Genomic DNA, 57671 nt, shown 5'->3' with positions numbered 1-57671 from the left:
GGTTGACGTCGTACTTGGCGTACGCGTCGCCGAAGCCGCCGTCGAAGATGACCACGTCGAGCGGGGCGTCGGTGGCCACGCCGAACGGGTTGGTCGCGCTCTTGGTGCCGGACGCCGACGAGCCGCCGCTGCCACCGCCGGCGCACGCGCTCAGCAGGCCGGCCGTCGGGCCGGCCAGGACCGCGAGCGCCGCGGCACGGGAGAGCAGCTGGCGGCGGGAGATCTCGGCGCCGGAGGGCTTGGGCGAGAAGGGCATCTGTTCTTCCCCCTGCTGGTCATGGACGGGTTCGGTCCGGTCCGGACCGCCCCGACCGGTCCAGACCAGGGACCGTAACGCTCCTCACACCCGAGCGGGAGGACCATCGGACCGTGACCTACACATCGTGACGCTCTCGTGTCCGTCGGTGCGGGCGCGCCGCCGTTCGGTGGAGAAAGCGAACGTTTGCGACTTTTTCATCGCGGAACCGCAGGCAGAACGTGTTGGATGGGTGGCATGGAGTCGGACGAGGAGTGGATCGCGCGGCTGCGGCGCACGGCGCTGCGGGACGCCGAGGAGATCGCGCCCAGACCGTCCTTCCCCGTGTACGGCCTGGCCGAACCCGACCTGGGCCTGGGCGTGCTGACCTCGCTGTCGGACTCGTCGGCCGAGGAGATCACCCTGGCCTACGGCGACCCGCTGGCCCAGGGCGGCCCCCACCTGTCCATCAACACCGCGCTGCCCGCCGACGACGAGGCCGCCGGGGCGCTGCGCCGGATGCTGGACGACGAGCACAACCGCATCGTCGACCACGCCGGCGTGGAGGATCCCGAGGACGGCGAGGCCGAGTTCTCCGACACCATCACCGTCGTGGACGGGGCCGAGCTGACCGGCCCCATCTACCGGGAGGGCCCGCTGTGGACAGCCCGGTTCACCGTCTCCGACGTCGTGGTCACGGTGGTCGCGCGTGGCGTCGCCCCCACCCACCTGCGGCTGGCCACCGTCGGCGACCTGCGGCCGTACCTGGAGCGGCGCGGCGAGTGGATCGCCCGGCTGATCGAGGCGCACCGCCGCCGGCCGGTGCCCGAGCTGCCGGCCATGACCGGCCTGGACGTCTACCGCACCCTGATCGAGGAGCTCCTCGGCTTCCAGGTCCGGCACCGGGAGGCCGCCCGCGAGGGCCGGCTGCCCCGCCGCCGGGTCGGCGACGGCCGGCTCTACGGGCCGATGTGGCAGCGGGCCGTGCGGGAGCTGGAGCGCAGCGGCCGGCTCAGCCGGGAGGCCGCCAACCGGACCGTGACCTCCGTGGTCAACCAGCTGACCCGGCTGGCCGACCGGGCCGAGTGGTTCAGCGACAAGCGGCTGGCCGACCTCGCCGTGGACGAGACCATCCGCTACGCCGTGCTCGGCCAGCCGGTGTCCAGCCGGGACGCGCAGCTGGCGTGGGAGCGGGTGACCTTGGACGGCCGTCCCGAGGACACCAAGGTGTGGCTGGAGACCTGGGACAAGTGGGCGACGGCCTAGCCGTCAGCGAGTGCCGGTGATGGTGGCCGACGCCAGCACGACGTCGTCCCGGTAGAGGACCACGGCCTGCCCTGGGGCGACGCCGCGGAGCGGCTCCCGCAGGGTTACCCGCACGGTGCCGTCGACGACCTCCGCGACGGCCGATGCGGTGCCGCCGTGGGCCCGAACCTGGGCGGTGCACTCGACGAGCCCGTCCCAGTCGACGTGCACGACCGGCCGCGCGGCGTCGATGGCGGTGACGTCGAGCTTGGCGGCGGAGCCGACCCGCACGGTGCCGCTGACCGGCTCCAGCGCGAGCACGTAGCGCGGACGGCCGTCGGGGGCAGGGGCGTCGATGCCGAGCCCGTGCCGCTGGCCGACGGTGAATCCGTGCACGCCGGTGTGCCGGCCCAGCACGGCGCCGGTCTCGTCGTCGACGAGCAGGCCGGCCTGCTCACCGAGCTTGTCGGTGAGAAAGGACCGGGTGTCGCCGTCGGGAATGAAGCAGATGTCGTGGCTGTCGGGCTTGGCGGCGACGGCCAGCCCACGGGTGGCGGCCTCGGCCCGGACCTGCTCCTTGACGGTGTCACCGAGCGGGAACATGGCGTGCGCCAGCTGGTCCTCGGTCAACGAGGCGAGCACGTAGGACTGGTCCTTGCCCTCGTCCACCGCCCGGCGCAGCTCCGGCCGGCCGTCCACAGTGGACAGCTGGGCGTAGTGCCCGGTGCAGACGGCGTCGAAGCCGAGCGCGATCGCCTTGTCCAGCAGCGCCTCGAACTTGATCTTCTCGTTGCAGCGCAGGCACGGGTTGGGGGTGCGCCCGGCGGCGTACTCGGCGACGAAGTCCTCGATCACGTCCTCGGTGAAGCGCTCGGCGAAGTCCCAGACGTAGAAGGGAATCCCGAGCACGTCGGCGGCCCGCCGGGCGTCGTGCGCGTCCTCGACGGTGCAGCAGCCGCGGGCCCCGGTGCGCAGCGTGCCGGGCTTGGCCGACAGCGCCAGGTGCACGCCGACCACCTCGTGCCCGGCCTCGACGGCCCGCGCCGCGGCCACGGCGGAGTCCACGCCGCCGCTCATCGCCGCCAGTACCCGCATCGTCACATCCTCACCGTGGAGCCCGACCGCCGCATGCCGGCGATACCCGCGTTGCGCGCCCGTTCCACCGCCGGCCCGATCGCCTCCGCCAGCGCCGCGACGTCCTCCGACGTCGACGTGTGCCCGAGCGAGAACCTCAGCGAGCCGCGGGCGGCCGCCGGCTCCAGGCCCATGGCCAGCAGCACGTGGCTGGGCTGCGCCACGCCGGCCGTGCAGGCGGAGCCGGTGGAACACTCGATTCCCTTGGCGTCCAACAACATCAGCAGGCTGTCGCCCTCGCAGCCGGGGAACGTGAAGTGCGCGTTGCCGGGCAGCCGGTCCACCGGGTCGCCGTTGAGCACCGCGTCCGGCACGGCCCGCTTGACCGCCGCCACCAGCTCGTCGCGCAGCGCGCGGACCCGGGCCGAGTCGTCCTCGACGGACGCGCGCACCGCCGCCGCGAAGCCGACGATCGCCGGCACGTTCAGCGTCCCGGAGTGCACGTCGCGCTCCTGCCCGCCGCCGTGCAGCAGCGGGGTGCACTTGACGTCCCGCTTGAGCAACAGCGCACCGACCCCGTACGGGCCGCCGAGCTTGTGCCCGGTCAGCGTCAACGCGGACGCCCCGGACTCGGCGAAGTCCACCGGCACCGACCCGACCGCCTGCACCGCGTCGGTGTGCAGCGGCACCCCATGCGCAGCGGCGACCTCCGCCAACTCGCGGATCGGGTTGATGGTGCCGACCTCGTTGTTGGCCCACATGATCGTGACGAGGCCGATCGCCTCGTGGTCAGACGCAGTGTCGAGATCCTCGGCCAGCGTCCACGGCTGCACCCGACCGTGCCCGTCGACCTCGAGCCAGCCGACGGCGTCCTCGCCCAGCCACTGCACGGCGTCCAGCACCGCGTGGTGCTCCACGGTCGAGGCCAGCACCCGCGGCCGCTCCCGGGCCCAGTAGATGCCCTTCACGGCGAGGTTGTCGCTCTCCGTGCCGCCCGCGGTGAAGATCACCTCGGACGGCCGGGCGCCCAGCGCGTCGGCGATGTCCTCGCGGGCCTCCTCGACGGCGCGCCGCGCGCGGCGGCCGGAGGTGTGCAGCGACGAGGCGTTGCCCAGGGTGGACAACGCCTCGGTCATCGCCGCCACTGCCAGCGGATGCATGGGAGTGGTGGCGGCATGGTCGAGATAAGCCATCGCGTGGACAAGGGTAGCCCGTCCGCGTGACGGTTCACGAATTGCTTGCGGCCCGACGGCTCAGCACCAGCGCCCCGAACAGAGTGCACGCGGCCAGCACGGCGTTCAGCGGCGGCCAGCCCAGCGTCGGGCCGAGTTGGGCCACCAGCACGCCGCCCAGCCCCACGAACAAGGACTGCCCGAACAGGTCGGACAGCTGCAATGCGGCCGAGTTGAAGCCCCGGTCCTGCTCCGGCGACAGCTTCAGCACGAGCACCGACACGCTCGACACCGCCAGCCCCATGCCGAGACCGGCGAACACCCACGCCGGCGCCGCCACCCACGGCGGCCCCCATACGGGTGCGACGAACGTCACCAACACCAGCCCCAATGTGATGAAGAGGAAGCCTCGGCGCATCAGCAGCGGCCGGGCGATGTCCGGATGCCGGCCCTGCCACCAGGACGCCCCCGACCAGCCCAGCGCCGCGATGGTCAGCGGCACGCCGGCCAGCGCCGGTGAGAAGCCGTGGACCTGCTGCAGCACCAGCGGCAGGAAGATCTGGCTGCCGAAGAACGCGCCGGACAGCAGGCTCCGGGCCAGGACGACGCTGGGCAGGCCCGGCCGCACACTCAGGGTGCCCTTGGGCAGCAGCACCCGCAGGGCCGGCACCACGAAGGCCAGTCCCACCAGCACCACCACGATGCCGACGACGTTCGGGTGGTCGCCGGCCCAGCTCAGCACGGCCAGCCCGACGGCGGCGGCCACCGCGGCGATCGTGAGGCCCCGTCGGCGCTGCCCCGACTCCGACGGCACGAACGCCGGCAGCCGACGCAGCACGACCACCACCAGCGCCCAGCCGATCAGCACCAGCGGCGCCAGGCCGAGGAAGATCCACCGCCAGTTCAGGTACTGGGTCACCAGGCCGGCGATGGTCGGGCCGATCAGCGACGGCACCACCCACGCCGCCGACAGCGCCCCGAACGCGACCGGCCGGTCCCGCTCCGGGAACACCAGCGCGATCAGCACGTACAGCGCGACGATCTGCGCGCCGCCGCCGATGCCCTGCAACGCCCGGCCGACGAGCAGCTGCGTCATCTCGTGCGAGCTGCCGGCCACCACCAGGCCCAGCGCGAACAGCAGCGGCGCAGCCATCAGCACCGGCGCCGGTCCGCGCCGGTCACACAGCCGGCCGCCCAGCACGTTCCCGACCACCGCGGTGGCCAGGAACATCGTGAACGGCCAGGAGTACAGCGATTCCCCGTGCAGGTCGTGCACCAGCGTCGGAAGCGCGGTGCTCACGCCCATCTGCTCGAACGCCGCCAGCGTCACCAGCATCAGCAGGCCGGTCGTCGCCGCCCATCGGTCCGGCGCCCACAGCACGCTCGGCTTTTTCGTCCCCTCTACAACGCTCACGCCGTTACTTTGCTACCTCAAGCCCGCTGTAGGTCCAGTTCTTTGTGCAAAGCAACTGTCGTTCCCAGCGCTTCGGACACCGCTGCCTCGGCGAGTCCGGCCAGGTCACGACGGTTCTCCGCGCGGCCGGGGGCGATCTCGGGCAGCACGTGCACCTCGACGACCAGGCCCCGCAGCCGCAACGCCCGACGCATCGAGGTGACCAGGTCCTCGGGTCCCACGAAGGCCGCCGGACGCGCGGTGGTGCCGTCGGCGACGCGGTAGCGCAGCGCCACCGGACGGACCGGCACGCCGGCGTCCAGGGCCGACTGGAACAGCGCCGGGCGGAACCTTCCCGAGGAGATGCCGCACCAGGTGGTGCCCTCGGGGTTGGCGCCGATCGCCAGCCCTGCCCGCAGCGCGGCGGTCAGGTCGGACACCGTCTCGGGCAGCCTGGTCAGCCGCTCCCGGTCGATGAACACCGAGCCGGCGGCGGAGATCAGGCCGCCGAGCACCGGCCAGCCCTTGATGTCGGACTTGGCGACCATCGCCATCGGCTGCACCGCGTCGAGCACCAGCGAGTCCAGCCAGGACACGTGGTTGCTGACGACGAGGACCCCGCGGCCGGGCGTGGCCTGGAACTTCGGGTCGCCGTGCAGCTCGATGCGTACGCCGAAGGCCCGCACCAGGCACGCGAACCAGCGGCGCACCGCGTGCCGGGTGTTGCCCCGCAGCACCGGCTTCGCCGCCACGACTAGCAGGCCGGACAGCAGCACGGTCAGCGCCGCGATCACCCGCAGGGCCACGCCGAAGACTGTCACGCGGCGGAAGTCGCCGCCGGTGACGCAGCTGGCGCCACACGGCGACTGCGGCATCCAGGGGTGCGCGCTCGGTGTCCGCGTTCGCGGACGCTCTGCGTCGAATGGTTCGCTCGCAAGCTCGCTCACGCGGTCTGCCCCAGGAAGAACTTGAGGTACCGCTGGTCCACGCGCTCCATGGACAGCAGCACGAACAGGTCGGCGACGCCGAAGTCCGGGTCGTGCGCCGGCCGGCCGCAGACCCACGCGCCCAGGCGCAGGTAGCCCTTGAGCAGCGGCGGCACGACCGTGCGCTGCGGCGTCTCGACGGACTCCGGGTCCCACGGGTTGAGCGGCGTGACCCGGTACTCCGCCGGCGAGAGGTTCTTGGCGGACACCGTCTGCCACACGCCGGCCGCGTACGAGCCGCCGTCGGCCAGCGGCACCGAGGCGCAGCCGGCCAGCCACTTGTGGCCGGAGAGCAGCATGTAGCGGGCGATGCCGGCCCACACCAGGCCGACCACGGCGCCGTTGCGGTGGTCCGGGTGCACACAGGAGCGGCCGGTCTCCACCAGCGCCGGCCGCAGCGCGGCCAGGTTGCGCAGGTCGAACTCGGTCTCGGAGTACAGGCCGCCGTCGGCGTGCTCCGGCGGCAGCATCCGATAGGTGCCGACGATCTCCCCGCTCTCGTCCTCACGGACGACCAGGTGGTCGCAGCGCTCATCGAACTCGTCGGCGTCCACACCGTCCGCGATGGAATGCAGGGTGGCGCCCATTTCCTCGGCGAACACCCGGTGGCGCAGCCGCTGGGCGGCGCGCACCTCCTCGTTGTCGCGCGCGACGAGCAGCGAGTAGCGGGGCGTGCCCGGCGCCGTTTCCGGGCTGCTGACCAGCAGTTGCGACCGCGTCATGGCTTCTGGTGTACCCGGGGTAACCCCTACTCCGAAGGGTATGTCCGTTTACGTGAAAATGACGCTTGCGCTAATTGCCGGTCGATGTGAATTGGGCGTGAATTGAAAATGACGAGGGGGCGGAACCCATGTTAATGGGAACCGCCCCCCGTCGGAAAAGCGTCAGCCCTTGCGCTTCGTGACTTCCTCGGTGAGCTGCGGGGCCACCTTGAACAGGTCGCCGACCACGCCGAAGTCGGCGATCTCGAAGATCGGCGCCTCCGCGTCCTTGTTCACCGCGACGATCGTCTTGGACGTCTGCATGCCGGCCCGGTGCTGGATGGCGCCGGAGATGCCCAGCGCGATGTACAGCTGCGGGGACACCGTCTTGCCGGTCTGGCCGACCTGGAACTGGTGCGGGTAGTAGCCGGAGTCGACGGCCGCGCGGGACGCGCCGACGGCGCCGCCCAGGGCGTCCGCGAGGGCCTCCACCACGGCGAAGTTCTCGGCGCTGGCCACGCCGCGGCCGCCGGAGACGACGACCGAGGCCTCGGTCAGCTCGGGGCGGTCGCCCGCGGCGAGCGGCTCGCGGCTGTTGATCGTGACGACCGAGGCCGCGTTGGCCGCCGGCACCGCCACGGTCTCCTCGGCCGCCGCGCCCTCGGCGTTGGCCGCCTCGACCGCGCCCGGCCGCACCGAGATCACCGGCACGCCCTTGCTGGCCTTGGCCTTGACGTTGTACGCGCCGCCGAAGATCGACTGGCCGACGGTGGCGTCGGCGTTGACCTCGGTGGCGTCCACCAGCACGCCGGAGCCGATCCGGATGGCCAGCCGGCCGGCGATCTCCTTGCCGCTGGCCGACGCGGCGACCAGCACGGCCGCCGGCGACGCCTGCGCCACCAGCGCCGCCAGCACGTCCACCTCGGGGGTGAGCAGCTGGGTGGCGGCGTCGTCGGACTCGGCGACGTAGACCTTGGCGGCGCCGTGCGCGGCCAGGGCGTCGCGCAGCTTCGCCGCGGTGCCCGGGGCGCCGACGACGACCGCGCTGGCCTCGCCGATCAGGCGGGCGGCGGTGAGCAGCTCGTGGGTGACCTTCTTGACCTCGCCGTCGACGTGGTCGACGAGGACCAGGACCTCTGCCATGTCTGTTTCCTCCTCGTCAGTTCGTCAGATCAGCTTCTGGCCGACGAGGTACTCGGCGACCTTCGTGCCGCCGTCGCCCTCGTCCTCGACGCGCTGGCCGGCCGAGCGCGGCGGCTTCGGCGCGGACTCCAGCACGGAGGTCCAGGAGCCGGCGATGCCCAGCTCGGCGGTGTCGACGCCGAGGTCGGCCACGGTCAGCGTCGTGACCGGCTTCTTCTTGGCCGCCATGATGCCCTTGAACGAGGGGTAGCGCGGCTCGTTGATCTTCTCGTTGACGCTGATGACCGCGGGCAGGGCGGCCGACAGGTGCAGCACACCCTCGTCGGTCTCGCGCTCGACCTTGACGGCCGTGCCGTCCACCTCGACCTTGCGGGCGTGCGTGAGCGCGGGCAGGCCCAGCAGCTCGGCCACCATGGCCGGCACGGCGCCGACGCGGCCGTCGGTCGCCTCGTTGCCGGCGAGCACCAGGTCCACACCCTCGATGGTCGATACTGCCTTGGCCAGCACCTTGGCGGTCGCGATCGCGTCCGAGCCGTGCAGCGCCTCGTCGCTGACGTGGACGGCCTTGTCGGCGCCCATCGACAGCGCCTTGCGGATGGCGTCGGTGGCGCGGTCCGGGCCGACGCTGACGACGGTGACCTCGCCGCCGTGCGTGGCCTGGAGCTGAAGCGCCTCTTCGACGGCGCGCTCGTTGATCTCGTCGAGCACCGCGTCGGCCGACTCACGGTCCAGGGTGTGGTCGGAGTCGGCGAGCTTGCGCTCGGAGTAGGTGTCAGGCACCTGCTTGACCAGGACGACGATGTTCATCGGTCTCCTTCGACCTCCTGAGCGCTGGGGTGTTCAACCACCAGAATGTTACCGACGGGTAGCACAGGTGCAAACGCGGGCAAGCACTCCGGTGACGTGAGAGTCCTCACGCGGCATCCTCGCACTACAGGGGCGCGCGCGTGCAACGGCCGCACGTCCGAACGGCCGTCACCCGTATGCAGGCATGCGTTAGCCAGATAGCCTGGCTGGCCATGAGGCGTCGAGTAGCCGTCGTGACCGACTCCAGCGCCTGTCTGCCGCCGCAACTGGCCACTACATCGGGAGTGGCCGTTGTTCAGTTACAGCTCCAGGTGGGAGATCGGTTCGACGAGGAGGCTTGGGTCGCGCCAGAGGACCTGATCAAGGCCATGCAGGCCGGAAGCACCGTGTCCACCGCACCACCGGATCCGGGCGCGTTCTTCTGGACGTACCAGGACGCGGCGGCGCAGGGCGTGGACGCCGTGGTGTCGCTGCACATCTCCGAGAAGATGTCGCAGACCTGCGAGGTCGCCAGACAGGCGGCCGCCCAGTGCAGCGTGCCCGTGCACGTCGTCGACACCTCGTCGATCAGCATGAGCCTCGGCTACGCCGCGCTGGCCGCGGCGCAGGCGGCGGCCGCCGGCTGGGACGTGCGGCAGGTGATCGCCGCCGCCCAGCGGAGATACAGCACCGGCACCGAGCTGATCTACGTGGACACCCTGGAGTACCTGCGCAAGGGTGGGCGGATAGGGGCTGCGCAGGCACTGCTGGGCACCGCGCTGTCGATGAAGCCGCTGTTGACCATAAAGAACGGACAGGTCGCCCCGTCGGGCCGCGCCATGGGCACCGAACGGGCGATCAAGAAGCTGGTGGACGCCGCCGTCAAGCGGGCCGGGAGCGAGCAGGTCGACGTGGCCGTGCAGCACTACGGGCCGGACGCCCGCGCCGAGACGCTGCTGGCGACGCTGAAGTCCCGGATGCCGCGCGGCCGCAACTTCGTGCTGACGCAGGCCAGCTCAGCCGTCTTCGCCCACCTGGGCCCCGGCGCGATAGGAGTGACCGTCTCCCCCGTCTAACCCCCGCGAGTCGCGCTCAGCGCCAGACCGAATGTCGATTTCGTGCAGAACTGAGACCCGAGGCTCGTAACTGCCTGAAACCGCATTTCGGTGTGTCTGTGAGCGCGACTCGCCGGGGTTCAGGTGGTGACCCAGTAGCGGCGGATGCCGTCGGCGGCGAACTCCAGCTCGCCGCCGTTGGCCTCGATGATCCGCCACGAGCCGCGGTTGTCCTCGTCGCAGGTGATCAGCACGCGGTCGAGGCCCAGTTCACGGGCCTTCGGCAGGGCGGCGGCCAGCATCGCGGTGCCGTGGCCGAGCCGGCGGGCGGTCGGCCGCACGTCGTAGCCGATGTGGCCGCCCTTCTTGCGCAGCGACTCCGTCAGCTCGTGCCGGACGGCGATCCGCCCCAGATAGGTCGTGCCCTCGCACCACCACCAGGTGGTGCCCCGGACCCTGCCCGGCGGCGGCTCGTCGACCGCCTTCGCGCGCAGGTCCGCCGCGAACGCCGCAAACCCTTCGGGCGTCTGCCACCGGGCGTCGCGGATCTCGTCGCCGACCATCGACTGGTCATGCTCCTGTCCACGTCCTTCGGCCTGGAACTCCCCCATCGCCTCGACGAACGAGGCGCGCATCTCGACTCCCGGCAGCACTAGGCGTGGCATGCGCCCCAGTGCAGCAGGATGCTTGTCGCCATGCATCCGAATTCCGACGGCGCGTTCGCCGGCGTGCGACCGAACATGCTGGTCGCGAACGTCGACGCGAGCCTGCGCTTCTACGCCGACGTGCTGGGCTTCCGGATCGGCTGGCGCTGGTCGGACCCCGAGGGCCGGTTCCTCGACGCCGACGAGCCCGGGCCGTCGCAGACCGCGCAGGTCGGGCGGGACAAAGTACTGATCATCTTCACCCAGAAGCCCGGGCCGCACACCACCTGGCTGCACCTCGACGTGAACTCCGCCGCCCAGGTCGACGAGCTGTTCCGGGAGTGGACGGGGCGCGGCGCGGTGATCGCCGAGCCGCCGTCGCTGCGGGCCTGGGGCATGTACGAGATGCGGGTGCACGATCCGGACGGCAACGTGCTCCGCGTGAGCTCCTACCCTACCGACAGGTAGGGTTCGCGGCGTGACAGCCGAGCCGCTGCCCCTGACCGGGGAACGAACCGTCCCGGGCATCCCGGAGGAGAACTACTGGTTCCGCCGGCACGAGGCGGCGTACCTGGCGCTCCGGCGGCACTGCGAGGGCGCGACGGTGCTGGAGGCCGGCTGCGGCGAGGGCTACGGCGCGGATCTGCTGGCGGGGGTCGCGTGCCGGGTGATCGCGCTGGACTACGACCGGTTGACGGCCGAACACGTGCGGCGGGCCTACCCCCGCGTCGGCGTCGTCCGCGGCAACCTGGCGACGCTGCCGTTGGCGGACGCGTCGGTGGACGTGGTGGCGAACCTCCAGGTGATCGAGCACCTGTGGGACCAGCACGGCTTCCTGGTCGAGTGCCGGCGGGTCCTGCGGCCGGGCGGCACGCTGCTGATCACCACGCCGAACCGGATCACCTTCTCCCCGGGACGGGACACCCCGTTGAACCCCTTCCACACCAGGGAACTCGCACCGTCCGAATTGGACTCGCTGCTCACCGGGGCCGGCTTCCGGGTCGAGACGCTCCAGGGCCTGCGACACGGGCCCGGCATCGACGACACGATCATCGACCGGCAGGTCGAGGTGGTGCTGGGCGGCAACGGCTGGCCGGACGACCTGCTGACGGAGGTGAAGGCGGTCGCCGCCGAGGACTTCGTGATCACCGCCGACGACGTGGACGGCAGCCTGGATCTCGTCGCGGTGGCGGTGAAGCCGTGACCGAGGAGGGGACCTTCTGCCTGGTGGTGCACAGCCACCTGCCCTGGCTGGCCCACCACGGGTCCTGGCCGGTCGGCGAGGAATGGCTCCACCAGGCCTGGGCGCACTCCTACCTGCCCGTGGTCGAGCTGCTGGAACGCTATGCGGCGCAAGGAAAGCGGGACGTCCTGACGTTGGGCGTGACGCCGGTCCTGGCGGCCCAGCTGGACGATCCCTACTGCCTGCGGGCGTTCCACGACTGGCTCGGCAACTGGCAGCTGCGCGCCGACTTCGCGGCGACGCGCTGGACGGACCCGCTGTTGAAGGATCTGGCGGCGAGCGAGCACCGGGCGTCGGCGAAGGCGTTGAACACCTTCGAAACCCAGTGGCGGCATGGGTTCTCGCCGGTGCTGCGACGGCTCGTGGACGGCGGCGTGATCGAACTGCTCGGCGGCCCGGCCACACATCCCTTCCAGCCCTTGCTGGACGACCGGATCCGGCGGTTCGCGCTGAACACCGGACTCGCCGACACCGAGCACCGCATCGGCACGCGCCCGCAGGGCATCTGGGCTCCGGAGTGCGGTTATTCCCCCGGCATGGAACGCGATTACGCCGCCGCCGGCGTGCAACGGTTCCTCGTGGACGGTCCGGCCCTGCACGGCGACACCGCCGCCGCGCACACCGTCGGCGACAGCGACGTGGTCTGCTTCGGCCGCGACCTCGAAGTCACGTACCGGGTGTGGTCGCCGAAGGCCGGCTACCCGGGCGATCCCGCCTACCGCGACTTCCACACCTACGACCACCCGTCCGGCCTGAAGCCCTCGCGGGTCACCGGAAAGCACGTGCCGCCGGAGCAGAAACGGCCGTACGAGCCGGAATTGGCCGCCGTCGCGGTGCAGCGGCACGCCGCCGACTTCGTTGACACGGTGGTGCGCCGGTTGCGGTCGCTGCCGAAGCCGGGGCTTGTCGTCGCCGCGTACGACACCGAGTTGTTCGGGCACTGGTGGCACGAGGGCCCGGCCTGGCTGGACGCCGTGCTGACGGCGTTACCCGAGGCCGGCGTGCGGGTGACCACGCTGCGCGGCGCGCTGGAGGCCGGTCACCTGGGCGGACCGGTCGACCTGCCGGCGTCGTCCTGGGGTTCCGGCAAGGACTGGCGGGTCTGGGACGGCGAGCAGGTGGCGGACATGGTCGCCGACAACGCGAAACTCCAGCGCGCACTGCTGGAAACCCTTCGCCCCACGGATGTCCGCGATCCCGCCGCCGACCAGATGGTGCGGGAGGCGCTGCTGGCGCTGTCCAGCGACTGGGCGTTCATGGTCACCAAGGACTCGGCGGCCGACTACGCCCGGCACCGCGCGTCCGTCCACGCCGGGCGATTTTCCCACCTGGCGGACCTCATCCGGATCGGCGCCACCGAGAAAGCCCTGGACGTAGCGGGCGAACTGCGCAAACACGACGGGCTGTTCGGAACTCTAGACGCAAGAGGGTGTTGACGCGCGGATCCCGCCACTACGGTGGCGGCCCGTGTCCAAGTCCACACGTTCGGTGCTGGCCGCTGCGCTGATCGCGGCCACCCTGCCCGCCACCGGGGCGGTCGCGGCCGCCACGCCCATGACCCCGTTCCGGCACAGCGCCGTGCAGCCGACGCCGCTGCCGACCGACCAGTGCCTCACCCAGTTGCAGAAGCACTGCTACTCGCCGGCCCAGCTGCGGGCCGCGTACGACGTGAACTCCTTGTATGCCAAGGGGATCACCGGCAAGGGCCGGACGATCGTGATCGTCGACTCGTTCGGCTCGCCGACCATCCAGCACGACCTGGAGGTGTTCGACCGGCAGTTCGGGCTGCCCGACACCCAGGTCGAGGTGTTCAAGTGGGGCGAGGTGCCGCCCTTCGACCCGACCAACGACGACCAGAGCGGCTGGGCCGGCGAGAGCACGCTTGACGTCGAGGCCGCGCACGCGATCGCCCCCGGCGCGAAAATCGTGCTGGTCGAGACCGGCGTATCCGAGACTGAGGGCCCGGTCGGCGTGCCCGAGATGATGAGCGCCGTCAACCACCTCGTCGACGCCGGCGAGGGCGACGTCGTGTCGATGAGCTGGGGCACCGGCGAGCGACACTTCCCCGGCTACGAGGTCGGCGACTACACCTCGCTGACCACGCTGCGGTACGCCTTCCAGAACGCCGCCAAGCACGGCGTGACGCTCACCGCCAGCTCCGGCGACGGTGGCGGCGCACAGGCCGGTAGCGGCGGCTTCTGGCCGTCGTCCGATCCGCTCGTCACCGCGATCGGCGGCACCCACCTCGACCTCGACAACGCCGGCCAGCGGCTGGCCGCCGACAGCGCGTGGACCGGCAGCGGCGGCTACGTGTCGCAGGTGTTCGACCGCCCCGCGTACCAGAACTCCGTGCGCTCCGTCGTCGGCGCCAAGCGCGGCACCCCCGACATCAGCATGGACGCCGACCCCGACGGCGGCCTGTGGATCTACTCCAGCTACGACCCGAAGGCGCCCGGCTGGTGGCTCGGCGGCGGCACCAGCCAGTCCTCGCCGCTGTTCGCCGGCGTGGTGGCGCTGGCCGACCAGGCGGTCGGACACCGGCTCGGCCAGATCGACAACGACATCTACCGGCTCAACGCCCAGCATGCCCGCGGCCTGGTCGACGTGACCACCGGGCGGACCGGCGCCAACGGCTACCCGGCGGTTCCCGGCTACGACCACGCCACCGGCGTCGGCACCGTCGACGTGGCGAGGTTCGTGTCCGAACTGCACTAGAACACGTTCTAAATCGAGGTTTCCGGCCGACCGGGGCTACCGCCGAGTAGCCCCGGTCCCGGGCATGGCAGGATCACCAGGTCATGCGGATCCTGATGCTGTCCTGGGAGTACCCGCCGGTCGTGGTCGGCGGGCTGGGCCGGCACGTGCACGCGCTGGCCCGCAAGCTCGGCGAGCAGGGCCACGAGGTGGTGGTGCTGTGCCGGCAGCCGACGGGCAGCGACGCCACCACCAACCCGACCTCGGACTTCGCCTCCGACGGGGTGCGGGTGATCAGGATCGCCGAGGACCCGCCGCACCTGGTGTTCGAGCGCGATCTCGTGGCGTGGACGCTGGCGATGGGTCACGGCATGATCCGCGAGGGCCTGCGGCTGCTGCGCGGCTGGCAGCCGGACGTCGTGCACGCCCACGACTGGCTGGTGACGCACCCGGCCGTCGCACTCAGCGAGGCGGCGGAGGTGCCGCTGGTCGCGACCATCCACGCGACCGAGGCCGGCCGGCACAGCGGCTGGCTGTCGCAGCCGCTGAACCAGCAGGTGCATTCGGTGGAGTGGTGGCTGGCCAACCGGGCCGACAGCCTGATCACGTGCTCGGCGGCGATGCGGGCCGAGGTGACGCACCTGTTCGATGTGGACCCGGACACGATCACCGTGCTGCACAACGGGATCGAGCCGCGGCGCTGGCGGGTGCGCCCCGCCGAGGTCTCCGCGGCGCGGGAGCGCCATGGCACGCCCAACGCCCCGCTGCTGCTGTTCTTCGGACGCCTGGAGTGGGAGAAGGGCGTTCAGGACCTGATCGCCGGCCTGGCCCGGATCCGGCGCAGCCATCCCGGGACGCGGCTGGTGGTGGCCGGCACCGGCAGCCACGCCCAGTGGCTGGCCGACCAGGCCCGTAAGCACCGGGTGCTGCGGGCCGTGGAGTTCGCCGGGCACCTGTCCGACCGCGAGCTGGCCGCCACGCTGTCGGCCGCCGACGCCGTCGTGCTGCCCAGCCGCTACGAGCCGTTCGGCATCGTCGCCCTGGAGGCCGCCGCCGCCGGCACGCCGTTGGTGGCGTCGACCGCCGGCGGTCTCGGCGAGGTCGTCGTGGACGGCAAGACCGGCTCGTCCTTCGCGCCGGCCGATGTGGACGGACTGACCGCCGCGGTTCGGGGCGTACTCGACGACCCCGCCGCCGCCCAACGCCGCGCCCGCGCCGCCAAGGCCCGCCTCGGCACCGATTTCGACTGGGGCCGCATCGCCGCCGGCACCGTCGAGGTCTACCGGCAGGCCGTGATACGTGACCACGGCGTCCTCGGCCGCCCCAAGATCGCCACCGGCAACGCCTTCACCTAACCCCCGCGAGTCGCGCTCTGGGGCACACCGAATGCAGGTTTCGGGCACACGGTCAGGTGTGCCCCAGACTTACATTCGGTGTGCCTGACAGCGCGACTCGCGGGGGTTCAGCTGTCGGTTAGGGCTTGTTTCAGGGCCTCGTCGGCCTTGCGGGCCATGTCCGCCACCGCCGCCCGGCGCTCGGCGTCGGCCTCGTAGTCGGCACGGCGGTCGCGCACCACCCGGGCGGGGGTGCCGACGGCGATGGAGTAGTCGCCGATGTCGCCGCGGGCGACGGCGTGCGCACCCAGCACACAGCCGCGGCCGATCCGGGTGCCGCGCAGCACGGTCGTCTTCACGCCCAGCCAGCAGTCCGGCCCGATCCGCACGGGCGTCTTGACGATGCCCTGGTCCTTGATCGGCAGGTTGATGTCGGCGACCACGTGGTCGAAGTCGCAGACGTACACCCAGTCGGCGACCAGCGTCGCCGCGCCGATCTCGACGTCCAGGTAGCAGTTGACGGTGTTGTCCTTGCCGAACACGACCTTGTCGCCGATCCGCAGCGAGCCCTCGTGGCAGCGGATGGAGTTGCCGTCGCCGATGTGCACCCAGCGGCCGACCTCCAGCCGGCCGTAGCCGGGCCGGCAGTGCAGTTCCACGTTCCGGCCGAGGAACACCATGCCGCGCAGCACCACGTGCGGGTTGGCCAGCCGGAACTTGAACAGCCGCCAGTACCGCACCAGGTACCACGGCGTGTACGCCCGGTTGCGGAGCATCCAGCGCAGCGACGCCATGGTGAGGAAACGCGCCTGCTCGGGGTCGCGGCGGCGGGCCCGGCGCCGTGACGCCAGCGAGGCGCCCCACATGCTCGTCATAGGCTGCACCTTATGACGCCGCTGATCATCGACACCGACCCAGGCATCGACGACGCCTTCGCCATCGCGCTGGCGGCCGGCAGCCCCGAGGTCGACCTGCTGGCGGTGACCACCGTCTTCGGCAACGTGGCGCTGTCGAACACCACCTCCAACGCGCTGCGGCTGCTGGAGCTGTGCGGTCGCTCGGACGTGCCGGTGGCGGCCGGCGCCGACCGGCCGCTGGTGCACCCCACCCCGCACCGCGCGAGCGAGGTGCACGGCAACGACGGCCTCTCCGGCGCGGCCGACACGCTGCCGCTGGCCAGCCACGACGTGGACGGCCGGCACGCCGTCGAGCTGATGGCCGACCTGCTGCGCGCCGCCACCGAGCCGGTGACCATCGCGCCCATCGGCCCGATGACCAACGTCGCGCTGCTGCTGGCGGTGCACCCCGAGCTGAAGCCGAAGATCGGTCGGATCGTGGCGATGGGCGGCAGCGCCAAGGGCGGCAACACGACCGCCGCCGCCGAGTTCAACGTCTGGAGCGACCCTGAGGCCGCGCACCGGGTGCTGGCCGAGGAGGACGTTCCGACGGTGCTCGTGCCGCTCGACCTGACCCACCGCTGCGCCGTGGGCGCCGGCCGGCTCGACCGCCTCGCGGCCGGCGGCGCGGTCGGCCGGGGCCTGACCACGCTGACCCCGTCCTACCGGGCCACCTACCAGCGCCAGCTCGGCCTCGACGGCATGGTTCTGCACGACGCCATCGCGCTGGCCGAGGCCATCTCCCCCGGCATCCTGCGCACCGAGTCGTGCCCGGTCGAGGTCGACTGCTCGCACGGCCCCGGCCGCGGCGCGACGATCGTCGACCGCCGGCGGAACAGCCCGTCGCCGCGGCGGCGGGTCGAGGTGGCCTTCGACGCCGACGTCGACGACCTCAGCGAGTTCGTGCTCAGCCGCATCGTCTCCTGATCCCCCCTTGATGCCACATGCGCTTCCCAGTTGTCATGTGGTGACAACTGGGAAGCGCATGTGGCGAAAAAGAGGGAGTTACTGGGCGTTCGCGCCGGCGACCACGGGCTTGATCTGGAGCGGCGTCTGGTTGGGGATGTGCTGCGAGCAGCCCTGCACGTCGCCGGTCAGCGGCACGAAGAGGGCGGCGGTGTTGTTCGGCGGGTACACCCGCAGGCCGCGCACCGCGACCGGCTTGCACTGGGCCGGGTCGTAGACGCCGACGTTGGCGATGCTCAGCGCGGCCGACGCGGCCTGGCCGGGCTGGAGCGTGACGGTGGGCGTGGCGGCCGAGACGCGGGTCGCCGGGTCGCCGACCTGGTGGCCGTCGTCACCGGCCACAAAGGACACACCGGGGTAGGCGGCGATGGTGCACGGCTTGGCGCCGGCGTTGGTGAACACGATCGGGATGAACGAGTGCCCCGCACCCGCGTTGCCGCCGCCGGCGGTGACCTTGAGGTTGGCGGACACGCACTGGCCGTTGCCCGCGCTCGCGCCGCCGGAGCCGTCGCCGCCCGCGCCGGTCGCGGTGTTGACGCCGGAGTCGGCCGGTGCCGAGCTGGCGGTGGTCGTGCTGGCCGCGGTGGTCGAGGACGCCGTGGTCGACGTGTCGGACGAGGCATTGTTGGTTGCCGGGCTGCCACACGCCGCGGTGAGCAGGCCCACCGCCATCACGCCCGCGATCGCCGCGATACCCAAAGACCTGGACATGGACTTCGCCTCCAGTCGCACTCAGCGTTGCGAGTACCCGATCAGAGGACGTGTGACACCTCAGGTGGTTGCGCGCGCCCGGCAGAGCACGGCGGTAGGGGTGTGACCGATCCTCGTGAGCACGACCGTCGCCTCGGCGTCGCCGGCGAGCTTCAATCGGGGACGCAGCGTGTTCGGGTCCACGTTAAGCCCTCGGACCAGGATCTCCAGTCGCCCGATCCGGTGGCGTCGCAGCACCGCGCGCAGCGCCTTCTCACTGTAGTGGCCGTGCTCGATCACCTGGAAGGCCCGGATTCCCGGCGGCGGTGTTTCACCCGTCAAGTAGGCGATGTGCGGGTCGAGCTGAGCCAAACCGTGCCGGGCCGCGTAGTGGCGCACGAGACCGGCTCGCACCACCGCCCCGTCCGGGTCCACGATCCAGGCGCCCACGGCCGCGACCGGGCAGTCGTCCGGCTCGTCGGAGGCGATCGTCCACTCGGGACCGTTCGTGCGCAGAACCGTTGCCCTTCTGGACACTCCGGCCAGCGAGCCGGTCCACAGGCACGCCTCGCGCACCTGCCCGTCCAGCGACACGAGCTCGATCTCGTCGGCCCAGGGCGCCGAGTCGAAGTCCATGCCCGGCGAGCACTTCACGGCGAGATCCCGGCCGCGGTAGGCGTCGACGAGATCGTCCAGCGGCGGCACGAGATCGGCGGCGCGCCACTTGCGCTGGCCGGCGGTGTCCCGCCGCGCCGGATCGGCGACGACGACCGTGTCCGCAGTGGACGGTCGAAGCGCGTCCGCGCGGACCAGAAGCGGATCGACGCCGGCGACGGAAGCGTTGTGACGCGCCATCTTCAGCCGGATCATGTCCACATCGGACCCGACGCACCGGTTCGCGACCTTGGCCACCACGGTCAGGTCGGCGCCGATCGAGCACGTCACGTCGTGCACGTCACGACCGCCGAGTCGGCGGGCCCGATGCTCGGCGACGGGAGACGGCGTCGCCTGCTGCAAGGCGGCGTCGGTGAACAGCCAATCGTCCGATGAGGACAGTTTGGCCACGGCTTTTCGGCGCAGCACGGCCGTTTCCAACACCGCCGCGGCGAAGTCCGGCACGATCCGGCGGGCCGCCGCGACGTCGGCCAGGCGCGACTTGTCGGTCAGCGGCAGCGCGCCGACCTCGGCCAGCGCCGCCCGGCCCGCCGCCGACGTCAGGAAGTCGACGTCGGCGGCGGAGAACTCATACCCCACCCGGCTTGGTCCCGGTCACCAGGACGTTGTAGAACAGCTCGCGCGGCATCACCTTGGACAGCAGGTTCTCGTCCAGCCACGACAGCCGCTGCCAGGTCTTGTAGGCGAACATCGCCCAGCCCCAGCCCAGCTTCTCGCGCGGCACGGCCGCCTCGAAGGTGCGCACCGGCCAGCCGAACAGCGCCGCCGACAGCTCCTCGGTGACCGCCTTGACGTTGCGCGCGCCGGCGGCGCGGGCGGTCCGCTCCAGCTCGGCCGGGTCGAACGTGTGGATGTCGACGACGGCCTCCAGGGCCGCCGCGCGCGAGGACTCGTCCAGTTCCTCCTGCGAACGCCGCCACGAGTTCAGCGGCGCCAGCTTGGTCACGTTGGTGGTCAGCCACCAGGTGGCCTGGCCCAGCTTGCGGGCGTAGAAGTCGCCGATCTTGGTCGGCTCGCCGGCGAACACGAACCGCCCGCCCGGCTTGAGCACCCGCAGCACCTCGGCCATCGCCGCCTGCACGTCCGGGATGTGGTGCAGCACCGCGTGCCCGACGACCAGGTCGAACGTGTTGTCGTCGTACGGGATGCGCTCCGCGTCGGCGACCCGGCCGTCCACGTCCAGGCCCAGGTTCTCGGCGTTGCGCAGCGCCACCCGCACCATGCCCGGCGACAGGTCGGTCACCGAGCCCTTCTTGGCCACCCCGCCCTGCATGAGGTTGAGCAGGAAGAAGCCGGTGCCGCTGCCCAGCTCCAGCGCCCGCCCGTACGGCCAGCCGCGGTCGCCGGCGACCATGCGGAACCGGTCGGTGGCGTAGTCGATGCAGCGCTGGTCGTAGGAGATGGACCACTTCTCGTCGTAGGTGCCCGCCTCCCAGTCGTGGTAGAGCACGTTGGCCAGCTTGGGGTCGTCCCAGGCGGCCTGCACCTGTGCCTCGGTGGCGTGCGGGTTGGGGGCAGGGTCCTGCACGTCACTTGCCACTGAACTTCGCCTTTCCCGGACCGTTCTCGATGAACGACTGCATGCCGGCCTGCTGGTCGTCGGTCGCGAACAGGGCCGCGAACAGGTGGCTCTCCAGCTTCAGGCCGCTGGCCAGGTCGCCGTCGAGGCCGCCGTCGATGGCCGCCTTGGCCGCCGCGAGCGCCCGGGTCGGGCCCTCGGCGAACTGGCCGGCCCAGCGCCTGGCCGCCTCGTACACGTCGTCGGGCGCCACGACCTCGTCCACCATGCCGATGGCCAGCGCCTCGTCGGCCGCCACGAACCGGCCGGTGTAGATGAGGTCCTTGGCCCGGCTCGGGCCGATCAGCCGGGCCAGCCGCTGGGTGCCGCCCATGCCGGGGATGATGCCGAGCAGGATCTCGGGCTGGCCGACCTTGGCGTTGTCGCCGGCGATCCGCCGGTCGCAGCACAGGGCCAGCTCGAAGCCGCCGCCCAGGGCGTAGCCGGTGATCGCGGCGACCGTCGGCTTGGGGATCTCGGCCACCGCGCCGACCGCGGAGGACAGCTGCTGGGCGCGGCCCGCCATCTCGGCGTAGGAGAGCGTGGCCATCTCCTTGATGTCCGCGCCGGCGGCGAACACCTTCTGCCCGCCGTAGACGATCACCGCGCGCACGTCGTCGCGCCGGGTCGCCTCCGCCGACGCGGCCCGGATCTCCTCCTGGACCTGCATGTTCAGCGCGTTCATCGGCGGCCGCTCCAGGCGGATGGTGCCGATCCCGCCGTCCACCTCTAGCCGGACGAACTCAGCCATCTGTCCTCCTCAGACATCCAGGCCTCGCAGGCTACCGCCCGGTAGCGAACGGATCAGGCGCTCGTCCGCCGACGAGCGAAGAACCGCTGGTCAGCCCGGTCAAGCTCAAGATCCTGACCGAAGGTGGCGGACAGGTTCGCAGCGGTGATGACGTCGTCGATCAGGCCCTGCGCCACGATGCCGCCCTCGCGCAGCAGCATCGCGTGCGTGAAACCGGGCGGGATCTCCTCCACGTGGTGCGTGACCAGCACCATCGCCGGCGCGTCCGGGTCCAGCGCGAACTCCGAGAGCCGGGCCACCAGGTCCTCGCGGCCGCCCAGGTCCAGGCCGGCCGCCGGCTCGTCGAGCAGCAGCATCTCCGGGTCGGTCATCAGCGCCCGGGAGATCAGGGTGCGCTTGCGCTCGCCCTCGGACAGGGTGCCGAACATGCGCTCGGCCAGGTGCTTGATGCCCAGCGCGGCCAGCAGCTCCTCGGCCCGCCCGGTGTCCACGGTGTCGTACTGCTCGCGCCAGCGCCCGATCACGCCGTAGCCGGCGCTGACCACGACGTCCAGCACCTTCTCCTCGGGCGGCACCCGGCCGGCCAGCGCGGCCGAGCAGACGCCGATACGGGGCCGCAGCTCGAACACGTCGGTGCGGCCCAGCTTCTCCCCGAGCACGTGCACCGTGCCCGTGGTCGGGTGCATCTCGGCGCCGGCCAGCCGGAGCAGGGTGGTCTTGCCGGCCCCGTTCGGGCCCAGCACCACCCACCGCTCGTCCAGCTCGACGCGCCAGTCGATGCCGCGCACCAGGGTGGTCCTGCCGCGCCGCACGCTGACCTTCTCCATCGCCACGACGAGATCGACATCCGCACTGATCGGCTCGGTCACGAGTCCCATTGTTCCTAACCCTCCGGACGTGGCCTGGCACCGGGGCACCGGGTCGGGGAAGATCGCGACGTGGTTGCCAACCCTGCGCCGGACCCGATGATGCTGGCCGGCCGTCCCTTTCCGCTCGGGTCGCACCCCGAGGCCGGTGGGGTGCGGTTCGCCGTCGCCTCCTCAACGGCCGAGGCGGTGGAGGTCTGCTTACTCGACAACGGGTCGGAAAGGCGCGTTGAGCTGACGGAACGCACCTTCGGGGTGTGGCACGGCGTGGTCCGCGGCGTGCTGCCCGGCCAGCAGTACGGCTATCGGGTGCACGGGCCGTACGACCCGTCACGTGGTCTTCGCCACAATCCGGCGAAGCTGCTCGTCGACCCGTATGCGAAACGCATCACTGGGGATCTCACCAATCTCGAGGCCGCGCTCGGCTACGTCGACAACCCGATGACCGGGCCGGCCTCCACCGTGGACTCGCTGGGCAGCGTGCCGCTGTCGGTGGTGACCTCGCCGGGCGGGCCGGCGACCGGCGTGAAGCCGGAGGTCCCGTTCGAGGAGTCGGTGTTCTACGAGCTGCACGTCAAGGGCTTCACCAAGCGGCACCCGGACGTGCCCGAGCCGCTGCGCGGCACCTACCTGGGGCTGGCCCATCCCGCCGCGGTCGAGCACCTGGTGCGGCTGGGCGTGACCGCCGTCGAGCTGATGCCCGTGCACACCTTCGTGGACGAGCCGTCGCTGATCACAGCCGGTCGCCACAACTACTGGGGGTATTCGCCGCTGGGGTTCTTCGCCCCGTACGCCGGTTACGCCAGCGAGCCCGGCCGGGAGGTCGAGGAGTTCCGGACCATGGTGGCGTCGCTGCACGCGGCCGGCATCGAGGTCATCGTCGACGTGGTGTTCAACCACACCTGCGAGTCCGGTTTCGAGGGTCCGACGCTGTGTTTCCGGGGTCTGGACGCCCCGGCGTACTACGCGCACGGCGACGGCGGCCGGGGCCTGGACATCACCGGTTGCGGAAACACCCTGGACGCCGGGTCGCCGACCGTCGTGCGGCTGGTGACCGATTCGCTCCGGTACTGGGCCGGTGAGCTCGGCGTCGACGGCTTCCGGTTCGACCTCGCGTCCGTGCTGGGCCGTCCCGGCGCCGGGCAGTTCGACCCGAACGCCGCGCTGCTGACCGCCATCGCCTGCGACCCGCTGCTGGCCAGTTGCAAGCTCATCGCCGAGCCGTGGGACGCCACCGGCGACGGCTACCGGGTCGGCGCTTTCGGCGTGCAGTGGGCCGAGTGGAACGGCCGGTACCGCGACACGGTGCGTGATTTCTGGCGTGGGGCGGTAGGAGTGCGGGATCTCGCCTACCGGCTGACCGGGTCCAGCGACCTGTACGCCGACGACGGTCGGCGACCGTGGGCGTCGATCAACTTCATCACCGCGCACGACGGTTTCACCCTGCGCGACATGGTTTCGTACAACGACAAGCACAACGAGGCCAACGGCGAGGAGAACCGGGACGGCAGCAACGACAACCGGTCGTGGAACTGCGGCGCCGAGGGGGAGACCACCGATCCCGAGGTGCTCGCGCTGCGCGCGCGGCAGGCCCGCAACCTCATGTCCTCGCTGCTGCTGTCCATGGGCACGCCGCTGCTGACCGCCGGCGACGAGATGTGGCGGACGCAGGACGGCGACAACAACGCGTACAACCAGGACAACGAGATGTCCTGGATGAACTGGGCGCTGGACGCCGCCGGCGCCGAGCTGCTCGCCTTCGTCCAACGGGTCGTGGCGATCCGCGCCGCCTCCCCCGCCCTGCGGCAGCCGCAGTTCTTCGACGGCCGCATCACGCCCAGCGGCGAGCCCGACCTCGTGTGGCTGCGGCCCGACGGCGCCGAGATGGCCGAGACCGACTGGTTCGACGACGACCGCCGGACGCTCGGCGTGTGGATCGACGGGGCGAACTGCTTGTCCCGTACCAAATCCGGCGAGTTGGTGTCGGACCACTCGTGGCTCATCGTGCTCCACGCCGGCGGCGATCCGTGCGACTTCACGCTGCCGCGGGCCGAGTTCGGGCCGACGTTCGAGCCGATGCTGGACAGCGGCACGCCGGATGGCACCCCCGCCGACCAGACGCCCTTGTCGTCGGGGACGTCCATCGAGCTAGCGGGCCGCACCACCCTGCTGCTGCGGGTGCCTCGGGCGAACTGACGGCGCGAATTCCATCCCCCGCCCTATCCCTGGGGGGCGGCCCCGGGTCCAGCCTACCGTCGCCGAGCGGATGTCGATCTTGGCGACGGTAGGCCTGTGGACAACCTCCCCGAAGTCCACGCCCTGTGGACAAACGCGTCAGAGCTGTCCCAAGTAGAACCCCAGCCCCTGGTCGTCGACGCAGTCGGAGGTGATCCCGTACGGCATCTGCTCGGGATCGGTGGCCGTCCCACCGGCGGCCCGCACCCGAGCGACGGCGGCAACGACGTCGTCCACCGCGTACATCGGCAGCACCGCCGCCTCGGCGTGACCGCCCTGCATGCCGAAACCCGGGTAGGGCCCCTGGACCTGCCAGCCGTCCTCGACACGGCCCGGCGTGAACGTCCACCCGAACACGGAACCGTAGAACTCCCGCGCCGACAGCGAATCCCGCACGTGCATGGTCAGATACACGATCTCCCCCTGCGCGAACGTCTCCGACCGCGCACCGGGCTCGGCGTGGTGCAGGGCGAACGGCAGCCCCTGGTTGTCGACGCACATGGCGCTGAGCCCGTAAGGCTCCTCCACGGCATCGCCGGCGGTCCCACCGGCGGCCCGCACCCGCTCCATGGCGGCGTCCATGTCGGCGACGGAGTGGCTGAGGAATGTGGTCCGCCGAGGATCGGTCCACAGCCCGAGGTGTTGGCCGAGGCCGACGACGCGGCGGCCGTCGTCGGAAACGTTCCAGCCGAGGACGGTGCGGTAGAAGGCGGCGGCGCGGGCGCTGTCGGGCGACCAGACTGACGCGTAGACGACGTCGCCCTGGGCGATGGTGGTGGGCATGGCTCCTCCAGACATGGGACGAACGAAGGCGGCCTCGAGCAGGGCACGCAGGCTTGCGGCGAACCGTGGGTCCGGGTCCACGGGGATCACGGGCTCGAGCAGGTCCTCGAACGGGTCGGTCATCGGGTGCCCTCCTCTCGGCGCTGGTAGTGGGCACGGAAGGCGCCGCGGGCCCGGACGAGCAGCGCCTCGGTGGCGTGCACGGTCCGGTCCAGACAGCGCGCCACCTCGGGCACGGGCAGCCCGTCGAGGTAGCGAAGGGTGAGCGCCGACCGGTGCTGCGCGGACAGTTCGGCGAGCACGTCGTGGGCGAGCAGCGCGTCCAGCCGCTCATCCCACGGGTCCTCGGGCTCGGCGGCGAGCCCGCCGAGCACGCGCAGCCCGCGGCGCTCGCGTTCGGCGCGCCTCCAGTGGTCGACGAGTTTGTGCCGGGCGACTCCGATGAGCCAACTAGTGCCGACCTCGGTGACCTTGCCGCGCCGGCAGGAGTCCATGGCCGCGAGGAACACCTCGGTGGTCAGGTCCTCCGCCACGGCGCGCTGGCCGCAGCGGGCCAGCAGGTAGCCGTAGACCTGGGGCAGCGCCTGTTCGTACAGGTCGAGCAGGGCGAGCCCCGGGTCCGGCCGCACCCCGGACGGTTGGTTCATAACGACTCATCGTTCCGGGCGGCCGAACTCCGACGGGGAAAAACCACTCTTCACGGGGAGCGATCGTTCGAGCACGGCCAGCGCACAGCTCTGGTGACCTCTGACACGATGACGGCATGCAGCAGCCTTGGGGCACCGATCCCGAGCTCCGCGACCACCTGGTGTGGCAGTTCGTGGAGTGGGCCGGCCAGCGCGCCGACACGGTCGTGCACGTCGAGGACGCCATCACGGCCCTGGACTGGAGCAGCCTCGGCCCCAGCGCGGGCGCCTTCCGCTGGACGGCGTCCGACGTGGACCGGTTCCTGCTGGAGTACCTGCCGGAGAGGCTGGCGCTGCCGGCGACGGTGTGCGCGAACGGGGCCCTGACGCTGGGCCCGCTCCTGCACTTCCTGGCCCGCGCCGGGATGTTGTCTCCGGACAGCGACCTTCCGGAGGAGATCGAGGAACGGTGCGAGGAGGTCTGGGAGGCGGCGGAGCACCGCGCGTCCTACGACGTGGCGGCCAAGGCGCTGTTCCAGCACGTCCGCGGCGGCGAGGAGCTGACGTTCGCGGAGCAGGTGTCCCGGGTGCGCACCATGCCGGCGGACGAGGTGAAGCGGGTGCTGGACGGCGTCGAGCGGCGCGCGGTGGGTCCGCTGCGGCTGCCGAACGAGCGTGAGCAGGCGTTCGCCGCGGAGCGGGCGCCAGTGTTCGTGACGTTCGCGCAGCTGCGGCAGGCGTGCGGTGAGGACGGCATTGAGCTCGTCGACAAGGGCCAGCTGCCCGAGAACGTCGCGATGCAGCTGGGCATGGGCGGGTCGGAGCTGGCGTGGGCGCTCGCGGCGGGCGCGGTGCGCCGGTTCAAGGGCCGGCTGGTGCGGGTGGCGGCGTGGCAGAAGCTGGAGCGGTATCCGCTGAACGTGATCCGCAAGGCGTTCGCGGCCCAGACCAGAGTGCCGCGCCGGAGCCTGGCGCAGCTGAGCATTGAGCTGGTGCGGGCGGCGGTCGCGCGGCGCTCGGTGGACCTGGCGGAGTTGCCGGCGCCGGGTGAGGTAGTCGACTTCCTGATGGACTGCGGCCTGATGTTCGCGCTGGGCGGCGAGGCGCGGCTGACGGCATGCGGGATGCCGATCCTCGTCGACCTGGCCGAGGAGAACGGGCTGCTGGTACGAGTGCTGCCGCCGCCGCAGTGGGCGAACGTCGACGAGCTGATCGCCGCGATCGCGGCGGCCGGCGACGAGTGGGCCGACGACGTCCGCGAGTGGAGCCTGGAGCAGCCCGAGCGGCACACCGCGCGGATCCTGATCAGCCGCATCGCGACCCCCGACCGGCCGACCGCGCACGTGATGGTGGCGATCCAGGCGTGCGGCGACGTCTTCGGCGACCGACAGACGGTGCCGCCGGTGCGCCTGCTGCTGGGCGGCCCGCACGACGGCCCGGCGCTGCTGTGGCTGCTGCGGCACAAGGCGTTGGACGAGGGCGACGTGCCGGCGGTCCGCATCGCCGACGCCAACGTCGCGGAGCTGGCGGGCCTGCTGGATTCCGGGGGCGTGCAGCGAGTGCTGGACGCCGTCGCCGACCACGGCGACACCGCCCGGACCGTGGAGTTCCTGAACCTCGTGTGGCGATCGGATCATCCCCGCACCTGTGAGGTGCTCTTGGTCATCGCCGAGCACTACGGCGACGACACGGTCGCCGCCCACGCCCAGAAACTCGCCGAACGCCACCGCGGCTGGCACACCCGCGGCTGACCAACCCCCGCGAGTCGCGCCCACAGACACCACGAATGTAAGCCTCAGGCAGACCCCGGGGATTTGTCGGTGTCCGAGGTGATTTCAGCCAGTGGAAGTTGGTGCGGCGCCAGTCGCGGGCGTGCGAACATCGGTTCATGATCCGGCCGAGGACGACATGGTGCGACCTGGTGGTCGACCTCGTGCGCGTCGCGTCCTGCGGGTGTACCCGCACGCGACGCGGCTGCTGATCGCTCCCACCGCGAGCCCGCCGGCCCGTCGCGTCCGCGTTTGCCGTCCCGACGCCGCGACCGCAGGAGTTGCCGTGACCCTCGCCATCGACCTCGACGTCCACCCCGATCTGGATCTGCCGCTGCTGCGCGACCTGATCCAGCCGGAGCGTCCGCTGTGGACGCCGTCCCAGCTCCGCGACCTGACCCGCACGGTCGCCACCGAGCTGACCACCCCGCTGCTGCAGGTGCTCCAGTTCGACCAGCAGCAGCGCTGGTGGGCCCGCCTGGCGCTGACCGGCGGCGTGGAGCTGTGGCTGCTGTCCTGGCTGCCCGGTCAGGGCACGGAGCCGCACGACCACGGCGGCGCCGCCGGCTCGTTCACGGTGCTCAAGGGCCGGCTCAACGAGGACTACCGCTACCCGGGCGGCCCGATCCGGACGATGCGCCGCGATCTGGGCGACGCGGTTGGGTTCAGCGGCGGGCGGGCACACCAGGTGCGTAACGTCGGTGACAGCCCGGCGGCGAGCGTGCACGCCTACTCGCCGCCGCTGCTGCCGACCCGCGAGTACGCCAGCCTGGAGGACGTGAAGTGACCGTCGACGAGTACCTCGATCAGGCGCGGGCCGAGCTGGACCGGGTGCCCCCGGCCGAGGCGAGCCGCCTCCAGGCCGAGGGCGCGCTGCTGGTGGACATCCGGCCGATCGAGAACCGCCGGGCCGAGGGCGAGATCCCGGGCTCGGTGCCGGTGGAGCGCATCCACCTGGAGTGGCGGCTCGATCCGAAGAGCGATCACCGGCTGCCCGAGGTGGACAGCGCGACTCGGGTGATCGTGCTCTGCAACGAGGGCTACGCGTCGAGTCTCGCGGCGCGGGATCTGCACCGGCTGGGCCTGACCACCGCGACCGACCTGGTCGGCGGCTTCCGCGCCTGGGCGGCGGCGGGCCTGCCCGTGGTCGAGGGCGGCCGGCCGGCGGTGCCGTAGGACTACTCCGGACGGTCCTCTTCGGAGAACCGGTTGTCCCGGATGGTGCTGCCGTACGCCGGCGGATAGCCGTACTTGCGCAGCCTGGCGTCGTTGGCCTCGGAGGCGTAACTGAGCGAGTAGTACAGGCCGACGATCAGCCCCAGCGCGAGCGCCATCAGGATGATGTAGAGCGGGCCGCCGAACTGGGACAGCACCAGGAACAGGATCGCCAGCGGGACCAGCAGCCGCAGGAACGTGCGCAGCAGGTGGCGGACCAGCCAGGTCTTGCTGATCACGTCGCCGAGCACCCATTCCCGGTAGGTCTGCGGCAGCCGTCCGCCGAGCGAGTACCAGAGCCACAGGGCCGGGTTCGGTCGCTTCGCCGCCATGGCGTGCACTTTAGGCCTGTTCGACCCGTCGGATGGAACCGCCCGGTTCGGGGTAGCGTCTGTAGATTTCGTGTCCCCTGTACGCGCCTGGACGGTGTTGGCCGTCGCCTCGGTGATCGTCGTCGCCGCGCTGGAGCGCGCGCCGGGGTCGATCCTGCTGGCGCTGCCGGGCCTGGTCGTAGGGGCGCTGATCGGCCTGGCCGCGCTCCAGCTGGGCGTGCTTGCCGGCGGCCTGGCCCTGGGCCCGAGGATCCCTCGCATCGTGATCGGCGTGGGCGCTCGACTGCACGACTGGTCGACACCCGGCCGGACGATCACGCTACGGGCCGTGCCGATCATGCTGTCGGTGACCGTCGGTCCGGGCAGGGCGCCGGTCCGCCCCCGGATCTGGGGCACGTATCTGGTGTCGGCGATCCTCGGCATAGCGGTCACGGCTGTCCTGATCGCCGTGGAGTCGGGACCGTTCTGGCTGGGCGGCGCGGTCGGCTGCGCCGCCGCGGTCGTCCTCGCGCTGGTGCCCCGCCGGGACGCGGCGGTGACCTCGACCGGCTGGGTGCTGTTCCGGTACCTGCGGCTGGATCCGCGCGAGGCGGCCGAGATCGATGCCGCCCCGCTGGTCGCCGCGGTGACGAAGGCGGTGCAGGCCGGCGACCTGCCGGCCGCGCGGGCGGCCTGCGAGGCGTTGGAGCAGCTCCAGCCCGACAAGCAGTCATCGGCGATGGCGCGGGTGATCGTGCTGGAGGCGCACGGCCGCTACGCCGAGGCCATGCAGCTGGTGCTGGGCATGCTGGCCGAGCCGGGGCTGCCGCAGCGCGACTTCGCGCTGATCACCGCCGGCCTGGCCGGGCTGGCGGCGGCCGCGGTGGAGGCCGGGCAGCTGGAGCCGGAGCTGGGCCTGGGCTGGGCGGAGCGGGCGATCACCGACGCGGAGCAACTGGCCTACCCCTCGTACAAGCTGAACGGCGCCAAGGCGCTGGTGGAGGTGTTGCGCGGCAACGTGTCCAAGGCGATCACGCTGGCCAACTCGGCGATCGCGCTGGGCAACGACGCGCTGGGCCGGGCCGACGACCTGGCCACGCTGGCGCGCGCGCACATGGCCGCCGGCGACAACGCCACCGCCCGCCTGACGCTCGTCGAGGCCGAGCGAATCGCCCCCTGGTGGCCCCGGGTCGCCCAGATCCGCGCCCGCCTGGACGTCTCCTAGCGGCCCCGAACGCACCTGAGTGGCTCACCCGGCTTGTGGAGCCAAGTGAGCCACTCAGGTGGCCGTCAACCGCGGGCGTCGATCAGGTGCCGGGCAGTCCCGGCGGGGCCGGCGGGGCCGGCAGGCCGCCGGGCGGCGTCGGCAGGCCGCCGGGCACCGGCAGCTTGATCGGCAGGCAGTTGTCGTTGTTGAACTTGGTGATCGCCGCGCCGATGGCGGTCGTCGCAGTGGTGATGCCGGTCGGGTCCGGCGGCGTCTTGAGAACGGCGGCCAGCAGGCCGAACAACGCGGCGCCCATGCCCTGCAAGTCGTTCAGGCAGGCCTGCGGGTCCTGGAGCCGCGACGGCGCGGCCGACAACTGGAGGCAGCCGGCCTTCTGCAACGCGACCAATTCATTGATCATGTCGCCGATGATTCCCTGCGCCTTGGCGGTGTCGGGTGGCGTCACGGTGATCGCGGCCATGAATTGGTTCATCGACGAGGCCAACGCCTTGACTTCGGGGGTGTCGGCGGTGCACGCGGCCCGGGCGGACGGCGCCGCGGCGGGCCGGGACACGGCGGCGCCGGCGATGCCCGTCGAGGCGGCGACCAGCGCCAGTGCCGGCACGATGACCAGCAGTTTCCTGAGCATGAATGAGTCCTCTCCTGCTTTCCTCCAACCAGGAGAACGCGAAGAGAATTCGCACGACGAATTCCCCCGCGGCTGGTTGAACACGAAAACCGTGCAGCCGGATCCGACCGTATCCGGATGACGCATCAGCACCGGGCCCTGCGAACACAGTAGGCACCGGTCGCCCGGAAGTGCCGGCTGAGCACCGGTGATTCACCAATACGAGCGAGATCACGAGTGGTACTCGGCTTGTGGATCTAATATTCGCGCACAGGGGGCATCGCGGAGTTAGGAGCGCTCGACCATGCCGATCGCCATTACCGGCGCGACCGGGCTGCTGGGCACCCGGTTGCTGGAGATCCTCGCGGACCGGCACGACTCGGTGATCCTGCTGAGCCGTCCCGGCGGCATTCCCGCCCGCGAGCGAATCGTGCGCTACCTGCGCGCCAGCGGGCGACCGGACGACGCGATCGCGGCGATCGCCGCCCGCCTGCGCACGGTGGTGGTCGAGCTGGAGCGGCCGATGCTGGGGCTGACCCAGCAGCGGTTCCGGGCGCTGGCCGACGAGCTGGACGAGATCTGGCACTGCGCGGCGTCGATCGACCTGAACTCCGACCCGCAGCGGCTGCACCTGACCAACACCGTCGGCACCCGCCGGATCATCGAGCTGGCCGACGCCGGCGTGCGCACACCGATGCTGCATCACGTCAGCACGATCGGGGTGGCCGGGCGGCGGCCGGTGGGCCGCATCTACGAGGACGACCTGGACGACTCGTACGGCTTCACCACGCGCTACGAGGAGTCCAAGTACCTGGCCGAGGTCGCGGTGCGGGAGTGGTCCGCGCGCACCGGGCGGCCGGCGGTCGTGCACCGCCCGTCGGTGCTGGTCACCGACCAACGGCCGCACCCGCACCTGCCGACCCATCCGCTGCTCACCGGCATGCAGCTGGCCCGCAAGCTGGTCAACACGCTGGCGATGACCGGCGAGAGCCGCGAGCGGCTGGTCGTGCGCATCCCCGGCGACCCGCAGGCGCTGGTGAACATGTTGCAGGTCGAGGAGGCCGCGCGGCTGATGGTGGAGGTCTCCGCGCACGCGCCGACGTCCCATGTGGACACCTATCACATCGTGCATCCGCGGGACGTCCGCACGGAGCTCCTGGCCGACGTGTTCGAGGAGCTCTTCGAGGACATCCTGCCGATCAGCTGGCGGTTCGTGCCCAGCGCTCCGCAGCAGCCGACGCCGTGGGAGACGCTGGTCTACCAGACGATGAGCACGTTCCTGCCGTTCATGTCCTACCGGCGGCGGTTCGACGACCTGGGCCTGCGCCGCCTGGGTCTGACCGGCGACTTCACCGCGCCGGTGGACCGCGACTACCTGATGCGCACCTTCGGCAGCGAGCAGTACACCCTCTCCGCCTAACTTCCCTTTTCCGCCACATGCGCTTCCTACTTGGCATCAGATGCCAAGTAGGAAGCGCATGTGGCTTTTCTAGAGGGAGAGTTGGTCGAGCAGGTGGTCGCCTAGGGCGGCCGGGGTGGGGTGGGTCCACACGGCCGTCGCCGGGATCTTCAGCGCCAGGTCGGCCTCCAGCTGGTTGCGCAGCTGCAACGCCGTCAGGGAGTCGAAGCCGAGGTTGGTCAGCGGGACGTCGGCGTCGACGCTGGCGGTGCTCAAACCGAGGATCACCCGGATCTGGCCGGCCAGATAGTCGATCATGAAGCGGCGCCGCTCCTCGGCCGGCAGCTCGGCGAGCTCGGCCCGCACCTTGCCACCGGACGCCGGGGCGTCGCCCTGAGAACTCCGGGGCATGGCGGCGAAGAACGAGGAGTCCAGCACCGACGGCAGCATCGCGAACCAGCTGTCGGCCTCGAACGCGAAGACGCCGGTGCGCACGCGCTCGTGGTCGAGCAGCGTGGCCAGCGCGTCGATACCGTCCTTTGTCGACAAAGTGCTGAATCCACGGTCCTTGAAGCCGGTCGCCCGGCCGGCCTCGCCCCACGCGCCCCAGTTCACCGACAGCGCCGGCAGCCCGCGGTGGTGCCGCCACTGGGCGAACGCGTCCAGCCAGGCGTTGGCGGCCGCGTAGTTGGCCTGCCCGGGGTTGCCGAACATCGAGGCGGCCGAGGAGAACAGCACGAACCAGTCCAGGTCGTGGCCGATGGACGCCTCGTGCAGGTGCCAGGCGCCGTCGACCTTGGGCCGCCACACCTTCTCCACCCGCGAGCGGTCGAGGTTGAGCACCATGCCGTCGTCGAGCACGGCGGCGGCGTGCAGGATGCCCCGCAGCGGGACGTCACCGCAGGCGGCGACCAGCCGCTCGGCCACCCCCGCCGACGACACGTCGCCGCGGACGACCTCGACCTGCGTGCCGGCGGCCCGCAGCTCGGCGATGACCTCCTCGGTGTGCACGGACGGAGCCGACCGTCCGTTGAGCACGAGCCGCCCGGCCCCCAGCCCGGCCAGCCACCGCGCCATCTCCAGGCCGAGGCCGCCGAGACCGCCGGTGATCACGTACGCGCCGTCGGCGTGCGCGACGGGCACGATGCCCTCCGGCACGACGGCGACCGTGGAACCGGTCTCCGGCACGGTCAGCACGAGCTTGCCCATGTGCTTGGCCGCGGCCATCAGCCGGAACGCGTCGGCGGCCTGCTCCAGCGGGAACTCCTTGCGCGGCAACGAGTCCAGCCGGCCGGCGGTGAGCTCCTCGGCCACCTCGCCGAGCAGCGTGCAGGCCAGGTCGGGCTTTGTGCGCAGCACCAGGTCCAGGTCGACGCTGCTGATGGTGATGTTCCGCTTGAACGGGGACATGCCGAGCTTGGTGTCGGCGTAGATGTCCCGCTTGCCGAGCTCGACGAACCGGCCGCCGACGGCCAGCACGTCCAGCCCGGCGCGCAGCGCCGGCCCGGCGAGCGAGTTGAGCACGACGTCCACGCCGCGGCCGTCGGTGAACGCCATGGTCTGGTCGACGAAGTCCAGCGACCGCGAGTCCATCACGCGCTCGATGCCGAGTTCCCGCAGGTAGGCCCGCTTCTCGGGGCTGCCGGCGGTGGCCAGGATCTCCGCGCCGCGGCTGCGGGCGATGGCGATGGCCGCGAGGCCGAGGCCGCCGGTGGCGGAGTGGATGAGCACCCGCTCGCCGGGCATCAGCCGGGCCAGGTGCACCAGCGCGTACCAGGCCGTCAGATACACGGCCGGCACGACGGCGGCCTCGGCGGCGGTCATGCCGTCGGGGATAACCGCGACGAGGTCCGCCGGCGTGGTCACGTAGGTCGCGAACGAGCCGCTGGCCAGCGTGAACACCCGGTCGCCGGGCTTCAGGCCGGTGACGCCCGGTCCCACGCGCGACACGATGCCGGCGCAGTCGCCGCCGAGCGGCGGCTGGGAGCCGTCGGCCGTCGGGTACAGGCCCATGGCCAGCAGCACGTCACGGAAGTTCAGCGCGCCGGCCAGCACCTGGATCTCCACCTCGCCGGCCGCCGGCTCGCGGCGCGGCCGCACGACCAGGCCCATGGTGTCGAGGTTTCCGGGCCGGGCCAGGTCGAGGGCGAAGCCGTCGAGTCCGTAGTGGACGGTCCGTCGTGGACGGAACTGCCAGGTGCCGTCGTGCAGCGGGGCCTTGACCAGCCGCGCCGCGAGACGTTCCCCGGCCCGCCAGGCGACCTCGTCCTCCGGCGCGTCGGCGAGCAGTTCCCGGGCCAGCTCCGCCGCCGGCTCGTCAGACGCGGGATCCAGGTCCACCAGGGTGATCCGGAGCTCCGCGTGCTCGTAGCCGGCGACGCGGCCGATGCCACGCAGGGCCGCCTGCGCGAGGTTGATGTCCTCGTCGGCGGTCACCGCCTGCCCGCCCTGCGTGACGATCCACAGCCGCGTGTCGCCGGCCTCGCGGATCACGTCGATCAGGTCGACGACCTGCTCCATGCCGTCGGCATTCGACGGCAGCACGACGACGCCCATGACCTCGCCGTCGGACGGCAGCAGCGCGGCCAGCTCGGCGGCCATCGGGCCGTCGCCGATGATCCGCCAGTTGCCGGGGACGGAGGCCTCCGGCAGCGGCGCGGCCTGCCAGGTGATCTCGTGGAACAGCGGGTCCAGGCGGCGCGGTCCGAGCTCACGCTCCGGCGACACCAGCCGGATGTCCTGCGCCTCCACCAGGACCGCGCCGTCGGCGTCCAGCAGCCGGATCCAGCCCATCGCGGACGAGCCGTCGCTGTCGTCGAGCACGGCCTGGCCCTCGCAGTACACGCCGCGAGTCGGATCGCCGAACACCCGCAGCGTGGCCACGCCCGCCGGCAGCAGCCGGGGCGCGCCGGCCGGGCGGCCCTTGATCCGCGCGGCCCCGAGCGCCTGGAGGCAGGTGTCGAACAGCACCGGGTGGAACCGGAAACCGCGGGCGCTGGCCCGCGCGGCGGCCGGCACCTTGACCTTGCCCAGCACCGTGCCGCCGTCCACATCCTCGACGCGCAGCTCGGTCAGGCCGGCGAAGGCCGGCCCGTGGAAGTAGCCGTCGGCCCGCAGCCCGGCGTAGAACCCCGGCAGCTCCTCCACAACCGTATGCGCCGCAACGAGTTCCGACATCACCGCCGGCGCCATCGGCACGCGCGACTCCAGCTTGCGGACCTCGCCGGTGGCATGTGTGACCCAGTTCAGGCCGTCCTCGGTGCTAGTCAGCACCGCCACCGACGCCCGGTCCGGCGCCAGCGACGTGAGCACGGTGGACACCTCGGTGTGCTCGCCCAGCGGCAGCAGCCGATCGAACCGAAGTCCGACCACGTCGACGAGTTCGGCCGACACGCCGAAGAACTCGGAGCCGGCGGCCAGCACCATCTCGGTGAACCCCGCGCCCGGCAACACGATCGCGTCGTCCACCGCGTGGTCGGCCAGCCACGGCAGCACCGCCGTGCCCAGATCCCCCTGCCACACATGGCGTCCGTCGCCTTCGGGCAGCTTGACGTGCACGCCCAGCAGCGGATGGGTGTCCGAGGATCCGGCGACCTGGAGGTCCGGGTGCGGCAGCGGCAGGTCGATCCAGTGCCGCTTGCGGTCCCAGGTCAGCGTCGGCACGTCGACGAGCCGGCCCTGGCCGTAGGCGCGGGACCAGTCGATCGGCGTGCCCGCGCAGTACAGGGCCCCGAGCTGGATGCCGAAGAACTCCGACGGGTCGCAGTCGCGCTTGATGGTCGGCAGCACAACGGCTTCCGGCAGCGCCTCGCTCATCGGATAGGTCGTCACGGGATGCGGTGACACCTCGACGAACACGCCGTACCCGTCCTCGCCGGCGGCCTGCACGGCGTTGGCGAAACGCACCTGGTTACGCAGGTTGGCGGCCCAGTACTGGGCGTCGAAGGTGAACTCCGCGCGGGCGTCCTCCAGCACCGTCGAATACACGGGAACGGTGGGCGGCAACGGCTTCAGGCCGGCGAGCCCGCTCATGATCTCGTCCAGCAGCGGGTCCATGTGGGTGGAGTGGGCGGCGATGTCCACGGCGACCAGCCGCGCCATCTGGCCCTGCTCCTGCCACCTCTCGACCAGCCGCTCGATCTCGGCGGTGTCGCCGGATACGACCGTGGACCGGGTCGAGGCCTGCACGGCGACGGTGACGCTCGTGCCGGACAGGTCCAGCTCGTCGGCGGGCAGGTCGACCGACGCCATCGTGCCCAGGCCGGAGGCCCGCTTCATCAACGCGGACCGGCGGCAGATCACCAACACGCCGTCGGACAGGGACAATCCGCCGGCGACGACCGCGGCGGCGGTCTCGCCCATGGAGTGGCCGATCACCGCGGCCGGCTCCACGCCGGCCGCCCGCCACATCCGGGCCAGGCCGACCTGCATGGCGAACAGCGTCGGCTGGATCTTGTCGATGTCGGTGGACATCTCCGGCGCGCACATCACGTCGGTGACGGAGAAACCCGCCTCGGCCAACACCAGTGGCTCGATCTCGGCGATGGCGGCGGCGAACTCCGGCTCCTCGGCCAGCAGCCGGCGGCCCATGCCGCTCCACTGCGAGCCCTGGCCGGAGAACACCCAGACGCTGCCCTTTGCGGCGGCGGTCTTGGCGGTCGTGCAGGTGACGTGCGGCTGCGGCTCGCCGTCGGCGAAGCCCTCCAGGCAGGCGGCCAGCTCGTCGACGGACCGGGCCGTCACGGCGAGGCGTGCGAGGTTGTGTGAGCGGCGGGCCGCGAGGGTGTGCGCCACGTCCGTGAGCGAGACGTCGTTGTCGCGCAACCACTCCGCGAGACGGCTGGCGGCGGTGCCGAGCACCTCGAAGGAGGCGGCGGACAGCGGGATCATCGTCGGGCAGCCGGTGTCGGGTGTTCGCTGCGATGTTCGATGCGGTGCCTGCTCGACCAGCACGTGCGAGTTGGTGCCGCCGACGCCGAACGACGAGACCGCCGCCAGCCGCGGCGCGTCCTGCACCGGCCACGACGTCACCTCGGTCGGCACGAAGAACCTCGTGTCCTCCGGGTGGATCTGCGGGTTCCAGCCGGTGAAGTTCAGCGTCGGCGGGATCATCCCGTGCTGGAGGCTCAGCACGGTCTTGATCAGCCCCGAAACGCCGGCGGCGGCCTCGGTGTGGCCGAGGTTGGACTTCACGCCGCCGAGCGCGCAGCGGTCCCGGCCGGCGCCGTAGACCGTGCGCATCGAGTCGAACTCGATGGGGTCGCCGACCGGCGTGCCGGCGCCGTGTGTCTCGATCAGGCCCAGCAGGCCCGGGTCGACGCCGGACTTCTCGACCGCCTCGAAGAACAGCGCCCGCTGCGCGTCCGCGGACGGCGCGGTCAGGCCCTGCGAGCGGCCGTCCTGGTTGACGGCGGTCGCGCGGATCACCGCGAGCACCTCGTCGCCGTCGGCCTCCGCGTCGGACAGCCGCTTCAGCACGACCATGCCCGCGCCCTCGCCGCGCACGAAGCCGTCCGCGCCGGCGTCGAAGGGATGGCAGCGGCCCGTCGGCGACAGCATGCCCCACTTCGAGTAGCTGATCGGCGTCTCCGGATTGATCATCAGGTTGATGCCGGAGGCCAGCGCGATGTCGGACTCGACGGTGGCCAGGCTCTGGCAGGCCAGGTGCAGTGCCACCAGCGAGGAGGAGCAGGCGGTGTCCACCGCGACGCTGGGGCCGTTCAGCCCGAGCAGGTAGGAGATCCGGCCGACCGCGGTGGAATGGCCGTTGCCGGTCATCATGTACGCGTCGATGTCCTCGTACCGGCCGGCCAGCCGCCCGATGTACTCGGAGTGGCACATGCCGGCGAACACGCCGGTGCGGCTGCCGGCCAGCTCCCGCGGCGGCAGCCCGGCCCGCTCCAGCGCCTCCCAGGCCAGCTCGATCATCAGCCGGTGCTGCGGGTCCATGGTGGTGGCCTCGCGCGGCGAGATGCCGAAGAAGGCCGCGTCGAAGCCGGTGATGTCGTCGAAGTAGCCGGCCCAGCGCGAGGTGCACCGGCCCGGCACGTCGACGTCCGGGTCGTAGAAGGCCTCGAAGTCCCAGCGGCCCTGCGGGCCCTCGCGGATGACGTCGCGACCCTGGACCAGGAGCTGCCAGAAACGCTCCGGTGAATCGATCCCACCCGGGTACCGACACGACATACCGATGACGGCAATCGGTTCACGCGCGAGCTCCACCATGCCGGTCACTCCCTCGCAGGAATTGGCACGACCGGCCGCGGCGAAGAATGCGAATCCAATTCGGACGGCCATGCGATGTCCGTTCAGCCGAGCATGAGCCGATGTTGACCTAGCAACAACCGCAGGCAGCCAAGATCACCCGACAGTGGCCCGGCTCCCGCAGGCCAACTTGCGGAAAACCGGTGCCGGACGGACAGTGATGAGGTGTCCTCACAGAACTCCACGCTGTATGTGGCCGACGTGCGCAAGGCGTTCGGCCGCCGGCAGGTGCTCGACCGCGTGGACTTCACACTGGAGCGTGGCGAGCTGGCCGGAATCGTCGGCGAAAACGGCGCCGGCAAGACCACGCTGCTCCGAATTCTGGCCGGTGAACTGAAACCGGACCACGGATGGGTCATACCGCGAGGCAGGCTCGGTTACTGCCCGCAACGAACCGTGCTGAACGATTCGCTGACCGTGGCCCAGCACCTGCGCTACTTCCAGCGGGCCTACCAGCTGGAGGACCTGCACCGGGCGCACGAACTGGTGGAGCGGCTGAACTTCACCCAGTACCGGGCCAGCCGCGTGCGGTCGCTGTCCGGCGGCACCCGACAGAAGCTCAACCTGGTCATCGCGCTCATGCACGACCCGGCGGTGGTGCTGCTGGACGAGCCGTACCAGGGCTTCGACTGGGAGACCTACCTGCACTTCTGGGAGCTGGCCGGGGAGTTGCGTGACGCCGGCCGGTCGCTGCTGGTGATCTCCCACCTCAGCCACGACATCGACCGCCTCGACACCGGATACCGGCTCGCCAACGGGGTCGTCACGCCCATGCCAGTGGAGGCGCACGCCGGATGACCATCGGCCGGAGGTTCTACCGCACGGCGACCGGGTTCGAGCTCGTCGAGCACGCCCGCAACCGACTGGCGATCATCCTGGTCGCCGTGTTCGTGCCGGTCTGGATCACGCTGATCGACCTGATGATGTCGGAGAGCCCGCTGCCGTTCCGCTACCGCGGCAGCGGCGAGGAACTGCACGTCAACGGGCAGCACCTGACCTTCATCTCCGGCGGGCTGAACGCCGTGACCCTGATCGTAGGATTCCTCATGTTCAGCGTGACCTACCGTTCGGGTCCGTTCGACCGGCGACTGGTCGCCGCCGGGTACCCCCGGCCGCACCTGCTCGCGGCCAAGGTGACCGCGCTGTTCGCCAGCTCGGTGGTGGTCGCGGCGTACACCACCGCGATGGTGTGGGTCTACTGGCACCCGCAGCAGCTGTGGCTGTTCGCGCTGGGCATGTTCACCGCGGCCGTCACCTACGGCGGCATCGGCATCGTGCTGGGCGTGCTGCTGCGCGGCGAGCTGGAGGGCATGTTCGCCATCATCATGATCAGCCTGATCGACGTCGGGCTGGAGTCGCCGGTGGTCAACGCCGGGTCCGACAACGACCTGGTGCGGTTCCTGCCGATGTACGGCTCCATGCAGGCCGGCGTCGGCGCCGGCTTCACCCGCTCGGTGCCGTGGCAGCAGCTGGCAGCCGTGCCGGTGTGGTGGGCGGTGTGCGCGGTGATCGGGCTGGTCGCGTTCCACGTCCGGACGCGGGTGTACACGAAGTCCGGACGGCCGGTGACCGCCGCGATGGCGGCCGCCTCCGTGCCGATCCCCCGGCCGGTCGCGCCCGGCGAGGCCGTGCACGTGAGCGTCCGGGTGTGCGGGGAGACCTGCGTGGCGACCGATCACATGCCGCTCTACCAGGGACTGGCGGTGCTCGCGGCGTTGTCGGCGGAACAGGCGCAGGACCACGCCGAGCAGAACGTGTACCCGCTGAGCATCCGGCGGGGCGCGAACTGACGGGCAGGGTCTCCTCGCACCAGGGAAGCGAGGAGCACCTGCCGCGTCTTTTGCCGCGCGTTCCGCGCGGGGCGAGGCCGCTCGTGACCGGTGCCTCGCCCTTGCCGGATTTCGGTCGGCCGCATCGGCTGCCTGGTGGGTGCGTAGGTGGCGGCCGACCGAAATCCAGCAACCGTGCGAAGCACCGGCGCGGCCTCGCATTCCCACCTGATTAGGCGAGGATCACTCGGCCCAACTCCGCTGGGGTGGCCAGGAGTTCGTGGTGGGGGAGGACGCGGACGGTGTAGCCGACGGAGCCGACGTGGGGCAGGGCCAGTTCGGCGTGGTAGCCGCCGTCGGCGCCGGGCGTCATGGTCGCGGTGACCACCTGCGAGAGTTCACCCGAATCGGCGACACGGCCGATGACCGCCTGCACCTCGACGTCCGACGGTGACAAGCCGTTCAGGTCGACCCGGGCGCGGACCGTCACCGGCTGGCCGACCACCGGCGCGTGCGCGCCGTTGACGGACAGGTCGGTGTAGGTCACCTGCACCCGGTTCCACGCGGACCGGATCCGCGCCTTGTAGACCGCCAGCTCCTTGGCGCCCTGGAACGAGTTGGCCCGCACCGCCGTCGCCGACGCGCCGGCCGGCGCGTAGTACGTCTCCACGTACTCCCGCACCATGCGCTCGGCCTGCAACTGCGGCCCCATCTCGGTCAGCGTGTGCCGGACCAACGCCATCCAGCGGTCCGGCACACCGTCGGCGCTGCGGTCGTAGAACAGCGGCGCGACCTGCGCCTGCAGCAGCTCGTACAGCGCGGCCGCCTCCAGGTCGTCGCGGCGGTTCGGGTCCGGCACGCCGTCGGCGGTCGGGATCGCCCAGCCGTTCTTGCCGTCGTAGAACTCGTCCCACCAGCCGTCGCGGATGGACAGGTTCAGGCCGCCGTTCAGCGCCGCCTTCATGCCCGAGGTGCCGCACGCCTCCAGCGGCCGCATCGGGTTGTTCAGCCAGACGTCACAGCCCCAGTACAGGTAGCGGGCCATCGACATGTCGTAGTCCGGCAGGAACACGATGCGGTGCCGCACGCCGGCGTCGTCGGCGAACTTCACGATCTGCTGGATCAGCGCCTTGCCGCCGTCGTCGGCCGGATGCGACTTGCCGGCCACCACCAGCTGCACCGGGCGCTCCGGGTGCAGCAGCAGGGCCCGCAGCCGCTCGGGATCGCGCAGCATCAGGGTCAGCCGCTTGTACGTCGGCACGCGGCGCGCGAAGCCGACCGTCAACACGTCCGGGTCGAACACCGACTCCGTCCAGCCCAGCTCCAGCGCCGAGGCGCCGCGCTGGAGCCAGGACGCGCGGACCCGGCGGCGCACCTCGTCCACCAGCTTGCCGCGCAGCCCGCAGCGCAGCTCCCACAGCACGGAGTCGGTCAGCTGCTCCGGCTCCAGCTTGGTCATCTCCGGCGCCGCCCAGGTGTGCCCGTGCACGCCGTTGGTGACCGAGCCGATCGGCACCTCGTCGGCGTCGAAGCCCTGCCAGAGGCCGCCGAACATGCCCCGGCTGACCTCGCCGTGCAGCTTGGACACGCCGTTGGCCCGCTGGGCCAGCCGCAGGCCCATGTGGGCCATGTTGAACAGGCCGGGGTTCTCCTCGGCGCCCAGCGCCAGCACCCGCTCGATCGGCACGCCCGGCAGCAGCCGGTCGCCGCCGAAGTAGTGCTGCACCAGGTCGACCGGGAAGCGGTCGATGCCGGCCGGCACCGGGGTGTGCGTGGTGAACAGGGTGCCGGCGCGCACGGCGGCCAGCGCCTGGTCGAACTCCAGGCCCTGGGACGTCAGCAGCTCGCGGATGCGCTCCAGGCCGAGGAAGCCGGCGTGGCCCTCGTTGGTGTGGAACACCTCCGGCTGCGGCGTGCCGGTCAGGTCGCAGTACATGCGCACGGCGCGCACGCCGCCGATGCCGGCCAGGATCTCCTGGCGGATCCGGTGGTCCTGGTCGCCGCCGTAGAGCCGGTCGGTGACGCCGCGCAGGTCGTCGTCGTTCTCGTCGACGTTGGAGTCGAGCAGCAGCAACGGCACCCGGCCGACCTGCGCCTTCCAGATCCGGGCGTGCAGCGTGCGGTCGCCCGGCACGCTCACGCGGACCTGCACGGGCGTGCCGGCGGCGTCGGTCAGCAGCTCCAGCGGCAGGCCGCGGGGGTCGAGCACCGGGTAGTGCTCCTCCTGCCAGCCGTCCAGCGACAGCGACTGCCGGAAGTAGCCGGAGCGGTAGAGCAGGCCCACGCCGATCAGCGGCACGCCCAGGTCGGAAGCCGCCTTCAGGTGGTCGCCGGCCAGCACGCCCAGGCCTCCCGAGTAGTTGGGCAGCGCCTCGGTGACGCCGAACTCCATCGAGAAGTACCCGATCGTGGCCGGCAGCTCGGTCTGCTCGCCGCGGTTCTGGTACCAGCGCGGGGCTGTGAGGTAGCGGTCGAGGTCGTCCGCGGTTGTCCGGACCCGGGCCAGGAAGCCCTCGTCGGCGGCCAGCCGCTCCAGGTGCGCCGCCGGGACGTCGCGCAGCAGCGCCAGCGGGTCGTTGCCGGCGCGCTGCCACGCCTCCGGGTCGACCGCGGCGAACAGCTCCTGTGTCGGCGGGTGCCACGTCCAGCGCAGGTTGGTCGCCAGGCGGCCGAGCGCCGCGAGCGGCTCGGGCAGACTGGCGCGGACGGTGAACCGGCGGAGTGCTCTCACGGTGCGCGACCCTATAACCGCCCCCTCCCGTTCCTGCAACTTTCACCGGGTTTTTGCAAAACTTTGCAGTGTTGAATGGCGCCGCCTCCGGCGTCGCGGCTCGGCCCCTCCTGACCGGTGCCTCGCCCTTGCTGGATTTCGACCGCCGCGTCAGCTCCGTCGTGAGCTGCGTCGGGTGGCGGCGATCGAAATCCAGCAACCGGGCGAAGCACCGGCGGGGCCGAGCGACTCCGCCCGATCACCCGGCTACATGCAACTCCAGGTCACCGGGGTGTCGGCGTGACCGCCGCCCCAGGTGCGGACGTACTCGTTGCCGGCGGCGGTGTGGTCGTCGGGGCCGATGGCCACCACACCGGCGGTCACCGAGTTGATCGGCAGCGTCGCCACGACGGCGCCGCCCTGCCAGAGCACGGTGCTGTACTTCTGGGACACGGTGTCGTAGGCCTGGCCGCCGACGGTGCCGGTGGCGCCGATGGCGGTGGCAGCGGTGCCGCCGGCGATCTTGCTGCCGAGCGAGCCGTCGGCCTTCCACAGGGTGGCCTGCGCGTCGCGCGCCGAGCCGGCGACGACGCCGCCGCGAAGCGCGTACGTGGTGTTCCAGGTGGTCCCGTTCGCGCCGGCGAGCACGTGCCGGGTGCCGTTCGCGTCCCACACCACGCCGGTGAGCTCGTTCTGGGTCACCGGCAGCGCGATGTCGGCGAGCACCCGGCCCTGGTCGTCGATGCTGTGCACGAGGTCGAGCCGGGACGTGGACTGCGGCAGCACCTTGTAGCTGCCGGCGTGCCAGACGACGACGTGCGGGCTGCCGCCGAATTCCGCGGTGCCGGCGATGTCGCCAGCGGTGTTGATCGCGTCGGCGTCGGTGTTGAGCCAAGTCGGGTCGACCGGCAGCGCGGTGGCGGCACCGGTGCTGGCGTCGAACGTGGCCGCGTGGCTGTGGCCGGCGGCGTCGATGGTGTAGCCGACGACGGTGCCGGCGTTGTTGATGCCGAGGAACTGGGCGCCGGCCGTCGCGGCGGACGCCACGAGCTTGCCGCCGGACCACACGGCGCCGTACAGCGGACCGTGGCCGGAGTTGATGAAGTTCGGCTGATACGTGTTACCGACCAGTACGCCGGAATCGTTGCCACCGGTGATGTCGGCGGCGGTCCGGTCGGCCGGCGTCGGTAAGGCCGATCTCGTCCAGACGCAGACGGGCGCCGCCGACGCCGTCGGCGCCACCACGGTCGCGATCGAAGTGACGAGAAGTGCGGCCGCCAACGCGCGACCTGCCCCAGTAAACATGAAGAGTTCTCCCAGCTGTGGCTGATGATCAGCTCGGACGCTAGCGTTGGGCGACCGGGTCACGGCGGGAGTCACGCGCGATGGTCACGAAGGCGTCCCCCGGTGGTTTAGGACCGAGCCGGTCAAGGCACACTATGAGCGGCCGGCGGGCGACGACCAAGGGGCGTGCGATGAGTGGACGTTTGGGCATCGACGACATCACGCCGGTGGTCAGTGGCGGCCGCTACGCGTCCAAAGCCGTTGTAGGAGAACACATCCCGGTCGGCGCGACGGTGTGGCGCGAGGGCCACGACGCGGTCGCGGCCACGGTGACGTGGAAGGGTCCCAAGGACAAGGTGGCCCGCCAGACCCGCATGGTCGAGCACGGCATCGGCCTGGACCGGTTCGTCGCGACGATCGTGCCGGACGCCGAGGGCGCGTGGACGTTCCGGGTGGACGCCTGGAGCGACCCGTGGGCGACCTGGCGGCACGCGGTGGAGAAGAAACTGGCGGCAGGCCAGGGTTCCGCGGAGCTGGCCAACGACCTCGAACTCGGCGCGCGGCTCGTGGAGCGGGTGGGCAAGCGCCCGGAACGCCGCAACGACAAGGAATTTCTCCTCGGAGTTGCCGCCGGGTTGCGGGACGGTGAACGGCCGCTGCCCGAGCGGGTCGGCCCGGCGCTGGCGGCCGACGTCGACACGATCATGAACGAGTTCCCGGTGCGAGAACTGCTCACCCGGGGCAAGGTGCACAAGATCTGGGTCGACCGGACCAAGGCGCTCTACGGCTCCTGGTACGAGTTCTTCCCCCGCTCCACCGGCGGCTGGGACGACACCGGCAAGCCCGTGCACGGCACCTTCGTCACGGCCACCCGCGAGCTCGACCGGATCGCGGCGATGGGCTTCGACGTGGCCTACCTGCCGCCGATCCACCCGATCGGGCGAGTGAACCGCAAGGGCCCCAACAACACCCTCAACGCCGGTCCGGACGACGTGGGCTCGCCGTGGGCCATCGGCTCGTCCGACGGCGGCCACGACGCGATCGCCCCCGAGCTGGGCACGACGGCCGACTTCAAGGGCTTCGTGCACCACGCCGAGGAGCTGGGCCTGGAGGTGGCGCTGGACTTCGCGCTCCAGTGCGCGCCCGACCACCCCTGGGTGGCCGAGCACCCGGAGTGGTTCACCACGCTGCCGGACGGCACGATCGCGTACGCCGAGAACCCGCCGAAGAAGTACCAGGACATCTACCCGCTGAACTTCGACAACGAGCCGCGCAGCCTCTACGCCGAGGTCAACCGGGTGATCACGCACTGGATCGAGCTCGGCGTGCGGATCTTCCGAGTGGACAACCCGCACACCAAGCCGCCGGACTTCTGGCACTGGCTGATCTGGGAGGTCAAGCGGCGCTACCCGGACGTGCTGTTCCTGGCCGAGGCGTTCACCCGCCCGGCCCGCCAGTACGGCCTGGCCAAGCTCGGCTTCACCCAGTCCTACACGTACTTCACCTGGCGCACCGGCAAGCAGGAGCTGATCGACTTCATGGTCGATTGGCTCCAGCACGCCGACGAGGGCCGGCCCAACCTGTTCGTGAACACCCCGGACATCCTGCACGAGTCGCTGCAGCACGGCGGCCCGTCGATGTTCGCCATCCGGGCCGCGCTGGCCGCGACCATGTCGCCGACCTGGGGCGTCTACTCCGGCTTCGAGCTGTTCGAGCACGAGCCGGTGCGGCAGGGCTCCGAGGAGTACCTGGACTCCGAGAAGTACCAGCTGCGGCCGCGCGACTACCACACCGCGCTGCTGGACGGCCGGTCGCTGGAGCCGTGGCTGACCAAGCTGAACCAGGTCCGCCGGGACCACCCGGCGCTGCACCAGCTGCGCACACTGCACTTCCACCACGTCGACAACGACGCGCTGATCGCGTACAGCAAGACGGATCCGGACACCGGCGACACGGTGGTCGTGGTGGTGACGCTGGATCCGCACGAGGCCCAACAGGGCACGCTCTGGTTGGATCTGAGCGAGCTGGGCGTGGAGTGGCACGAGCGGGTCACCGCTCACGACGAGGTCACGGGCGACACCTGGGACTGGGGTCAGGCCAACTTCGTCCGGCTCGAACCCTGGCGTGCCGTCGCGCACGTCATCAGTATTCATCGCAAGTAACCGATCAGCACGAATATCGCGGCCCCGTCCCGGGTAGTCCCCGGAGGCGGGGCTTGCCGACCATGGACGAGGGGTAGGTGGCGACGATGCCCGACGCTCCCCAGACCGGGACCACGGATGTCCTGGGGAACGAATTCACCGAAGACGGCCACCTGGTCGAGCCGAGCAGCGACGACTTCGGCACGGCCAGGCAGGCTCCGCGGGAGCCCGAGTGGTACAAGAGCGCTGTCTTCTACGAGGTGCTGGTGCGCGCGTTCGCCGACTCCAACGGCGACGGCACCGGCGACCTGCGCGGGCTGGCCGAGAAGCTGGACTACCTGGAGTGGCTCGGCGTGGACTGCCTGTGGCTGCCCCCTTTCTATGCGTCGCCGCTGCGTGACGGCGGCTACGACATCAGCGACTTCCGGCAGGTGCTGCCCGAGTTCGGCACCGTCGACGACTTCGTGTACCTGCTCGACCAGGCCCACCGCCGGGGCATCCGGGTGATCACCGACCTGGTGCTCAACCACACCTCGGACGCGCACGCCTGGTTCCAGGCCTCGCGCACCGACCCGCAGGGCCCGTACGGCGACTTCTACGTGTGGAGCGACGACGACTCGCGCTACTCCGACGCGCGGATCATCTTCGTCGACACCGAGACGTCGAACTGGACCTTCGACCCGGTGCGCGGCCAGTTCTACTGGCACCGCTTCTTCAGCCACCAGCCGGACCTCAACTACGAGAACCCCGAGGTCCAGGAGGCGATGATCGACGTCCTGCGGTTCTGGCTGGACATCGGCATCGACGGCTTCCGGCTGGACGCCGTGCCCTACCTCTTCGAGGAGGAGGGCACCAACTGCGAGAACCTGCCGCGCACGCACGAGTTCCTGCGCCGCTGCCGCAAGGTCGTCGACGTCGAGTACCCGGGCCGGGTGCTGCTGGCCGAGGCCAACCAGTGGCCGGCCGACGTGGTCGAGTACTTCGGCGACGCCGACGCCGGCGGCGACGAGTGCCACATGGCGTTCCACTTCCCGCTGATGCCGCGGCTGTTCATGGCGGTGCGGCGGGAGTCGCGGTTCCCGATCTCGGAGATCCTGGCCCAGACGCCGGAGATCCCGTCGGGCTGCCAGTGGGGCATCTTCCTGCGCAACCACGACGAGTTGACGCTGGAGATGGTCACCGACGAGGAACGCGACTACATGTACGCGGAGTACGCCAAGGACCCGCGGATGAAGGCCAACATCGGCATCCGCCGCCGGCTGGCCCCGCTGCTGGAGAACGACCGCAACCAGCAGGAGCTGTTCACGGCGATGCTGCTGTCGCTGCCGGGCTCGCCCGTCCTGTACTACGGCGACGAGATCGGCATGGGCGACAACATCTGGCTGGGCGACCGGGACGCGGTGCGCACCCCGATGCAGTGGACGCCGGACCGCAACGCCGGCTTCTCCCGGTGCGACCCGAACCGGATCTACCTGCCGGTGATCGGCGACGCCACCTACGGCTACCAGGGCATCAACGTCGAGGCACAGATCAACAACAGCTCGTCGCTGCTGAACTGGACCCGCCGCATGCTGGAGGTCCGGACCGCGCACAAGGCGTTCGGCTTCGGCACCTACACCGAGCTGGGCTCGACCAACCCGTCCATGCTGGCGTACCTGCGGCGCTGGAACGACGACGTGCTGCTGTGCGTGAACAACCTGTCGCGCTTCCCGCAGCCGGTCGAGCTCGACCTGTCCGAGTACCACGGCCTGGTGCCGCTGGAGCTGACCGGCGGCGTGCGCTTCCCGCGCATCGGGGACCTGCCGTACCTGCTGACCCTGCCCGGGCACGGTTTCTACTGGTTCCAACTGGTCCCCGAGACCGAGGGCGGGGAGGCGCCGTGACGGAACTGACTCCACTATCCGATGCTTTGCTGCGCTGGCTGCCCGAGCAGCGGTGGTTCGGCGGCAAGAACCGCGATCTGTCAGAAGTGTCCACCCGGGACGCGGTGACGCTGCTGGACGGCGACCCGAAGCTGGTGCACGCCGTGCTGAGCACCGCCGACGGCGAGTACCAGCTGCTGGTCGGCCGCCGCCGGGAGTTGCCCGAGCACCTCGGGCACGCGATGATCGGCGAGGTCGACGGGTACGTCTACTACGAGGCGGTGCACGACACCGAGCTGATGGGCCGGCTGCTGACGCTGATCGCCGAGGACACCTGGGTGGAGGGGATCCACTTCGCCCCCGAGCCAGGTGCCGTCATCGTGCCCGCGCAGCGGGCCAAGCCGGTCAGCGCGGAGCAGTCCAACACCTCGGTGATCTACGGCACCGAGTACATCCTCAAGCTGTTCCGCCGTGTGGTGGCCGGCCCGAACCCGGACCTCCAGCTGCACCGGGCACTCCAGTCGGTCGGCTCCAAGCACATCGCCCGCCCGCTGGGCGCGATCACCGACGAGTTCGTGGTGCTGGGCATCCTCCAGGAGTTCCTCCAGGGCGCGGTGGAGGGCTGGGCGATGGCCACCGCGTCCGTGCGGGACCTGATGGCCGAGGCCGATTTGCACGCCGCCGAGGTCGGCGGCGACTTCGCCGGTGAGGCGTTCCGGCTGGGGCAGTCCGTCGCCGAGGTGCACGCCGACCTGCGCAAGGCACTGGGCAGCGGGCAGGAGGGCCCGGAGCGGTTGTACGAGGCGGTGCAGGCGATGCACCGCCGGCTGGACGCCGTGCTGGCCGACGTGCCCGAGCTGGCACCGTACGAGTCGGCGTTACGAGCCGTGTTCGAGCAGGCCCGCAGCGGCCGGTCGCTGGTGGACGTGCAGTTCATCCACGGCGACCTGCACCTGGGCCAGGTGCTGCGGACCGCGACCGGCTGGCGGCTCATCGACTTCGAGGGCGAGCCGGCCGCGCCGCTGGCCGAGCGCAACGCGCTGCGGTCGCCGCTGCGGGACGTGGCGGGCATGCTGCGCTCGTTCGACTACGCGGCGCAGCAGCTGCTGGTCGGTCACCCGGCCGACCACCAGCTGGAGGTGCGGGCGCGGGAGTGGACCGCGCGCAACCGGGAGGCGTTCTGCGACGGCTACGCGGAGGTCGGCGACGACCCCCGCGAGCAGGGGCCGCTGCTGCGCGCGTTGGAACTGGACAAAGCCGTGTACGAGGTGGCGTACGAGCACGGGAACCGGCCGGACTGGCTGACCGTGCCGCTGGCGTCCATCGCGAGGATCACCGCCGGAGAGGACTGAACAGTCGTGACGAGCATCGCACCGGCCAAGGACGAGGTGGACCGGCTGCTCGGGGGTGCGCACCACGATCCGCACGGGGTGCTGGGCGCGCACGCGCACCCGGGCGGCACCGTCGTGCGGGCGCTGCGCATCGGCGCCCGCTCGGTGTCGGTGCTCGTCGGCGACAAGCGGTTCGAGCTGGACCCGGTCGAGGGCGGCCTGTTCGCCGGCCTGGTGCCGGAGCCGCCGAGCGACTATCGGTACGAGGTCGACTACGGCGACGGCAACGTCGTCATCGCCGACGACCCGTACCGCTGGCTGCCGACGATCGGCGAGCTGGACCTGCACCTGATCGGCGAGGGCCGGCACGAGCGGCTGTGGGAGGTGCTGGGCGCGCACCCGCACCGCTACGACACCCCCGGCGGGCCGGTCGACGGCACGTCGTTCGCGGTGTGGGCGCCGACCGCGCAGGGCGTGCGGGTGTGCGGCGACTTCGACGGCTGGGACGGCCGCGGCACGCCGATGCGCTCGCTGGGAGGGTCCGGCGTGTGGGAGGTGTTCCTGCCCGAGGTGCCCGTCGGCACCAGGTACAAGTTCCGGCTGCTGGGCAAGGACGGCGCCTGGCACGAGAAGGCGGACCCGATGGCGTTCGCCACCGAGGTGCCGCCGGCGACCGCGTCCGTGGTGTACGAGTCGTCGTACCAGTGGCAGGACGCCGACTGGCTGACCACCCGTGAGGCCAGCGACTGGTCGCGGCGCCCGGTCAGCGCGTACGAGGTGCACATCGGTTCGTGGCGCAAGGGGCTGAACTACCGCGAGCTGGCCGAGCAGCTGGCCGACTACGTGCTGCAGACCGGGTTCACCCACGTCGAGCTGCTGCCGGTGGCCGGGCACCCGTTCGCCGGGTCCTGGGGCTACCAGGTGACGTCGTACTACGCGCCGACGCCGCGGTTCGGCTCGCCCGACGAGTTCCGGCACTTCGTCGACCACCTGCACCAGCGGGGCATCGGCGTGATCGTGGACTGGGTGCCGGCGCACTTCCCGCGCGACGAGTGGGCGCTGGCCCGGTTCGACGGCAGCCCGCTGTACGAGCACGCCGACCCGCGCCGCGGCGAGCAGCCCGACTGGGGCACGTTCGTGTTCGACTTCGGCCGCAACGAGGTCCGCAACTTCCTCGTCGCCAACGCGCTGTACTGGATCGAGGAGTTCCACGTCGACGGCCTGCGGGTCGACGCCGTGGCGTCCATGTTGTACCTGGACTACTCGCGGCCCGAGGGGCAGTGGCTGCCCAATGTGCACGGCGGCCGGGAGAATCTGGACGCGGTGCAGTTCCTCCAGGAGCTCAACGCCACCGTGTACCGGCGGCACCCGGGGATCATGATGATCGCCGAGGAGTCCACCGCGTGGCCGGGCGTCACCCGGCCCACCCACCTGGGCGGCCTGGGCTTCGGGTTCAAGTGGAACATGGGCTGGATGCACGACACGCTCCGGTACCTGTCGCACGATCCGGTGCACCGGTCATACCACCACAACGAGATGACCTTCTCGCTGATGTACGCGTGGAGCGAGAACTTCGTGCTGCCGCTGTCGCACGACGAGGTGGTGCACGGCAAGGGCTCGCTGTGGGGCCGGATGCCGGGCGACGCCTGGAACAAGGCCGCCGGGCTGCGCGCGCTGCTGGCGTTCATGTGGGCCCACCCCGGCAAGCAGCTGCTGTTCATGGGCGGCGAGTTCGGGCAGATCGACGAGTGGTCGGAGAAGCGGTCGCTGGACTGGCCGCTGCTGGACGACCCGCTGCACGCCGGCGTGCAGCGCCTGGTCGGCGACCTCAACGCGGCGTACCGGGACTGCCCGGCACTGTTCACTCTGGACACTTCGCCGGACGGCTTCTCCTGGATCGACGCCAACGACTCGGCCGGCAACGTGCTGTCGTTCCTGCGTCAGGGCGAGGACGGCTCGGTGCTGGCGTGCGTGGCCAACTTCTCCGGCGGCCCGCACCGCGACTACCGGGTCGGCCTGCCGTCCACCGGCGCGTGGCGCGAGGTCGTCAACACCGACGCCGAGGTCTACGGCGGTTCCGGCTGGGGCAACCAGGGCGAGATCGTCGCCGGGGCCAAGCCCTGGCACGGCCGCCCCGCGTCGGCGCTCGTGCAGCTGCCGCCGTCGGGCGTCATCTGGCTGACGCCGGAGTCCTAGACACACGAACGGACGCCCCCGTTCCTGGCTCCTGGGACCAGGTTCGGGGGCGTCCGTGTGTTCGTGAACGGGGTTGTCAGCCGACCTTCTGGATCAGCGCGTGGCGGATCAGGAACTTGCCCTGCTCGTGGATCTGGTTGAAGGCGCCGTTGTCGAGCAGCACGCAGCTGCCGGAGGTGGACGTCACCGGGACGGTGATGGACTTGTTGTTGTCCAGGTTGGTGACCTTCAGCATGGTGCCCTTGGGGAACTGGTTGCTGGAGGCCGTGAGGCCGCCCGCACCGGACGTGGTCACGGTGGAGCCCTTGCAGACCTGGTTGGCGGCGGAACCGGAGCCGGCGTTGGTGCCGGTGTTGGTGTCGGTCGGGTTCGCGGTCGCGGTGTCGGTCGGGTTGGCGGTGTCGGTGCCGCCGTTGCCGCAGCCGTTGTTGCCGCCGTTGTTGCCGCCGTTGTTCATGCCGCCGTTGTTCATGCCGCCGTTGTTCATGCCACCGTTGTCGCCGCCCATGTTCCCGTTGCCCATGCCGTTGTCGGTCGTGGTCGTGGTCGGGGGCGCGCTGGTGTCGGTGCTCATGCCGCCGTTGCCCATGCCGCCGTTGTTGCAGCCGCCGTTGTTGCAGCCGCCGTTGCCCATGTTCCCGTTGCCCATGCCGTTGTCGGTCGTGGTCGTGGTCGGGGGCGCGCTGGTGTCGGTGCCGTTCCCGTTGCCCATGCCGTTGTCGCCGCCCATGCCGCCGTTGCCCATGCCGCCGTTGTTGTCGGTGGTGGTCGCCGGGGGCGTGTTCGTGTCGGTGGAGGTCGGGCAGCCGTTGCCGGAACCGTTTCCGTTCTGGTCGCAGCCGGCCGCCTTCAGGCGCTGCTCGATCTGGGCGACCACGGCCTCGCGGTTCTTGATGCGCGCCGCCGACTGGGCGTCGGGGTGGGCCTTCTGCTGCGCGATGAAGTTCAGGTTGTTCTGCAGGGCCGTCTGCAGGCCGTTGCAGTTCTCGCCGCTGCCCTTCTTCTTGTTGGCGTCGGCCGAGGCGGTCACGTTGTTGGTGCAGCCGGCGGCCTGGCGGCGCTGCTGGATCTGGGCCACCACGGCCTCGCGGTTGGCGATGTTCGCCGCGGACACCGCGGTGGGGTTGGCCTTCTGCTGCGCGATGAAGTTCAGGTTGTTCTGCAAAGCCTGGTCGAGGCCCTGACAGTTCTCGGTCGCCGCGTGGCTGGTGCCCGAGATGATCGCGAATCCACCTCCCAGCACGACGGCGACGCCCAGCGCGGCGGCGGTGCCGAGGATGGCAGCGCGTTTGCGACTGGGACTCATATCGGCAATCCAGGACATTGCGGCGTCTCCTGTCGTCGTTCTTGGTCTGAACCACGTTCGCGGGGTTACTACCGTCGAAACCGTCGATCGGTTCACCGCCGGTCGTTATTCGGCCGGGTAGCATCCGTTCACGTGCATGAGATCGCGGTCTTCAGCGGCAGCGCCCATCCCGACCTCGCGGCCGACATCTGCGCACACCTCGGTGTTCCACTACGCCCGGTGCGCGTCGAACGGTTCGCCAACGACTGCATCGAGGTCCAGCTCCAGGCCAACTGCCGCGAGCGGGACGTGTTCCTGATCCAGCCGCTGGTGCCGCCGACCCAGGAGAACCTGGTCGAGCTCCTGCTGATGCTGGACGCCGCCCGCGGCGCCTCGGCCGCCCGCACGACCGTGGTGCTCCCGCACTACGCGTACGCCCGCAGCGACAAGAAGGACATGCCGCGCGTGTCCATCGGCGGCCGGCTGGTCGCCGACCTGCTGGTGACCGCCGGCGCGAGCCGGGTGCTGACCATGACCCTGCACTCCCCACAGGTCCACGGCTTCTTCAGCGTGCCGGTGGACCACCTGCACGCGCTGCGCGAGCTGGCGGCCCACTTCCGCGGCGCCGACCTGTCCAACGCCGTGGTGGTCTCCCCCGACCTGGGCAACGCCAAGCCGGCGGCGGCCTTCGCCCGGCTGCTGGGCGTGGGCGTGGCGGCCGGGGCCAAGCAGCGCTTCGCCGACGACAAGGTCAGCATCAGCTCGATCATCGGCGACGTGGCCGGCAAGGACGTGATCGTGCTCGACGACGAGATCGCCCGCGGCAGCACCGTGGTCGAGCTGATCGAGCGGCTGCACGAGCTCGGCGTCAACTCGATCCGTGTCGCCTGCACGCACGGCCTGTTCGCGGACGGCGCGATCAAGCGCATCGGCGACCTGCCGGGCGTGCGCGAGATCGTCTGCACCGACACCGTGCCGATCGCGGCCCAGAAGCGCACGCCCAAGCTGACGGTGCTGTCCATCGCGCCGGCGATGGCCGAGGCGATCCGGCGCATCCACAACGGCGAGTCGGTGAGTGCCCTGTTCGACGCCTGATTCCGGGGGTTAACCCGGTAGGCGGGTCCCGGAACCGTCCGTAGCGTTGGCAGGCGTGATGGGGAGCCTGCACGAGCGGATACTGCGGCCGCTGGGCGAAGCGCGGACCTGGCGGGCCACCCTGCACCTGCTCGGCGGTGTCTTCTGGAGCAGCGCCAATGCCCTGGTGCTGGTCGCCGGCCTGCTGGTGGCGGTGGCTCCCATCCCGGCGCTGGTGGTGTTCGTCGAGCTGGTCGGCCCGATCCGCGAGAACGGCACCGCCGCCGGGTGGCTGGTGATGCTGTTGCTGCTGCTCACCGTGCCGGCCGCGGTGCTCGGGACCATCGGCACCGCGTACGCCCTGGAGGGCTGCGCCCGGTTGGAGGTCGGCTGGTACCGGTCGGTGCTCGGCGTGGACATTCCGCTGGCGGTCCGGCTCCCGGCGCGCCGGGGCCCGCTGCTGCCGCTGTTCGGACGGCTGGCGACCAGCCGGCAGTTCTGGCGGCTGATGGCGTACGAGCTGGTCCGGCTGCCGGTGGCGCTGCTGACCGGGACGCTGGCGGCGATCTGCTGGGTCGGCCCGGTGGCCGTGCTGATCGCCGCAGGCGGCGACTTCATCGGCGGTGCGGTGGACGCCGTCTACGAGCCGTACCTGGACGGCGATCATCCCTGGGAGAGCGTGCCGGCGCTGGTGTTGGTGCTGCTGGTGCCGCTCGTGCCCTACCTGGTGCGGTGGATGCTGACCTGGCATCTCGCGCTGGCCCGGCGGTACCTGGGGCAACTGTCCGCCGAGCAGCTCGCCGCCCGGGTGTTCGAGGTCGAGCAGCGCCGCGAGGACGCCATGGCCGCCGCCGAGACCGAGCGCCGACGCATCGAACGCGACCTGCACGACGGCGCCCAGCAGCAGCTCGTGGCGCTGGCGATGCTGCTCGGCCGGGCTCGCCGCAAGTACGACAGCGACCCGGAGGCCACCCGGGCGCTACTGGAGGAGGCCCACCGCAGCGCCAAGGAGGCGATCGTCGAGTTGCGCGAGCTCACCCGGGGCCTGAGCCCGCCCGTGCTGGCCGACCGGGGCCTGGACGCCGCGCTGTCCGCGCTGGCGGCCCGCTCCGAGGTGCCGGTGGCGATCGACTTCGACGTGGCGCGGCGGCCCGGCCGCACCGCCGAGTCGATCGCGTACTTCATGATCGCCGAGTCGCTGACCAACATCGTCAAGCACGCGCGGGCCGGCCGGGCCTGGGTTCGCGTGCGGCAGCAGGGGACGTCGCTGCGGGTCGAGGTCGGCGACGACGGGGTCGGCGGGGCCGCCATGTCCAGCGGCTCCGGCCTGGCCGGGCTCGCCGACCGCGCGGCCGGCGTCGACGGCACCCTGACCGTGACCAGCCCGGCCGGTGGGCCGACGACCGTGAGCCTGGAGCTGCCGTGCGGATCGTGATCGCCGAGGACGCCGTGCTGCTGCGGCACGGGCTGACCCTGCTGCTGACCGAGAACGGCCACGAGGTGGTGGACGCCGTCGACGACGCCGAGAAGCTGCTGCGGTCGGTCGCGGATCATGCCCCCGACGTGGCGGTTGTCGACGTACGGATGCCGCCCACGCACACCGACGAGGGGCTGCGGGCCGCGCTGGTGATCCGGCAGCAGTGGCCGGCGACCGCGGTGCTGGTGCTGTCTCAGTACGTCGAGGAGCGCTACGCGTCCGATCTGATCACCGGCGAGCTCAACGGCGTCGGCTACCTGCTCAAGGACCGGGTCGCCGACGTCGAGGAGTTCCTGTCCGCGCTGGACCGGGTCGGCGCCGGCGGCACCGTGTTCGACCCGGAGGTGGTGTCGCAGATCGTCGCGCGCAGCCGCCGCCGGGACCCGCTGGCGACGTTGACGCCCCGCGAGCGGCAGGCGTTCAGCCTGATGGCCGAGGGCCGGTCCAACGCCGGCATCGCCGAGGGGCTGGTGATCACCGAGGGCGCCGTGGAGAAGTACGTGGCCGGCATCTTCAACAAGCTGGGGCTGCCCAAGACCAGCACCGAGCACCGTCGCGTGCTGGCCGTGCTGCGGTACCTGGAGGGCTGACTAAAGCTGGGACCTCAGCAGGTCGAGCAGGGTGCGGCCGAAGGCGGCCGGGTCGTTGATCCCGGGCATCGGGGCGTAGCCGAAGTGATTGCCGGGGAAGATCACCAGCGGCGCCCGGAGCGCGTCGGCGGCTGCCTCGGCGCTGCGGAACGGCAGCGTGCCGGTGACTGCCTTGCCGGCGACCAGCACGACCGGGACACCGCCGGCCTTGATCGCCGCGAGGTCGAGCTGGTGGTTGACGAAGGCGGCGACCTCCGCGCCGTCGACGTGCAGCTGCGCCGCGACGGCCGCCATCACGGACTCGTCGACCGGGCCGAGCATGCCGGTGAGGCGGAGAAAGCGCATGCCCGCGTCGGGGGCGTCGGCGAGGTCGTGGAACTCCCGGATCACCTCGTCGGCATCGGGCAGCAGCGACATGACCGGCGGCTCGTGCGCGATGACCAGCCCGACCCGTTGCGGATGCCGTGCCACCAGGTCGAGGGCGACCAGGCCGCCGGCGCTGCTGCCGAAGACCGCCGCCTTGGTCGCGCCGAGCTCCTCGAGCACCGCCGCCGCCTCGTCGGCCCGCTCCACCGGGCCGCCCTCGCGCTGCGTGTACGTGACCACCGTGTACTGGTCGGCCAGGATGTCCAGCACCGCGTCGTAGCTGCTGGCGCTGCCGCCGCCCCCGTGCAGCAGAAGCAGCAAGGGCCCGTCGCCGCGTTTCGTCAGGTCCATGTCAACCCCCTTGCCGGCCAACGATACCCGGGGCGGGTCGGGCAGACTGGGCTGGTGCGTGGATCTGCTCGGCGAACCGGCGGCGTGCTCGTCGCCCTGCTCGCCGTGCTCACGGCGGCCGGCTGCGCGAGCATCGCCGGCGTGGCCGAGCCGATCACCGCGGGCTCCGTGCTCGTCGGCGACGGCGTCGAGCCGAGCTTCGTGCAGGGCACCGACGACAGCACCACCGACCGGATCGCCGCGTCCACCATCACCGACGTGCAGGCCTACTGGCGGCAGAACTTCCCCACCGTGTTCGGCAAGGCGTGGCGGGACGTGACCGGCGGCGTGTACTCCGTGGACACCAGCAAGGACAAGGCCAAGGCGCCGCCGTGCACCGACCAGGCGTCCGATGTGGAGGGCAACGCCTTCTACTGTCCGGCGAAGGATTCCGTCGCGTGGGACCGGGCCGCGCTGCTGCCCGTGCTGCGCGACCAGTTCGGCGACGCGTCCGTGGTCGTCGTGCTGGCGCACGAGATGGGGCATGCGGTGCAGAACCGGACCTCACCCACCCAGGATGTGGCCCGTGCCGACCCCGATCGGTATCCGACGATCCTGATCGAGACCATGGCCGACTGCTACTCCGGGGCGTTCGTGCGGTCCGTCGTCGACGGCAAGGCGCCGCACCTTCGGATCAACGCCCAGCAGCTCGACA

The 57671-nt window shown here is 71.3% G+C and carries 48 protein-coding genes (2 of these 48 cut by a window edge); 24 read left to right on the top strand and 24 right to left on the bottom strand.

Going from position 1 to position 57671, the window contains the following annotated elements:
- Positions 1-256 carry the beginning of an N-acetylglucosamine/diacetylchitobiose ABC transporter substrate-binding protein gene (ngcE, locus tag BCF44_RS32870; RefSeq protein WP_116178318.1) on the bottom strand. Its footprint begins 1181 nt before the window's first position, so the window shows 256 of its 1437 coding nt (coding positions 1-256); its start codon is at positions 254-256; the stop codon falls past the left edge of the window.
- 237 nt (positions 257-493) lie between these two features.
- On the opposite strand from ngcE, the gene BCF44_RS32865 reads away from it, so the two are divergent.
- On the top strand, positions 494-1501 hold the full coding sequence (locus BCF44_RS32865) for a hypothetical protein (RefSeq protein ID WP_116178317.1): 1008 nt from the start codon (positions 494-496) through the stop codon (positions 1499-1501).
- Between the two features lie 3 nt (positions 1502-1504).
- On the opposite strand, the gene mnmA is transcribed toward BCF44_RS32865, so the two are convergent.
- The 7 genes from mnmA to BCF44_RS32830 form a co-directional block, all read right to left on the bottom strand.
- Positions 1505-2575 carry a tRNA 2-thiouridine(34) synthase MnmA gene (gene mnmA / locus BCF44_RS32860; RefSeq protein ID WP_116178316.1) on the bottom strand — a complete coding sequence of 357 codons (1071 nt, stop codon included), beginning with the start codon at positions 2573-2575 and terminating at the stop codon, positions 1505-1507.
- Positions 2576-2577: 2 nt separating this feature from the next.
- The gene (locus BCF44_RS32855) at positions 2578-3747 is read right to left on the bottom strand and encodes a cysteine desulfurase family protein (RefSeq protein WP_116178315.1); all 1170 of its coding nucleotides are present in this window, start codon (positions 3745-3747) and stop codon (positions 2578-2580) included.
- 34 nt (positions 3748-3781) lie between these two features.
- Positions 3782-5140 carry an MFS transporter gene (locus tag BCF44_RS32850; RefSeq protein ID WP_246015857.1) on the bottom strand — a complete coding sequence of 453 codons (1359 nt, stop codon included), beginning with the start codon at positions 5138-5140 and terminating at the stop codon, positions 3782-3784.
- A gap of 17 nt (positions 5141-5157) precedes the next feature.
- A complete protein-coding gene (locus BCF44_RS32845; RefSeq protein ID WP_246015855.1) occupies positions 5158-5940 on the bottom strand; it encodes a lysophospholipid acyltransferase family protein in 783 nt (260 codons plus the stop codon).
- 122 nt (positions 5941-6062) lie between these two features.
- Positions 6063-6827 (bottom strand): GNAT family N-acetyltransferase, encoded by a 765-nt coding sequence (locus BCF44_RS32840; RefSeq protein WP_116178313.1) that lies wholly within the window; start codon positions 6825-6827, stop codon positions 6063-6065.
- Positions 6828-6989: 162 nt separating this feature from the next.
- Positions 6990-7949 carry an electron transfer flavoprotein subunit alpha/FixB family protein gene (locus BCF44_RS32835; protein WP_116178312.1) on the bottom strand — a complete coding sequence of 320 codons (960 nt, stop codon included), beginning with the start codon at positions 7947-7949 and terminating at the stop codon, positions 6990-6992.
- 24 nt (positions 7950-7973) lie between these two features.
- Positions 7974-8756, bottom strand: coding sequence for an electron transfer flavoprotein subunit beta/FixA family protein (locus tag BCF44_RS32830; RefSeq protein WP_116178311.1), 783 nt, complete (start codon positions 8754-8756; stop codon positions 7974-7976).
- Between the two features lie 212 nt (positions 8757-8968).
- On the opposite strand from BCF44_RS32830, the gene BCF44_RS32825 reads away from it, so the two are divergent.
- Positions 8969-9811 (top strand): DegV family protein, encoded by an 843-nt coding sequence (locus BCF44_RS32825; RefSeq protein WP_116178310.1) that lies wholly within the window; start codon positions 8969-8971, stop codon positions 9809-9811.
- Positions 9812-9930: 119 nt separating this feature from the next.
- On the opposite strand, the gene BCF44_RS32820 is transcribed toward BCF44_RS32825, so the two are convergent.
- Positions 9931-10455 (bottom strand): GNAT family N-acetyltransferase, encoded by a 525-nt coding sequence (locus BCF44_RS32820; RefSeq protein ID WP_116178309.1) that lies wholly within the window; start codon positions 10453-10455, stop codon positions 9931-9933.
- A 30-nt stretch (positions 10456-10485) separates the two neighbouring features.
- Between BCF44_RS32820 and BCF44_RS32815 the strand changes: the two genes are divergently transcribed.
- The 5 genes from BCF44_RS32815 (at position 10486) to BCF44_RS32795 (ending at position 15726) form a co-directional block, all read left to right on the top strand.
- The gene (locus tag BCF44_RS32815; protein ID WP_170217866.1) at positions 10486-10902 is read left to right on the top strand and encodes a VOC family protein; all 417 of its coding nucleotides are present in this window, start codon (positions 10486-10488) and stop codon (positions 10900-10902) included.
- A gap of 10 nt (positions 10903-10912) precedes the next feature.
- Positions 10913-11638, top strand: coding sequence for a class I SAM-dependent methyltransferase (locus BCF44_RS32810; protein ID WP_116178307.1), 726 nt, complete (start codon positions 10913-10915; stop codon positions 11636-11638).
- Positions 11635-13113: a 1,4-alpha-glucan branching protein domain-containing protein gene (locus BCF44_RS32805; protein WP_116178306.1), complete on the top strand. Its 1479-nt coding sequence runs from the start codon at positions 11635-11637 to the stop codon at positions 13111-13113. Before BCF44_RS32810 ends, BCF44_RS32805 begins: the two co-directional genes overlap by 4 nt.
- A gap of 31 nt (positions 13114-13144) precedes the next feature.
- A complete protein-coding gene (locus tag BCF44_RS32800) occupies positions 13145-14392 on the top strand; it encodes a S53 family peptidase (RefSeq protein WP_211353316.1) in 1248 nt (415 codons plus the stop codon).
- Between the two features lie 83 nt (positions 14393-14475).
- On the top strand, positions 14476-15726 hold the full coding sequence (locus tag BCF44_RS32795) for a glycosyltransferase family 4 protein (RefSeq protein ID WP_116178305.1): 1251 nt from the start codon (positions 14476-14478) through the stop codon (positions 15724-15726).
- Positions 15727-15833: 107 nt separating this feature from the next.
- Here the strand turns inward: BCF44_RS32795 and BCF44_RS32790 are convergent, their stop codons facing one another.
- Complete coding sequence (locus tag BCF44_RS32790) at positions 15834-16580, bottom strand: acyltransferase (RefSeq protein ID WP_116178304.1); 747 nt, start codon at positions 16578-16580, stop codon at positions 15834-15836.
- Positions 16581-16592: 12 nt separating this feature from the next.
- On the opposite strand from BCF44_RS32790, the gene BCF44_RS32785 reads away from it, so the two are divergent.
- On the top strand, positions 16593-17528 hold the full coding sequence (locus tag BCF44_RS32785) for a nucleoside hydrolase (protein WP_116178303.1): 936 nt from the start codon (positions 16593-16595) through the stop codon (positions 17526-17528).
- 78 nt (positions 17529-17606) lie between these two features.
- Here BCF44_RS32785 and BCF44_RS32780 read toward each other — a convergent pair whose 3' ends face one another.
- From BCF44_RS32780 to BCF44_RS32760, 5 genes are read right to left on the bottom strand one after another with little or no spacing between them, the layout of a single operon-like run.
- A complete protein-coding gene (locus BCF44_RS32780) occupies positions 17607-18278 on the bottom strand; it encodes a DUF4232 domain-containing protein (RefSeq protein ID WP_147328720.1) in 672 nt (223 codons plus the stop codon).
- Between the two features lie 60 nt (positions 18279-18338).
- Positions 18339-19511, bottom strand: coding sequence for a THUMP-like domain-containing protein (locus BCF44_RS32775; RefSeq protein ID WP_116178301.1), 1173 nt, complete (start codon positions 19509-19511; stop codon positions 18339-18341).
- Positions 19501-20472, bottom strand: a complete 972-nt coding sequence (locus BCF44_RS32770; protein WP_379799173.1) for a class I SAM-dependent methyltransferase — start codon at positions 20470-20472, stop codon at positions 19501-19503. Before BCF44_RS32770 ends, BCF44_RS32775 begins: the two co-directional genes overlap by 11 nt.
- Positions 20462-21241, bottom strand: a complete 780-nt coding sequence (locus BCF44_RS32765) for an enoyl-CoA hydratase/isomerase family protein (RefSeq protein ID WP_116178299.1) — start codon at positions 21239-21241, stop codon at positions 20462-20464. The genes BCF44_RS32770 and BCF44_RS32765 overlap by 11 nt, the downstream gene beginning before the upstream one ends.
- Before the next feature lie 53 nt (positions 21242-21294).
- On the bottom strand, positions 21295-22119 hold the full coding sequence (locus BCF44_RS32760) for an ABC transporter ATP-binding protein (RefSeq protein WP_116178298.1): 825 nt from the start codon (positions 22117-22119) through the stop codon (positions 21295-21297).
- An 87-nt stretch (positions 22120-22206) separates the two neighbouring features.
- Here BCF44_RS32760 and glgX point away from each other — a divergent pair, with 87 nt between their 5' ends.
- Positions 22207-24303 carry a glycogen debranching protein GlgX gene (gene glgX, locus BCF44_RS32755; RefSeq protein WP_116178297.1) on the top strand — a complete coding sequence of 699 codons (2097 nt, stop codon included), beginning with the start codon at positions 22207-22209 and terminating at the stop codon, positions 24301-24303.
- Between the two features lie 138 nt (positions 24304-24441).
- Here glgX and BCF44_RS32750 read toward each other — a convergent pair whose 3' ends face one another.
- Together BCF44_RS32750 and BCF44_RS32745 are read right to left on the bottom strand one after the other, a co-directional pair.
- Complete coding sequence (locus BCF44_RS32750; RefSeq protein WP_116178296.1) at positions 24442-25248, bottom strand: VOC family protein; 807 nt, start codon at positions 25246-25248, stop codon at positions 24442-24444.
- The gene (locus BCF44_RS32745; RefSeq protein WP_116178295.1) at positions 25245-25772 is read right to left on the bottom strand and encodes an RNA polymerase sigma factor; all 528 of its coding nucleotides are present in this window, start codon (positions 25770-25772) and stop codon (positions 25245-25247) included. Before BCF44_RS32745 ends, BCF44_RS32750 begins: the two co-directional genes overlap by 4 nt.
- A gap of 116 nt (positions 25773-25888) precedes the next feature.
- Between BCF44_RS32745 and BCF44_RS32740 the strand changes: the two genes are divergently transcribed.
- From BCF44_RS32740 to BCF44_RS32730, 3 genes are all read left to right on the top strand, one after another.
- Positions 25889-27502, top strand: coding sequence for a hypothetical protein (locus BCF44_RS32740; RefSeq protein ID WP_116178294.1), 1614 nt, complete (start codon positions 25889-25891; stop codon positions 27500-27502).
- Positions 27503-27806: 304 nt separating this feature from the next.
- A complete protein-coding gene (locus BCF44_RS32735; protein WP_246015853.1) occupies positions 27807-28307 on the top strand; it encodes a cysteine dioxygenase in 501 nt (166 codons plus the stop codon).
- The gene (locus BCF44_RS32730) at positions 28304-28696 is read left to right on the top strand and encodes a rhodanese-like domain-containing protein (protein ID WP_116178292.1); all 393 of its coding nucleotides are present in this window, start codon (positions 28304-28306) and stop codon (positions 28694-28696) included. The genes BCF44_RS32735 and BCF44_RS32730 overlap by 4 nt, the downstream gene beginning before the upstream one ends.
- A 2-nt stretch (positions 28697-28698) precedes the next feature.
- On the opposite strand, the gene BCF44_RS32725 is transcribed toward BCF44_RS32730, so the two are convergent.
- A complete protein-coding gene (locus BCF44_RS32725; RefSeq protein ID WP_116178291.1) occupies positions 28699-29067 on the bottom strand; it encodes a DUF5313 family protein in 369 nt (122 codons plus the stop codon).
- Between the two features lie 70 nt (positions 29068-29137).
- Here BCF44_RS32725 and BCF44_RS32720 point away from each other — a divergent pair, with 70 nt between their 5' ends.
- Positions 29138-30271, top strand: coding sequence for a hypothetical protein (locus BCF44_RS32720; RefSeq protein WP_147328719.1), 1134 nt, complete (start codon positions 29138-29140; stop codon positions 30269-30271).
- A gap of 82 nt (positions 30272-30353) precedes the next feature.
- On the opposite strand, the gene BCF44_RS32715 is transcribed toward BCF44_RS32720, so the two are convergent.
- On the bottom strand, positions 30354-30902 hold the full coding sequence (locus tag BCF44_RS32715) for a hypothetical protein (protein ID WP_116178289.1): 549 nt from the start codon (positions 30900-30902) through the stop codon (positions 30354-30356).
- A gap of 283 nt (positions 30903-31185) precedes the next feature.
- Between BCF44_RS32715 and BCF44_RS32710 the strand changes: the two genes are divergently transcribed.
- On the top strand, positions 31186-32301 hold the full coding sequence (locus BCF44_RS32710) for an SDR family oxidoreductase (RefSeq protein WP_116178288.1): 1116 nt from the start codon (positions 31186-31188) through the stop codon (positions 32299-32301).
- Between the two features lie 69 nt (positions 32302-32370).
- On the opposite strand, the gene BCF44_RS32705 is transcribed toward BCF44_RS32710, so the two are convergent.
- Complete coding sequence (locus BCF44_RS32705) at positions 32371-38502, bottom strand: type I polyketide synthase (protein WP_170217865.1); 6132 nt, start codon at positions 38500-38502, stop codon at positions 32371-32373.
- Positions 38503-38706: 204 nt separating this feature from the next.
- On the opposite strand from BCF44_RS32705, the gene BCF44_RS32700 reads away from it, so the two are divergent.
- On the top strand, positions 38707-39339 hold the full coding sequence (locus tag BCF44_RS32700; protein WP_246015850.1) for an ABC transporter ATP-binding protein: 633 nt from the start codon (positions 38707-38709) through the stop codon (positions 39337-39339).
- Positions 39336-40331, top strand: a complete 996-nt coding sequence (locus BCF44_RS32695) for an ABC transporter permease (protein ID WP_211353315.1) — start codon at positions 39336-39338, stop codon at positions 40329-40331. The genes BCF44_RS32700 and BCF44_RS32695 overlap by 4 nt, the downstream gene beginning before the upstream one ends.
- 211 nt (positions 40332-40542) lie before the next feature.
- Here the strand turns inward: BCF44_RS32695 and glgP are convergent, their stop codons facing one another.
- Both glgP and BCF44_RS32685 read right to left on the bottom strand, forming a co-directional pair.
- The gene (glgP, locus tag BCF44_RS32690) at positions 40543-43041 is read right to left on the bottom strand and encodes an alpha-glucan family phosphorylase (protein WP_116178286.1); all 2499 of its coding nucleotides are present in this window, start codon (positions 43039-43041) and stop codon (positions 40543-40545) included.
- A 246-nt stretch (positions 43042-43287) separates the two neighbouring features.
- Positions 43288-44325 (bottom strand): hypothetical protein, encoded by a 1038-nt coding sequence (locus BCF44_RS32685; RefSeq protein ID WP_147328718.1) that lies wholly within the window; start codon positions 44323-44325, stop codon positions 43288-43290.
- Between the two features lie 170 nt (positions 44326-44495).
- Between BCF44_RS32685 and BCF44_RS32680 the strand changes: the two genes are divergently transcribed.
- The 4 genes from BCF44_RS32680 (at position 44496) to glgB (ending at position 51834) form a co-directional block, all read left to right on the top strand.
- Positions 44496-46466 carry an alpha-1,4-glucan--maltose-1-phosphate maltosyltransferase gene (locus BCF44_RS32680; protein WP_116178284.1) on the top strand — a complete coding sequence of 657 codons (1971 nt, stop codon included), beginning with the start codon at positions 44496-44498 and terminating at the stop codon, positions 46464-46466.
- A gap of 86 nt (positions 46467-46552) precedes the next feature.
- A complete protein-coding gene (treS, locus tag BCF44_RS32675) occupies positions 46553-48328 on the top strand; it encodes a maltose alpha-D-glucosyltransferase (protein WP_116178485.1) in 1776 nt (591 codons plus the stop codon).
- Positions 48325-49659 carry a maltokinase N-terminal cap-like domain-containing protein gene (locus BCF44_RS32670; protein ID WP_116178283.1) on the top strand — a complete coding sequence of 445 codons (1335 nt, stop codon included), beginning with the start codon at positions 48325-48327 and terminating at the stop codon, positions 49657-49659. Before treS ends, BCF44_RS32670 begins: the two co-directional genes overlap by 4 nt.
- Positions 49660-49665: 6 nt before the next feature.
- On the top strand, positions 49666-51834 hold the full coding sequence (glgB, locus tag BCF44_RS32665) for a 1,4-alpha-glucan branching protein GlgB (protein WP_116178282.1): 2169 nt from the start codon (positions 49666-49668) through the stop codon (positions 51832-51834).
- 76 nt (positions 51835-51910) lie between these two features.
- Here the strand turns inward: glgB and BCF44_RS56870 are convergent, their stop codons facing one another.
- Positions 51911-53140 (bottom strand): RlpA-like double-psi beta-barrel domain-containing protein, encoded by a 1230-nt coding sequence (locus BCF44_RS56870; protein WP_211353314.1) that lies wholly within the window; start codon positions 53138-53140, stop codon positions 51911-51913.
- A 132-nt stretch (positions 53141-53272) separates the two neighbouring features.
- Here BCF44_RS56870 and BCF44_RS32650 point away from each other — a divergent pair, with 132 nt between their 5' ends.
- The 3 genes from BCF44_RS32650 to BCF44_RS32640 are packed head-to-tail and all read left to right on the top strand — an operon-like array spanning position 53273 to position 56260.
- A complete protein-coding gene (locus BCF44_RS32650) occupies positions 53273-54214 on the top strand; it encodes a ribose-phosphate diphosphokinase (protein ID WP_116178281.1) in 942 nt (313 codons plus the stop codon).
- Between the two features lie 58 nt (positions 54215-54272).
- Positions 54273-55628: a sensor histidine kinase gene (locus BCF44_RS32645; protein ID WP_116178280.1), complete on the top strand. Its 1356-nt coding sequence runs from the start codon at positions 54273-54275 to the stop codon at positions 55626-55628.
- Positions 55616-56260: a response regulator gene (locus BCF44_RS32640; protein WP_116178279.1), complete on the top strand. Its 645-nt coding sequence runs from the start codon at positions 55616-55618 to the stop codon at positions 56258-56260. The genes BCF44_RS32645 and BCF44_RS32640 overlap by 13 nt, the downstream gene beginning before the upstream one ends.
- Here the strand turns inward: BCF44_RS32640 and BCF44_RS32635 are convergent, their stop codons facing one another.
- Positions 56261-56977, bottom strand: a complete 717-nt coding sequence (locus BCF44_RS32635) for an alpha/beta fold hydrolase (protein WP_116178278.1) — start codon at positions 56975-56977, stop codon at positions 56261-56263.
- A gap of 54 nt (positions 56978-57031) precedes the next feature.
- On the opposite strand from BCF44_RS32635, the gene BCF44_RS32630 reads away from it, so the two are divergent.
- On the top strand, positions 57032-57671 hold the beginning of the coding sequence (locus BCF44_RS32630; RefSeq protein WP_116178277.1) for a neutral zinc metallopeptidase. The gene runs 737 nt beyond the window's last position; 640 of the gene's 1377 nt are visible here — the first part of the coding sequence; its start codon is at positions 57032-57034; the stop codon falls past the right edge of the window.

The organism is Kutzneria buriramensis (assembly GCF_003387475.1).
Lineage (GTDB): Bacteria > Actinomycetota > Actinomycetes > Mycobacteriales > Pseudonocardiaceae > Kutzneria > Kutzneria buriramensis.
The sequence above is the reverse complement of the archived record's forward strand: the minus strand, read 5'-3'. Positions and strand labels throughout refer to the sequence as shown.

What these genes read in the sequence shown, in the direction of transcription:
- BCF44_RS32820 (WP_116178309.1), bottom strand. Translation starts at nt 10,455, where the DNA reads ATGCCACGCCTAGTGCTGCCGGGAGTCGAGATGCGCGCCTCGTTCGTC.
- BCF44_RS32795 (WP_116178305.1), top strand. Translation starts at nt 14,476, where the DNA reads ATGCGGATCCTGATGCTGTCCTGGGAGTACCCGCCGGTCGTGGTCGGC.
- BCF44_RS32635 (WP_116178278.1), bottom strand. Translation starts at nt 56,977, where the DNA reads ATGGACCTGACGAAACGCGGCGACGGGCCCTTGCTGCTTCTGCTGCAC.
- treS (WP_116178485.1), top strand. Translation starts at nt 46,553, where the DNA reads ATGCCCGACGCTCCCCAGACCGGGACCACGGATGTCCTGGGGAACGAA.
- BCF44_RS32840 (WP_116178313.1), bottom strand. Translation starts at nt 6,827, where the DNA reads ATGACGCGGTCGCAACTGCTGGTCAGCAGCCCGGAAACGGCGCCGGGC.
- BCF44_RS32705 (WP_170217865.1), bottom strand. Translation starts at nt 38,502, where the DNA reads ATGGTGGAGCTCGCGCGTGAACCGATTGCCGTCATCGGTATGTCGTGT.
- BCF44_RS32785 (WP_116178303.1), top strand. Translation starts at nt 16,593, where the DNA reads ATGACGCCGCTGATCATCGACACCGACCCAGGCATCGACGACGCCTTC.
- BCF44_RS32835 (WP_116178312.1), bottom strand. Translation starts at nt 7,949, where the DNA reads ATGGCAGAGGTCCTGGTCCTCGTCGACCACGTCGACGGCGAGGTCAAG.
- BCF44_RS32815 (WP_170217866.1), top strand. Translation starts at nt 10,486, where the DNA reads ATGCATCCGAATTCCGACGGCGCGTTCGCCGGCGTGCGACCGAACATG.
- BCF44_RS32780 (WP_147328720.1), bottom strand. Translation starts at nt 18,278, where the DNA reads ATGTCCAGGTCTTTGGGTATCGCGGCGATCGCGGGCGTGATGGCGGTG.
- BCF44_RS32715 (WP_116178289.1), bottom strand. Translation starts at nt 30,902, where the DNA reads ATGCTCAGGAAACTGCTGGTCATCGTGCCGGCACTGGCGCTGGTCGCC.
- BCF44_RS32830 (WP_116178311.1), bottom strand. Translation starts at nt 8,756, where the DNA reads ATGAACATCGTCGTCCTGGTCAAGCAGGTGCCTGACACCTACTCCGAG.
- BCF44_RS32725 (WP_116178291.1), bottom strand. Translation starts at nt 29,067, where the DNA reads ATGGCGGCGAAGCGACCGAACCCGGCCCTGTGGCTCTGGTACTCGCTC.
- BCF44_RS32760 (WP_116178298.1), bottom strand. Translation starts at nt 22,119, where the DNA reads ATGGGACTCGTGACCGAGCCGATCAGTGCGGATGTCGATCTCGTCGTG.
- BCF44_RS32745 (WP_116178295.1), bottom strand. Translation starts at nt 25,772, where the DNA reads ATGAACCAACCGTCCGGGGTGCGGCCGGACCCGGGGCTCGCCCTGCTC.
- glgX (WP_116178297.1), top strand. Translation starts at nt 22,207, where the DNA reads ATGATGCTGGCCGGCCGTCCCTTTCCGCTCGGGTCGCACCCCGAGGCC.
- BCF44_RS32790 (WP_116178304.1), bottom strand. Translation starts at nt 16,580, where the DNA reads ATGACGAGCATGTGGGGCGCCTCGCTGGCGTCACGGCGCCGGGCCCGC.
- BCF44_RS32765 (WP_116178299.1), bottom strand. Translation starts at nt 21,241, where the DNA reads ATGGCTGAGTTCGTCCGGCTAGAGGTGGACGGCGGGATCGGCACCATC.
- BCF44_RS32750 (WP_116178296.1), bottom strand. Translation starts at nt 25,248, where the DNA reads ATGACCGACCCGTTCGAGGACCTGCTCGAGCCCGTGATCCCCGTGGAC.
- BCF44_RS32740 (WP_116178294.1), top strand. Translation starts at nt 25,889, where the DNA reads ATGCAGCAGCCTTGGGGCACCGATCCCGAGCTCCGCGACCACCTGGTG.
- BCF44_RS32865 (WP_116178317.1), top strand. Translation starts at nt 494, where the DNA reads ATGGAGTCGGACGAGGAGTGGATCGCGCGGCTGCGGCGCACGGCGCTG.
- BCF44_RS32855 (WP_116178315.1), bottom strand. Translation starts at nt 3,747, where the DNA reads ATGGCTTATCTCGACCATGCCGCCACCACTCCCATGCATCCGCTGGCA.
- BCF44_RS32680 (WP_116178284.1), top strand. Translation starts at nt 44,496, where the DNA reads ATGAGTGGACGTTTGGGCATCGACGACATCACGCCGGTGGTCAGTGGC.
- BCF44_RS32825 (WP_116178310.1), top strand. Translation starts at nt 8,969, where the DNA reads ATGAGGCGTCGAGTAGCCGTCGTGACCGACTCCAGCGCCTGTCTGCCG.
- BCF44_RS32645 (WP_116178280.1), top strand. Translation starts at nt 54,273, where the DNA reads ATGGGGAGCCTGCACGAGCGGATACTGCGGCCGCTGGGCGAAGCGCGG.
- BCF44_RS32710 (WP_116178288.1), top strand. Translation starts at nt 31,186, where the DNA reads ATGCCGATCGCCATTACCGGCGCGACCGGGCTGCTGGGCACCCGGTTG.
- BCF44_RS32695 (WP_211353315.1), top strand. Translation starts at nt 39,336, where the DNA reads ATGACCATCGGCCGGAGGTTCTACCGCACGGCGACCGGGTTCGAGCTC.
- BCF44_RS56870 (WP_211353314.1), bottom strand. Translation starts at nt 53,140, where the DNA reads ATGAGTCCCAGTCGCAAACGCGCTGCCATCCTCGGCACCGCCGCCGCG.
- mnmA (WP_116178316.1), bottom strand. Translation starts at nt 2,575, where the DNA reads ATGCGGGTACTGGCGGCGATGAGCGGCGGCGTGGACTCCGCCGTGGCC.
- BCF44_RS32685 (WP_147328718.1), bottom strand. Translation starts at nt 44,325, where the DNA reads ATGTTTACTGGGGCAGGTCGCGCGTTGGCGGCCGCACTTCTCGTCACT.